Genomic DNA, 56545 nt, shown 5'->3' on the forward strand with positions numbered 1-56545 from the left:
GAGAAGCTCTTTGGAAATATGGATTATCATCGTGATGAGATAATATTTCTATTTTTGCAATTGAGCCTTCTTTTACTGTAACTCTTACTTTGATTGGCCCGTTGAAACCTTGTGCAACTCCTGTGAATTGACCGTCTTTTAGTTTTGCGTCATTTATTTTACTGCTGTTATTCGTTTTTGAATTATTTTCTGGGTTGTTTTGTGTTTTTTTGTTATTTTCTTTTTCTTGGTTTTTATTTCCAGAAGATTTTCCTTTAGAATTTTTTGATTTTTCCTTTGATATATTTGGCGCTACTCCTGCTTTTGACAATGCGTTGTTGACTGCATTTATAATTCCTCTGCTTGAGTATGTCGCTTGTGATACTGTATCCACTGCTTTCCCAGGTTTTCCAAGAATTTTCGAAATTACACGAGAAGCTCTTTGGAAATATGGATTATCATCGTGATGAGATAATATTTCTATTTTCGCAATGGATCCTTCTTTTACTGTAACTCTTACTTTGATTGGACCGTTGAAACCTTGTGCAGCTCCTATATACTGACCATCTTTTATTTGTTTGCTTCCTACGGAAATTTTTCCGACAAGATTTCTGATGCTTTTCTTGCCTGATTTTGCGTTTGGATTTACTTTTGAAATCTTCGCTTTTTCCTTGGAACCTGCTTGTGCCAACGCTTTGGATACTGCTTGTTTGATTGCGTTTGAAGATATCGTCGCTCCTGCAACAGAATCCACATTCACACTTCCTGTGCTTAAAATTCTGTCGATCACAGAAGATGCTCTGTTAAAATACGACGGCGTTTCGTTATTTGAAATCACATCAATATCAGTCAATTTGCCATTTTTTACAGTAACTCTTACCGATAATCTTCCGCCATAACCATTGGAACTTGCTTCGTACACTCCATCTTTTAGTCCTTTTGTGGCTACATTTTGTGTGTTATGTTTTTGTGTTTTTTGTGCTAGTTTTGGTGCTTCTTTTTTTGAACCAGCTTTATGTAGTCCATCTTCTACAGCATTTTTGATCGCTTCAGACGAAATCGTCGCTCCTGAAATCGAGTCCACATCTGTGTTTCCTTTTTCCAAAATCTGCGCAATAATTACAGATGCTTTTTCGTAATATTCAGGTGTTTCATTGTTTGTTACGACATTAATCGCCGACAACTCTCCATTTTTTATTTTAATTTTGACCTTGAAATCTCCACCGTATCCCTGGCTATTTCCTTCGTATTCTCCATCTTTTAATCCCTCTACATTACTACCAGATGCTATTTGTGTTTTGTTGTTTGTAGCGTAATTTATCTTGTGTTTTTTATTATAAGAAATAATAGAAAACGCCATCGCAACTGTTACTAATGTAGCAAGAGTAAAAGATAAATATTTTTTTAATTTATCTCTATCCATATTTTCCCTTTCTATAAGAAATTTTTGCGCATGATATCATCATAAAACTTTTTCAAACCTCATGGATGGTTTTGATTATCAATATCGCTTTTTTATTATAAAAAAATTTCTAAAAAAACACAACACTTTTTCTAAATAAATTTAATGTTGAATTATTTGATTTATTATTTTAACAAACAAAAACCACCAATAAAATTGGATAAATTCCAAAATTATTGGTGGCAATAATTGTCGTATTTTATTTTACAAACTAAACATATTATCGTAGTTGTTCATTTGAACCATTGCTAATCTGTAGATTGTTTCATTAACTGGTGCTTCAAGTCCAAGTTTTTTCGCTTGTCTTACGATTGCTCCATTCAAGAATTCTGCTTCAGTTTTTCTGTGTTTTTGTGTGTCTTGTGCTGCAGATGGCAATATATCTCCGTATTCTTCGAATGCATCTGTGACGTATTTTCTGAAAAGCTTGTCGCCGTCGAAATTGTAGCCCAATTTGTCAGTAACGGCTATGAATTCGTCTGAGATAGCTTTTAAAATTGCTACAGAATTTTCGTCAGTTCTAGTGTATTTTGTGGACAAATGCATTACTGCGCAAGGTAGGTTGTAGATTGCGTTGATGTATAATTTTCTCCACATAATTCTGTCTACATCTGGATTTAATTCTGTTTTGATGTCGTTCATGCTGAATGCTTTTTCGATTTCGTGGAACAATTTATCGTCGTGGTTTTCATTGATAGCGCCAAATATTACGTTGATTTTGTCGCTATCGTATCCTGCACTGATAACTCCTGGTTCTTCGATAGATGCAGAGATGAACATAATTCCTTGTGCGATGTTTTCTTCTTTGATGTACTTTTTCAAAATGTCGACATTGCCGATACCATTTTGAAGTGTCATTACGACTGTTTTGTCGCCTACGATGTTCATATTTTCAGTCAAAATCTTTTCTGTGTCGTATCCTTTTACAAGAATTACAACTACATCTTGGATTTCCAAATTTTCTGATGATGTACTAGCAGATGTTACTTTTACTGTGCTTTCGCCACCAGTTCTGTCGATAATTCTGATTCCATCTTTTCTAATTTTTTCCATGTGAGCTTCATATGGATCTACTAAATTGACTTCGTTACCAGGAGATTCGATTGCTTTTGCAAGCATACAACCCATTGCTCCTGCCCCTAAAATTGTAATTTTCAATTTATCTCTCCCTTTCAAATTAATTCTCTTGGATATATTTTAACACAGCTTGGTTAAGTTTTGGGATCATTTGTTTTTTTCTTGAAAGAAGTCCCTTTGCCAAGAATGAATTGTTGTCGATTTTAGTATCGAAGGCACCTGCTAATTGTTCTTGGAACATTCCAGAAACCAAAACTTCGCTTTCTTCTCTGAAGATATCTGTAAGAATTAGTACAAATGTAGCTTCTTTCTTGTCGTTTCTAATTTTGTTCATTTCTTCAAGTAAACTGTCTTTGATTTTGCCAAGATTATCCAAATCCATGGAGAAGATTTGTGCTACTCTACAAGTGTATGATTCGATGTTGAATGTCTTCACATCAGTGTTTAACAAATCTGCTGGTGATTTTCCTTCTAAAGATGTTCCTGCTTTGAACATTTCCATCGCAAATTCTTCTGGGTCGATGTTTGCGATTTTTGCCATTCTATCTAATATCATTCTGTCTGTTTCTGTTGCAGTTGGAGATCTGAACAACAATGTGTCGGAAATTATCGCTGAACACAACAATCCCGCTGTTTGTCTTGTAGGGACAATTCCTTTTTCCAAGAACATTTTGGAAAGAATTGTACAAGTTGAACCAACTGGTTCGTTTCTGAAATAAACTGGGTTTTGTGTAGCGACATTTGCAACTCTGTGGTGGTCAATGATTTCTGTGATGTCGCAGCATTCCATATCATCAACTGATTGGTTTCTTTCGTTGTGATCCACCAATATTAGCTTTTTCTTTTCTTCGTTAATAACGTGATATCTGGAAATATTTCCCACAACTTTGTTTTGATTATCCACTACTGGATATGATCTGTATCTTGTTTTGGACATTGTGTTTTTGACATCTTCAACAGTGTCTGTCAATGTGAAATTAACCACTTCATCTCTTGTCATTACGTAATTTACCGGCACAGATTGTGGAAGAAGACGTGCTGCCATGTATGTTTGAAACTCTGTAGAGATTACAATGATGTCTTTTTGTTTTGCCTTTTGTAACAACTCATCATTTAATTTGTTGCCACCAGTAAGTATAATCATGGACACATTCTTGTCTATGGCATCTACTTGTGAGTCTTCTCTGTTGCCCAAAATCACAATATCATTTTCTTCCAAATACTTTGCCATTTGTTTTGGATCCATCGCTCCAACAACCATTTTGCCTGACAAAGCTCTGTCTTCTGCTGGAATATTCAAAATATTTGCACTCAAAACGTCGATGATGTTTTCAACTGGAGTATTTGAATGAGATAGGATTTGGTCATCCCACACATCCATGTAGCATTTTGTAATGTCTGACAAGGACACAACTCCAAGAAGTCTTTCTTCAATGTCGATTACAGGCAAACTAGCTACCTTTTTTTCTTGCATCAAATTCATCGCCTTGTAAAGACTTGCATGTTGCGATACGCACATTGCAGCATCAAAGCTAATGTCTTTGATTTGTGGCTTCATAGAATCCATGAAAGTTGGAGCTTCTACTCCGAAATAATCCAACACGAATTGAGTTTCCCTGCTAACATCGCCAATTCTAATAGCCTCGATGTTTTCCACGCCAGTTCTTTTTTTCAACTCTTGATAAGCTAACGCCGCACAGATAGAATCCGTATCAGGGTTTTTGTGACCAGTAATATATATTTTGTCCATAATTTCTCCTTCATAAAAATCAACCAAACATTATTTTTCTGCCGATTGATTGTTTAATTTTATTTTCCTAACCTTTATGATTATATACCAATCTTTTGATAATTTAAACACTTATTGTAAAAAATTTTGTATTTGAGATATAATAACTTAAAGGAGAGAGATAAATGGACAAACTTTTAATCGTAGTAGACTTTCAAAATGATTTCGTAGACGGAGCATTGGGCTTTGACGATGCATCCAAATTAGAAGACAAAATCTGTGACAGAATCAAAAAAGCAAGGGAAGATAACGAACAAATAATCTTCACATTCGATACTCACGAAGAAAATTATTTGAACACACAAGAAGGCAAATTTCTTCCAGTAGAGCACTGCATCAAAGGAAGTAACGGACACAAATTGTATGGAAAAGTAGCTGAATTAGTAGAAAAAGAAGACATACTCATCGAAAAACCAACATTTGGTAGCATTGAACTTTGCGATTACTTAAGAGAACACGAATTTTCTGAAATAGAATTGTGTGGACTTGTATCCAACATCTGCGTACTTTCCAACGCAATACTCGCCAAAACATTCAACCCAGAAGCAACTGTAATAGTCGACAAGAACTTGACTGATAGCTTCGATGAAAAACTAAACAAAGAAACATTCGACATACTCAAAGGAGTACAAGTCGTAGTAAAGTAAAATAGCAGCCATGAGCTGCTATTTTTGTTTTCTATTTTATATTGTCAATATCATACAATAACCTTTATTGGTATTTTTATCATACAAATATAATTTTTTTGTTCCATCTTCTTCAATATACTTATAAAGTATATGCTTTGAATTTTTTAATTTCTCAATATCTACTTTTAATTCTTGTATTTGATTGTTTTTTTCTTGTTTAGATACCACCATAGTCTCAAAATTATTATCAAAAATCTGATCGAGTTCGTCATTCTTTTGCCTAAAATCTTTGAGATTATCCTGACTCTTCAATGAAAAAGAATATATGTCAAATCTATCATTTCCGAAACCTCTATCGCTTTTAAATTTTATTGTATAATCTTCAATTGATGAACTCATTTCAGATAAATCACTAATAGTCTTATTCGATTTTGCAACATATATTATACATAACACTACCGCAATAAAAGCAAGTATTAACGTTAAAATTATTTTTCTTGTTTTCATAGTAGATTTTAATGATATACTTAACTACTAATTGTCTATTTTATATTGTCATCTGAATAACCGATTGATATGTTTTCATTGAGGACGTATTCTTTGGCTGCTTTATAGTCTTGGTTTTTGTTGAATTCCAACAACTTATCTTCGTGTTGTTTTGTTACGTCTTTGCCATCTTGAGTCAATACCAAATGTTCTTCGTCCTTGGCAAACTTTTCTAATGTAGCTTTAATTAAAGTATCGTCTTCTTTTTCCGGATTTTCTTGTACGTATCTTTCAATTATTCTATGAGTGTCTGCGTCGTCAGCCTTTGTCATGTTAGTTAGAAAATACGCATTGCACACAAGTGATATTGCAAAAAGTATTGACACAATTGTAAATTTTTTATCATTTTTCATGATACTCCTCCTTTTGTGAAAACCTTTTTATTAAACTTAAACACCTATCCCAAAATATTTTTACAATTTATTGTATTCTTTTGTTAAGCTATCTCTCAACATTTCAATATTTTCCAAATATTCATACGTTGAATCGTACACTTGGTTGATTTCTTTTCTGATTCTCCAATCTGTGAACGGATTGTCGAACACAATGTCTAGCATAAAATCTTTCATTGAATACAAATCACCGAAGTCTTCCAATTCCACGTGAATGTCTGACAATTCTTTTTTTAATCTAAGTGAAAGATTTTCGATTAAGTGAAGTTTGCTTTGTGCTTTTTCCATTTTGCTTCTCTTGAAAAAACCAATCATGCCATCGCCGAATATAAAATCTGCCATAGCCCAGTTTTTCGCTGATTTCAAATCGTTAAGTACATCTTCAAGTTTTATTATTAAATCGTCACACACATCAATTGCTTCTTTTATTTCTTGTTTTTGCATAGTCTACTCTCCTTCTTATACAATATTTACCACAAATATCGTCAATTTATTCACTATTTGACATTTTGTAACAATTTAAAAAATCCACCAGATTTTACAACCTAGTGGACTATTTTATACCATTAATTTTTTATCTCCATTGTACACTTCATCTATTATCGCAGATCCTATGCACACTTCGCCGTCGTAGAACACTGCTGCTTGTCCTGGTGTTACAGCTTTCGTGTCGTCATATGTGACTTCCACATGCGTGTCGTCGATGAATTTGACGTGCGCTTTGATGTCTTTTTGTCTGTATCTGAATTTTGCTGTGCAATCGAACTCATTTCTATCCAAATGATTTAGCGATGTTTCAAATTGGCTTGCGTATAATTTGTTTGAATACAATAGTGGGTTGTCTTCTCCTTGGCATACTATTAATTCATTTTTCTCCAAATTCTTTCCACACACAAACCACGCTGCTCCGTCTCCGCCAATTCCAAGCCCTCTTCGTTGACCGATTGTGTGATACATAAGTCCGTTGTGTTTGCCCATTATATTTCCATCGACATCTACTATGTTTCCTTGTTTTGCTGGTAAATAATGTGACAAAAATTCATTGAAGTTTCTCTCTCCGATGAAACAAATTCCCGTAGAATCTTTCTTGTCAGCCGTAGCCAAGTTATATTTCTTCGCTATCTCACGCACTTCTTTTTTTTGAAGTTCTCCAACTGGAAACATTACGTTTTTGATTTGGTCTTGTGTAAGTTGGCTTAGAAAGTACGTCTGATCTTTGTTATTATCAAGCCCACGAAGTAGCTTCACTCCGTCATCACCTCGTTCAATTCTCGCATAGTGACCCGTCGCCACATAATCTGCGCCCAGTTTCATCGCAAAATCCAAGAACGCTTTGAATTTGATTTCCTTGTTGCACATTATGTCGGGATTGGGAGTCCTGCCTTTTTTGTATTCGTCCAAGAAATAAGTGAACACTCTGTCGTAGTATTCTTTCTCAAAATTAATCGAATAATAATCTATGCCGATTTCATTCGCAACAGTCACCGCGTCCTTGTAATCTTCTTCTGCCATGCAGACGCCATCATCATCAGTTTCGTCCCAATTTTTCATGAAAATTCCCACGACATCATATCCTTGTTGTTTCAACAAAAGTGCTGCCACTGACGAATCCACGCCCCCACTTATTCCTACTACTACTTTTATTTTCGAATTATCCATTGTATTTTCCTTTTTCGTACAAATCATTTAACACATTTACCGCTTTCAATATTTCTTCTTCTGTATTTTTAAATCCAAAGCTAAACCTCACCGAATGTTCTGCCCTTTGTCCGTCGTACATATTTTCAATCACATGTGAATTCGTGATGCTACCTGCAGAACAAGCAGACCCCGCCGACACGCAAATTCCGTGCATATCCAAATAAGTCAACAAAAAATCATTCTTCTCAAATGGAATGTACAAGTTCAAAATATGAGATGCAGAATTATCCACATTGCCATTAATTTCATAATCAAAATGGATATTTTCAATGAAAATCTTCTTCAAATTTGCAATGTACTCACGTTCTTCTGCAGATTTTAAAAGAGATTTCTCCAAAGTATAAGCCCCCATCACAAAAGAAGTGCCACCTCTTCTGTAATTTTCTTGCTCACCTGCATAAATCAGATTATCCAAATCCTTCCTTATATACAACACGCCGAATCCGTTGAGTCCTCCTAGTTTGTGTCCTGAAAACGACAACGAATCGCAGTGCAAATCCTCAACATCGACATCCAAATGACCCACGGATTGAGTCGCATCGATATGATACCAAATCTCCGTATCCTTCAAATATTCTCCAAGTTTTTTCACAGGTTGAATAACTCCCGTTTCATTGTTTACATGTTGAAGAATAATTAGCTTTGTATTAGGTGCGATATTTCGAATAATTTCATCGCAATCAACCACACCGTTTTGTTGTGCATCTATCAAAATTACATTAGATTTGTTGTGATCTAGTGGATTCAAAATAGATGGATGCTCTATTCGTGATGTGATAATATCGTAATTCTCATAAGAAAAATTATTGATAATATAATTGTTGGATTCACTCGCACCGCTTGTGAACACAATCCTATCATCAGAAGTATTCAAAAACTTCGCAATCTCGTGACGGGAATTCTCCAAAGTCTTCTTCGCAAGTCTTCCCATTTTGTGAATACTATCAGCATTCGCATCAAAATCCGTCATATTATTCATAATATATTCAATAAGTTCCACCCTTTTCAAAGATGTCGCCGCATAATCCAAATAAATCATAATCTAACCTCACTTACTGCTATTATACTATAGTTTTTCAACAAAAAAATCAACACCAACAATTTCACAATAAAAAACCTCAATGCGTATTTACGCATCAAGGTTTATCGATAATTTCAAATCTATTCTTTTAAATCTTCGTAATTCAAATGTCTAAGTTCTCTCTTCTTTTTAAAATCTTTCAAGAAAACAAACATTAAAACCATACACACAAGCATTACAATTCCAAAAATCGAAGAAAAACTTTGAACCACAGCCTCATTCGAAGAAATAACCATGCTGAAAGTGTTGTTAATCGTGTGAAGAAGAATGGATGCGTAGATGCTTTCTGTGTAATAATACACCGCACAAATCACAATCCCTCCGATTAATGCATACGCTCCTTGGAACAAATTAAAATGGAACACTCCGAACACAATCCCATTCAGAATAATCGCCCATTTATAAGGAAGAAGTCATTCGTTTTCTGTGAATAAAGTCCCACGCAACATCAACTCCTCTGAAATCGGAGCGAAAATCGTAATAGCAAGAACCGACAACATCATATTGCCCTTCATCAATTCTTCTGACGCCTTGTTGTACACATCAAGGCTTGCAACAATTTGTGGGAAAAACTTACTCAAATACATCATCAAAGCAACAGTAATATTGATAAGACCCATAAGACCAATTCCCACCACGAAAAGCTTCACGATTTCAGAAAAAGAAATCTTTCTTTTCTTTAAGTAATCCCTATTGTATTTCGTTTGAAAAATCTTCGTTCTAAATTTAATGATTAAAAGGAAAATAATAATCCTCAGGATTTGTCCACATAGAAGAAAAGCCGCCCCGTTTTTCGTATAAAAATCTTGGAAATTACCATCAAATCCTACAAATTTGGCAACAACTCCTCCAATCACTCCAACAACAAGCTCTGGAATTACGAACAAAAGTAAAAGGATAACTCCTTGTAAAATCGCAATCAAAAGATTAGAAAATTTTAGTTTTTTTGTATTCTCCATAAAAACCTCCAGTTAATTATATATACCCAAATTTTCTTACAATAAAAAAATCAAGCACAAGGCTTGATTGATTTAAGCTTTTGATATGGCTTGATTTGCCATTTTGATTTCTGGATTTGGTAGTTCTACTTCGAATTGTCCTATCAAAAATGATGATATTACAGTTGTCAAAAGTGAGAACATAATTCTGTCAACTGGAATGTATAAAAGTGACAGTGCCAACACTGTTATATCAGAGAACAAATACGCTAATGATATTTTGAGTCCCGATTTTGTGGATATCGTCATTGCTAAGGCGTCGTCTCCACCTGCTGCTCCACCTTCACTTACTACAAGTCCGCATCCTAATCCGATGCAGATTCCTCCGACAATACTTGCTAACAATGGCATATCGTACATACTTGGTAACACTGGCCCTATAATATTGAAAAATTTCGCAAATACGGCAAATGATATTGTGGCTACGAAAGCTTTCTTCACAAAATCAAATCCCATTATTGAAAATCCAAGAACGTAGCAGCTCACATCCAATACTACTGATGTTATTGATTGATCCAATCCGAAGATTTTGTTCAAGAACAACATCATTCCGAGCACTCCGCCCTCAGTTACGCCTGATTGTTTATGTACGTTCACTACTGCGAACGCCATTATTGCACATCCTAGGATTATTTTAAGTAATCCTTTTTTTGTTAATCCGAAAAATTTTAGCATTCTACTAAGCATTTTATCTTCCCCCGTTTAGAAATTAGGAAGTTAAAATTGACCACGAAAAAAAGACTGCGGTTCAAGTTTAACTTGCCTTTGCAATCTCTGGTTTTGATGCTTTTTTGTTTGCTGATTTTTTCTTGTAAAAACTCTGAACCTTATTGTTCTTTTTAGCCTATAAGAGTATCACATCAGATCCTTTCCAGGCTCTTTATCGAGCAATAGTCATCAGATAAAAACTACCAAATATTTATTTGGTACCCATAGATAAATAATTACAGAGATATTGTATACCACTTTTTAATAATTGTCAATATCTTTAGTAAAAAATGAGCTAATTTTCTTGAAAAATTTTCTAATTTTTGTGATGTTTGCAATTTCTCTTTAATATTTAAATCTTAAAGCGAGAATGATTTTTTTAAAATCGAGTAGGAGATAGATGATTCATTCATCTACCGTCCTCTAACACCACCACGTACGGTTTCGTATACGGCTGTTCTACAGTTTAATATGAACATTACTTAGTTCATTTTTTGTATTTTCTTTTGAGTTAATCTTTTCATGACTGTGTCCAGCTAATTTATTTTCACTTTCCGAGTTATCTTTGATTAGTCTGGTTAATTTTCTACCTTCTTTGTCATGATTAGTTTCTTTCATAAATTTATACCTCCTGTAGTTCAGTTTTCCTAAGTCTACCTAGTACTATGACTTCTGCTGACTTCTCACTATTCGTTATTACTACTTTTGCGCTAGTGAGACCTCCTCGAGTAAGGGCATATTCTTTCCTCTCATATATCTTCCACATTTACATTTACGTATTTCGTGTAGTTATTGGACTTTGCTTTGTTGTGCAAGTTTATTCTACGTAACTGCCTTATGTGATTTCTATTCGTCAGACCAAGAGTTTGCCTAGTGCTTCCTTCAGATTCCACCTCACAATGGACACGCTTGCCTTCGGATATCTGTTTCCCACTACTGGGCACACTTAGGACTTACACCTGTTAGAATATACTCATGCCGAGCGCACATAAAAAACCCCAAAAGTTACAAAACTTTTGAGGCTTGATTGTCTTAGTTTAATAAGTTTCTTTGAAGATTTCGAAGAATCCTTGTGGATGGTCACATGCTGGACATTTCTTAGGTGCTGTTTTACCTTCGTGAATGTAGCCACAGTTGTTACATTTCCATAAGTATACTTCTTCTCTTTCGAATACTTTTTCTTTTTCGATGTTTTCTAATAATTTTCTGTATCTTTTTTCGTGAGCTTCTTCAACTTCTCCGATTTCAGTGAATACACGTGCGATTTCCTTGAATCCTTCTTCTTCAGCGATTTTGGAGAATTCTGGATACATTTCAGAATTTTCGAAGTGTTCTCCTTCTGCTGCTGATTTAAGGTTACTCTTAGTGTCTCCTAAATGAACTGGGAATCCTGCTTCGATTTCTATTTCAGCATCTTGTAAATCTTCACTCAAAAATTTCATGAATCTTTTTGCGTGAGCCATTTCGTTTCTTGCTGTTTCTTCAAATATCATAGAAATTTGAACGTATCCTTCTTCTTTTGCTGTTTTAGCAAAATATGTATAACGCATATTTGCTTGACTTTCCCCTGCAAATGCTGCCATTAAATTAGTAGCTGTTTTTGTACCTTTTAAGCTTGCCATAAATTTTCCCCCTTGTAAATTTGAATGAATTTAACAATTCATTTCTATTAATACTATACCACAAACGTGGAATTTTATCACATTACATTTCAGATTTGTTCAAGTTTAAATCGTTAATAATCCCCTTTGTTCCAACTTTTATAATCGTTGGAGAGCCTTGTTCGATAATTTCTTCCTTTTTTATAGTAGGTTGTCCGTTGACATCTTCAAAGTACAGTTTCTTGATCGTGGGCGTTCCTTTTTTTATTATGATTTCTTCTCCTTGAGATAAATTATTGTCGTAAATCTTTTCGATTTCTGGATTTTCCTCGACAATCGCCACGTCTTCTCCGTATTTTTTCACACAAATCACCTCTGTAAATATTATACATTATTTTCATTTATTCACTAAATTTATAAATAGTGTGTCATTTATTTGATTTTACAATAAATGAACAGCTAAAACTATGATAAAATAAAGATATAGTATTAATGGATGAATCAAGAACAAAAGTATAATTTTAAGAAAAGGGATGACTTTAATGAAAAAATTTAAGATTTTGGCATTATTATTAATGGCAAGTTTGGTTTTCGCAGGATGTTCTAAGGAAGATAAAAAGGAAACAACTTCTACAGAACAAAAAACTGAACAAAAGACTGAAGAAAAGAAAGAAGAAAAAACAGAACAAAAAACTGAAGAAAAGAAGGAAGAAGCTCAAGAACCAACAGCTGATAATCCTATGATTGTTGACGAAGCTAACAAACAAATCAAAGTTTACGCTGAAGTTAATGATAAATTCAAAAAAGAAAGCACAATGCACGCTATCGTAGCAAAATCTGGTAAGAACAACGGACAATCTATGTTTGTATCTTATGCAAACCAAAATGATTTGTACGATGCATTGGAAAAAATCGGTGCAAAACCAGGTAACAACGTTACTATGGATAACATGGGAAAAGAAGCCGTTAAAGGTGACAAGATTGACCTTACTTTCAAATTCCAAGGTTCTGACAATGAATTAGGAATCAACGATGTTATCAAAGATTCTTCAGGAAAAGAATTAGACATCAGATTTGGTGGTAACCAAAAACCAGCAAAAGATATGAACACAGGCTGCATGACTTGCTTACAAAGTTGTCCTTTGGGAATAACTTCAAACGCAAATCAATTAATCGGCGCAGATGAAAAAGGCGGAGTAAAATACACTTTGGCTGATTCTGTTCCAGCTGACAAAACACCTGTTGTTATCACTTACAAATTAGCTAACTAACCATTTCATTTAAAATTCTCTATTTAAAAAGGTAGGCTTCATGCTTACCTTTTTAATTTTTTGTAATGCAATTAAAAAACGCCCACAATAGTGAGCGTTATTTTATAAGAAAACAATGTTTGTCGTTTCTATCCAATTTACTGCTATGTTGTAGATGAATAGTCTTACAAATCTCAATCCAATGTACAACGACATGAATGTGATTATTATGTAAGGTAGTTTCTTAAATTCAAAGTTTGTGATGGTAAGTCCTATGAAAAACAACAATATTAAAAATGCTTCTACTATTACGATGTAGACTCCAAATGGATAAAATGCCATGGAGATTGCCGCTTGTAGCATTACTAAAAGCAATACGCTGTAGTTTTCATCTTTTCTCCAGTCATCTTTTACGAAAAACTTATTAGCTATTCGATAAATTATTTTGAATTTTATAATTGAGAAGAAATATATGAACACAGTTCTAATTGCAAAATAAATGTAGCCTATGAGATAATTTCTGCTAATGAATGAACTTATGTCAAAGCTTGAATAATAGTCCAGAATTGCAGTGATGACAAATGCCAATAACCCCATTTTAAGTAAACCGTGTTTTGTGTTTTTGAAACGATTTTTGGGAAGATCCAATGTTTCTCCCATAAACTCAAAAATCTCGTATGTGATGTCCAAAAGCTCAGAATGTTTGCTTTTCATTTCATCAATTTTATTTAATTTGTTCATAAGCAAACCCTCCCTTTTCGCTTATCATATTTATATTATACATCATTTCAAAGATTAGTTTCAATCATTCCATCGATTATTTGTAATAACTACCTGCAAACTCGTATTTCTTGCTCTTGTATACAGTTGTATCTCGTGTAAATTTTATGTCGACATCTTTAGTTGACAGATATTCTCCTTTTACTGTGTAATTCATTGTACTGGGATTTTTCAAAACCAGCACTCCATTTACTGTAATTTGCGGAAGTTTATTCGTGTTTTCGTTTTCTACAAAATACACGTTATTTTTATCGATGAATACACCGTCTATTGTAACGTCGTTAAATATTGTAATTTCTTCTGAATCTACAAGCACGTTTTTTTCTGTTGTTGAAAATTCTACTAATTTAGTCAGGAATTCTTCATCTATCTCAATTTTGTTATCATCAGAGTTTTCCGTATCTTTTTGTTGGGATTTTTCTTGTACAAATTTCTTGAATTTCTCATCGACAATATTTTTATCTATGTAGTATGTCTTGTTATCATGTGAAAATATAAAGCAATGTTTTATCCCAATACTTTTCTTACCTTCGGTGATTTCCTGCAACAATTCATCTATTTTTTCTTCTGATATAATTCTTTTTTCAAAAGGATTCGTCCTTTTATACACCATTCTAATAGTCACCCTTGAACCATTAACTTCCGGATAATTTTCGGTATTTTCGGCAACTCTATCTCTTGGATACTCACTTGTAAACGAAAAAACTTTAGTATCTCCTTCTTTTTCTGTAAAAAAGTTGACCTCTGTTGGTCGACTGAATTCAGGCATATCTGCAGTCTGAATATCAAATTTTCCATTACCAGAATTTTCCTTCAACTTTTCGTTAAAAAGATTTCTTTTATCGATGATTCTGGTTTTTGAATAAGCAATCGCCTTGGCTTGAATGTAGTCGTATTTGTAGGAGTTGACAGTTCTGATATTTTTCACTTGAACTATCAAAAACGCAATGACAATCATCAACACGAATATCATGTATAGCGCATAAATGCTAATGTAGGCTTTGGATTTTCGTTTCATTTTACCTTATCTCCGATGTAGACTACCAGTTTCTTTCCATTTTCTTTTAAATAAATGTAGTTGTCGTCATGACTAAATGTGAAATCATCACCGTTGTCCTTGATTTTATTCTGAGTTATCCTACCGTTGGGCCCGTGTTCTTTTAAATCATCAAAACTACTAGGATCTGTAAAAGCGTATCGTATGATTTTGCCGTTTTCTTTTGTAAAATACACATAGTTTTGCTTATCATCAATGTATTTTACTAGGACAAATCCCATTGATTGGTCAAAATGAGTCCAATTTGGCTTTTCTGTAATTACAGACCTCGACCTTTCGATTTCATTTTTTATGTAATATGCGCAGTGGTCGACATCGTCCACGTTATTTTTCAGAGTAAAACTCGACTGCATAATTTTAAAATTAGTCTTAAATGATAGGAAAATCACACCCAACACTACGGAGAATATGAACAAACTCACCATAACTTCAAGCAACGTAAATCCCCTACTTTTCTTTGTAAAATGACACATCTTTCGTGATATCTCCATTAGTTACACTGACATTTATCTTAACCAAATCCCCCACATCATCCTTTGTTACAACGACTTTTGAATGCTCATCAACAATTGAATCATCCACATCATCGTGAGCTTTCATATATTCCACAGAATTGTCCAAATCACGTAGCACAACATTTTCAGTGTAGGATTTATCTTGCATGCTAATCACATTTTTAAGCTGTGGATAGTACACTACGACACAAAGACTCACCAAAAACAATGCAAACAAAACCTCAAGCAGTGTAAATCCCTTATTTTTTCGTCTCATCCACATCCACTCTCCCTGTCGCTATGTAACAATTTATCCTGTATGTTTTGTTTTTCGTTTCGTAATAAATAGTCGGAAAATGTGTTGCTGCAGATGACTTGGATATATTTGCGCCGATATTTTCAAGGTCGAACGTACTTGCCCTGTCTTTATTTAATCGAAATGTCCCGTTTTTCAATTCTCTTTTTGCTATAAATTCACCTTTGTTAGAATCGTAAAAATAATAGTAATTTGTGTCGAATCGAAATTGAATACTTCTTCCCGAATTCATCGCAACACTTCTGGCACTTTTCAAATCGCTAACAAGCGTATTAATCTCTTTTCTACTTGCAACATCAGTTTTGAAGTCGTATTTTAAAACGCAAGTCATAATCACAACAGAAATAATGAATAGGCTCACCATCACCTCTATTAAACTGAATGCCTTAGCTTTCATTTTGAATCTAGAAAACATTTCCCATCACCACATACAACAAAAAAGAAGACCAAATCACAGGAATAAATGCAATCTCCTCATTATCTTCTTTTCTTAGAATATAAATCAAAGCCCTGATTCCACTAATAATCCCAAGATAAAACACAAAACTCACCAAATCAGTGAAACTTTTGCTCATACCAAGTCCTAGAATAATCAAACAATCCACATTACCCATAAACTTTTCCTTAGTGAAAAAATTAAGCATCAAAATAACCAATAATAGCAGAAAACTCGTCAGAAAAAAACTCGAAAACACAGAAACAATAATGCTACAAATGATGAAAAACAAAACATTAATCCAGTACACCTCATTAGTTTTGAAATCATCAACCATCATGTCGCTACAGCCAAGTAATAAAGCAAAGTCGTAGATTGATGTTGTATTCGTAATGCGGAAAATCGCATACAAAAATACCGAAATCAACACAAACACTCCAACGTTTTTAATGGACAATCTCTTCAAATATAAATCCATCAAACATTTAGCTATCAACATCAAAACTATTATGGTTTCCATATTTTCCTCCATAATAATATTATATTATATTTTTAGCTAAAATAAACATTTTATTGTAAAGTATTGGTTAATTTCGATCGGTAAAGCTAGTCAATTATTTTACGTAAATAATCGCTGTCTAATACACGAATTTCCATTCCTTCTATGTAAATCGCCTTGTCTTCATCAAATTTTTTCAATTAATAAATTTGAGTAGTTCAAAGCGGTGTTTGCTTTGAACTTTTTTCATCGAAAATATTGCAAATTTGTTCAATTTATTGTATCATACAGTATACTCAAATTTTAAGGAGGACTAATGGATATAAATAAAAGATTTGAACACGATAAATTAAAGAAGTTTCAGATATTTAACGCGGCTCAACTAAAATACATTGCGTTTACATCGATGCTGATAGATCATGTTAACAACTCGATTGTAACGCATTTTTTAAATGGAAAAGGAGCATTGTTGTATATCTCGAACTTTCTATCGATATTAGGAAGAATTGCATTTCCTATTTTTATATTTTTCATTGTTGAAGGTTTTTTCAAGACACACAACAGGGCGAAATACCTCAGAAACTTGGTGATATTCGGGATAATTTCCGAAGTTCCGTTCGATATTTTCACATCAAAGGTATTATTCGATCCGTATTGGAACAATATGATGTTCACGTTGGCTTTGTGTCTTGTAACTGTGTGGATAATTGATTATATTAAAGATAAGTTTAAAAACAGGATACTTTGGTACGTTTTCTCTGTAATAATCGTCGCTGTTTTCGGATTTTTGGCAATGTATTTGAGCTTGGACTACGATTATCATGCGATAATTCTCGCTTACTTGTTCTACATTTTCTACGACAAGCCAGTGATTTCCGCTGGGCTTGGATATTTGTCGATTATCAAAGAAGTGTATTCCTTCTTGGGATTCGCCTTTACTGTGACTTACAACGGAGAACGTGGAAAACAAAACAAATTGGTAAATTATCTATTCTATCCAGTTCATATACTGATACTTGGACTTATTAGAATGTATTTTAATTTTTAATTGGGAACTTGCTATTTGCAAGTTCTTTTTTATTGCAAATCTCTTTTACAAATGCAATAAAAGGTGTATAATTAGTACCTTGGAGGCCAAAATGTTCGTAGCAAATACTTATGAAGAACTTATAAATATGGAAAATATAATATTTGTCGATGTTAGAAGCGAGTACGAGTTTCAGAAAGAAACTATACCAGGATCTATTAATATTCCGATACTAAACAACGACGAAAGAGTGGAAATCTCAACGATTTACGATGCAGGAAATCACGAAACAGCGAAAAAATTGGCGATAAGATATGCATCTGTAAAACTTGAAGACATTTACGTAAAGTTGTCTGATTTGAGTAAAAATCACAATGTGTGCTTATTCTGCTACAGAGGATCTATGAGAAGTACGGTGCTTTTTAATATAATGAAATCCATGGGGCTTGATATTTACAGGCTAAAAGGAGGATACAAAGCTTATCGTAAACATGTTATTGAAAACTTAGATAAGCTTATCAATTCACACGAATACGTAAATATCAAAGGCTACACTGGTGTTGGCAAGACAGAAATTCTGAATATTTTAGAAAATTCTCACAAAAATGTCCTCAACTTGGAACAACTTGCAAATCACAGAGGCTCCATCCTCGGAAATGCCGGATTGGAAAATCAACCATCGCAAAAAATGTTCGAAAGTTTGTTGTTCGATAAGCTAAAAAGTTTCGATGATGAACCTGTTTTTGTGGAATGTGAAAGTAGCAAAATAGGAAGTGTGAATATTCCTAAATCATTAAGGCAAAAATACAACAATTCAACTCACCAAGTGATGATTAACTGTGAACTTGAAGAAAGGATAGCGAGAATTAAATCAGATTATTTGAAAAATCCCGATGCCATTGATGATATCAGAAAGGCTATTACTTACCTATCCAAATACATCGGTCAGTCCAATTCTAAAATTCTACTTGAAAAATTAGACGATGAAGACTACGATTATGTGATAGAAAGTTTGATTACGAAATACTACGACATCAATTACGCAGTCAAATCAAAAGATTTTGAGCTAGAAATAAATAATGAAAATAGCGAAAAATGTGCTAAAGAAATAATGAAATTTTATGCAAAATAATTCTGTATAAATATGTGTTTTGAGTACAACAAAAGCAGATGCCATATAAGACATCTGCTTATTTTTATTTTTTGTAAGTTATATCGTTTCTCTTTGCAACTCTTTGTATGTTTTTTTGGTGAGTTTGTAATCTTTTAAGCCTTTGATCATAGACTTTGTCGATTCTATCGTGGATTAGATCGAGCTTTTCAGCGCTTTCAACTCTTTCATCCAACAAAGTTTTGAGCTTTTCTTTGAGGTTGGTTTCTCTTTCAATTCTGTCTTCTAATATTTTGGCGCTGTTTTCTATGAAAGATTTCTTGATTTCCACTTGTTCTATCCTGTCACGAAGTGCACTTTTAAGTCCCGACAAATCAGCTTCAAGTGTTTGTGATCCTTCCAACGCTTTGAGCTCAATATCTTTTTTAACTTCGTACAAGTAAGCTTCCATTTTTTCTTGGTATTCAATTATATACCTAAATCCATAAGCTTGTTTTACTGAAATTACAACATCTACTGAAAAAATAGCTATAAGAATGTAAATCACGAAGTTGTAGTTGCTGTTTTTGATTTTTTCAGTAAGTTCAAGTATGTATTTATTGGAATAATTCATCATGAATATGGACATAACTCCGAAAAACAGTGATGATCTGAGGCATATCAGCCCTTTTATGTTCATAAATCTTTCTGTGTAATCCCAATATCTTACTTTGAATATTTTTTCAATTAAATATCCTGTTATAAACTCCAATGCCGTTGCGATTATAAGTCCCGAGAAAAATATTACGATGTAAGAATCGTTAAATCTCTCTATTGCGTGATCAACAAAAAGTGTGATGAACACTGCTCCAAACCCATATATTGGAAGTAATGGGCCGTATAAGAATCCCCTGTTTGTGAGTTTCTTTTGGTTAAAGCTCACCCAGATCACTTCCCAAATATACCCAAAAACTGCATAAAAGAAGAACATATATATGAAATTAATTAACTCCATTTTATCTCCTTAAAGACAAAGATAGGCTTTCACCTATCTTTGTGTTTTTGATTTATTTTTGTATATTGCTGTATAAATTAAGTGTATAATTATTGCAAACGCAAATGGCATATATATCCTTGTGAATGAAAATTCTTTCAGATATTTTACAATCGCCATTATGGATACTGCCGCACTTGCAATCAAATACAATCTCAATTCTTTCAAAGATGATATGTCCTCATCTCTTCTGTCGAAAATCATTTTAGTCACGACTAATAACGATGCTACGAAAACTACTAGCATAATTCTTGTTAAGTTCTTTCCTGATATTGCTATTTCCACTAGAAATCCCGAGAACAACAAGAATACGACATATGTTATTAGTGTGAATAGTCTGTTGTTTTTCACGTTATAATGCTTGAGCTGCTGTGATTAGAGCTAGTTTGTATACGTCTTCTTCATTACATCCACGAGATAAGTCGTTAACAGGTTTTGCCATTCCTTGAAGGATTGGTCCTATTGCTTCGAATTTGCCTAATCTTTGAGCGATTTTGTATCCGATGTTACCAGCTTGTAAATCTGGGAATACGAACACATTTGCGTGTCCCGCTACGTTTGAACCTGGAGCTTTTTGTTTTCCTACAGATTCCACGATACTTGCGTCAAATTGTAATTCTCCGTCGATTGGTAATTCTGGTGCCATTTCTTGGGCAAGTTTAGTAGCGTTGGCAACTTTTTCTGCAAATGGGTGTTTTGCAGATCCTTTTGTGGAGAATGAAAGGAATGCAACTTTTGGATCGATGTCGTAAAGTTTTGCAGTTTCAGCACTTACAACTCCAACTTCTGCCAATTGTTCTTCTGATAATTCTATGTTGATGGCAATGTCAGAGAATACGTATCTTTCGCCATTTGGTCCTATCATTACCATAGCTCCTGATACAAGCTTAGTGCCTTCTTTTGTCTTGATGATTTGAAGTGCTGGTTTTACAGTGTCTCCAGTTGAGTGAACTGCTCCTGATACAAGACCGTCTACTTCGTCGCAATAAAGCATCATTGTTCCGTAGTAATTAACATCTTTTAACATTGTTCTAGCTTGTTCTTCAGTGTTTTTGCCTTTACGTCTTTCAACAAATTTTTCTACCTTTTCATCGAAATCATCTGCTGTAAGTGGGTTGATGATTTTAACACCTTCGATGTTCAAGTTTTCTTGGTTTGCTAATTCTTTGATTTTAGATTCATCACCTAAAATAACAGGAGTTATGATTTTTTCTTCATTTAATCTAGCTACTGCTTTCAAAATTCTTAGTTCTTCTCCTTCAGGAAATACGATTCTCAAGTTTTTTCCTGAAATTTTTGATTTTAATGATTCAAATATATCCATTTTCTTCTCCTTTATTACATGTTTTATTTTAAAGCTTTCTTCAAAGCTTCATTTTCCTCGTCGCTTAGTTTCTCGCTACATTTAGCGTTTGTTATGATTTTTATATAATTTGTAGATTGCTCTCTTCCGAAAATCGAAGTTATGATGAGCCCGTTGTCGTTTGCATCCAACAAACATAGTGAATACGACAGTTTGTTTGTCAAATATTCAAACGCATCGTAATTCACAAGCCCTACTTTTTGTAGTGATATAGCTTGCAAATTCTCTACGGATTCTAATGTTTTTTCCAATTCTTCTAGCTTGTTTTTATTCGCAATGATATCCAGTGAATTTTGATTCAAAATATCTTCGATATCTCCATCTTGTGCCCTAAAAAGCGCATCGTATCTTCTTTTGACACGGTTTACTTTTTTGTTGACGATGTTGATTTTACGGAAATTGATTATGGAAACTAATGCCACAAACACCAAAAGAACTATCAATATTGTGTTCAACGCATTAAATTGCCCCATCTTTGTCTCCTCTGTTGATTTCCTTCAAAGCTTCGATAGCTTTGTCAACTTCTTCTTCTGTGTTGAAATGTCCAAATGAAAATCTTACCGCACCAATATCTTGTGTGTGAATTGTCTTGTGAGCAAGTGGCGCACAGTGAATTCCTGCTCTTGTCGCAATATCGTATTTGTCATCTAAGATGTATGCTAATTGGCTGGAGCCTATTCCTTCGACATTTACAGGCACGACAGGACCTTGGTTTTCATCCAAACTTCCGTAAAGTATTATACCCTTTTCGTCCTTCAAACTATCAATAAATCTGTTTTTGAGTTTGTTTTCGTGGTTTCTGATGTTTTCAAGTCCTTCTTGCTTGATAAAATCAACCCCTGCAGACAACGCGTAAATCGCAGGTCCGTTGATAGTTCCCGATTCTAATCTGTCGGGATATTCGTCAGGTTGCTCTAAATCTTGTGAATGAGATCCAGTTCCACCTTGTTTCAAACTCTTGACATCAATTCCTTCTTTTATATATAAGCCGCCTGTTCCCATCGGACCAAACAAAGATTTGTGTCCCGGAAAACACAACACATCAATCGGCATATTTTTCATATCAAAATCCAAATAACCCATAGCTTGTGCAGCGTCAACGATATACAAAATTCCGTGGGAATGCATGATTTCTCCGATTTTACAGAAATCGACTATAGTTCCTGTCAAATTGCTCATGGCAGTCGTCACACAAACTCTGGTCTTGTCGGTGATGGCTTCTTCAACCTTTTTAACATCCAAAATCCCACGTTCATCTGCGTACACAACAGTCAAATCGATAAATCCATCTTCTTGCATTTTGTGAAGAGGTCTAAGAACTGAATTGTGTTCCAAAGAAGTCGTGATAACGTGGTCTCCTTTTTTAACAAGACCTTTGATAGCGATGTTCAAGCTGTCAGTACAATTCAACGTGAAAATCAAATTAAGTGGATTTGTGCCGCCGATAAATTCAGCGATGTTCATTCTAGAATTGAAAATCGCCCTATCCATTTTCAAAGACAACTTATGCCCACTTCTACCAGGATTTGCGGCAAACTCTCTCGTAGCTTCGTTGAGTTTTTCGTAAACTATCTCTGGTTTTGGAAAACTCGTTGCAGCATTATCGAAATAAGCCATTATACTTCTCCTATTTTCTTGAATGATATTTCTTCGATTTCTCTCAATAAAACTTCTGATTTGTCTTCTAATGCTGTGATTTCTTCTGAAACAGCTGATGCATCACCAAGTTGTTTCATGTTGATTTTGGCATTAAGCATAACTGATTTCATACTAGATTGTAATAAATATGCACTTGCTAAAAGGTCTGTTATTGCATATTTATCGATATATTTTGCGATTTGTTTTATAAGCTCCATAGCTTCCATCATAATTCTCGCAGAAGACATTGGAGATTCAGTAGCAATAACATAACCATCTGCTATCATTTTCTTTCTGTAAGCTTTTTCTTCGTCAGTTTCCTTAGGAAGCTTGTATGCTTGAAGAACTGAGTCGAAGCTTTTAGTGTCTTCAACCATTTTTTCCTTCAATTCTTCGATGATTTCTGAAAGTCTGTCTACATGTCCTCTTATTTCTTGTTGAGTTTTCTCATCTAAGGCTTTGAAGACTTTTTTGTCTTCAGTTAGATAAAAACTCATGTTTCCAATACCTACTCCCAAAAGCGCTGTCAATGCACTAATAGAACCCCCACCAGGAAGTTCCTTTGAATTTACATTTTTAATAAATTCTTCTAAAGTTTGATCCATAAACATCATAGCTCTAATATCTCCATAATCCTTTCTAAATCTTCATTTGATAGATATTCTATCTCTATACTTCCGCCTTTTCTTTTCGGCTTAATCCTAACCTTTGTAGAGAATTTCTCCAAGAATCTGTTTTGTATATCCATTAAAAATGGGTCCGTTTCCTTGGACACTTTTTCAATTTCTCTGACATTTGTCTTCTTGGATAATAGCTTATCCAACAACGCTTTTCTCTTTTTCATATCGTCAATTGCAAGTAAACTTCTAGCTTGTGATGATGTGATGTCTCCTTTTTTCAAGTGTTCCAGTGACAAATCATCCAAGTTCAACAGCCTCAAAGTATTCGCTATATATGATCTTGATTTGGATAATTTATCTGCCAATTCTTTTTGTGTCAAAGAATAGTTATCCATCAAGTTTTTGTATGCTATCGCTTCTTCAACAGCGTTCAAATCCTCACGTTGAATGTTTTCAATCAAGGAAACTTCTGCGACCTCACTATCTTCCATTTCCTTAATAATGACTGGAATTTCAGATAATCCAGCCTCTAAGCTTGCCAAAAACCTTCTTTCTCCGGCGATTATTTCGTACTTGTCGTCCTTTTTTCTGACGATAATCGGCGAAATAACACCGTATTCCTTGATAGAATTAGCCAACTCTCGTATTTTGTCTTTTTCGAAATGTGTTCTTGGTTGATCTTCTCTTCTAATTATTTTAGATAATTCGACACTAGTAATCGAATCAGAACTTGTCGTTTCAATAATATTTTGTGGTATTAAAGCGTCTAAGCCTCTTCCTAATCCTTTTTTTCTAACCATTATAAAAATTCCTCCGCTAGTCTCATATAAGCAATAGATCCTTTGGAATTTTTGTCGTAAGATAACGCACTCATTCCATAGCTTGGAGCTTCTGCTAACCTTATATTACGCGGTATCATAGTCGTAAACACCTTATCTTTGAAGTATTTCTTGACCTCTTCTACCACTTCCAAACTAAGATTATTTCTACCATCAAACATACTCATAACAATACCTTCTATTTCAAGATTTTCGTTCAGCGAACTTCTAACCAAATTAATAGTGTTCATAAGTTGACTCACCCCTTCAAGCGCATAAAACTCGCATTGAATAGGTATAAGAACAGAATTCGCCGCTACAAGGGCATTAATAGACAAAGTCCCCAATGAAGGAGGGCAATCTATAAAACAAAAATCATATCCACTTACATTAGAAAGTATATTAGATAACACTTTTTCTTTATCATCAGTGTTTATAAGTTCCACCTCAACCCCTGACAAATCAGATGTTGCTGGGATTATATCCACGTTTTTTTCTTCAGTTATGATAATAAAATCCTCATCAAAATCGTCATGAACCATCAAATCGTAAATGCTTTTTTGAAGCTCAAACTTATTAATTCCAAAGCCTGAAGTCGTGTTACCTTGTGGATCCAAATCCACTACAAGCACTTTTTTCCCTTTCAAACCAAGAGCTGCCGACAAATTAACGACGGTAGTAGTCTTACCTACCCCACCTTTTTGATTAAATACACATATTGTTTTCAAATTTACAGCTCCTTTCATCTTTTATTATAGCACAAAAAGTGTTTTAAGATGTTTCAAAAGATTTAAAATGTTTCACGTGAAACATTTTCTAAAATCATAAGTCTCAGCTCTGCCAAAGCACGATTTGAAACTCTGTTTCTTATTTTGTTTCGTTCTCCGTGAAGCTGTAATTTTAGGGTTTTTATCGTGTTTTTGTATCCAAGTCCAACATATACAAGCCCAGCATTTTCTCCTGACGCATAACCTGTCGTAGATATCGCACAGTCAACTCCAAACTTTTCAAACATCCTCTCAACCATCTCAAACGCAACATTTTCACTAACAACACCGTATGTGTCTATAGTTTCAGCCTTAACACCAAGCAAATCTATCTTTGCTTCATTAGAATACACCACCAATGACTTTCTCAAATAATCGCTAACTCCAGACACATTCACAAGCTTAGATGCAATCATACCACCTGTAATGGATTCTGATGTCATAATCGACAAATCGTATTCTTTCAACATCTTGTAGACTGATTCTTCGATTGTTTCATCATTTTCTCCGAATACGTACACGCCAAGTCTATCTAGAAGTTCTTGTTTCTTTTTAGCAATCATCTTAAGAGCAGTTTGTCTGTCACATGCTTTTGCAGTTATTCTAAGTATCCTTTTATCCTTTTTGAAATACGGAGCAACGGTTGGATTGTTTGATGATTCGATGATATCTTTCACTCTTTCATTCATGTCCCATTCGCCCAGTATCGAAACATTCAATGTTTCAGAAATAATACAGTCTGTTGCGAATTGCTCCAGAACTTTTTGCACTTGTTCTTCAAAAATAGGCTTCATCTCAGCCGGTGGCCCTGGTAGAAACAGTATTCTTTTGCCGTTATTTTCAATCATCGCACAGTCAGCAGTTCCATTGAAGTTTTCAAAAACAATCGCATCTTCTGGAAACATACATTGTTGTAGATTGGCTCTTATCGCTTTTTCATCATTATTGAAATAACGTTTCATTTTTTCATAGCTTTTTTGGTTAAGCACCATTTCCTTGCCAAGACAATCACAGCAGCATTTTTTCGTAATGTCATCTTCAGTCGGTCCTAAACCACCAGTAGTTATAATCAGATCATTTTCTTTCAAACCTTCTTGTATTTCTTTGTACAATCTGTTGTAATTATCGCCAACCACAACTCTCTTGTACAAATCAAACCCAAGCTCTCTAATTTTAATAGAAATGTAGTTGGAATTCGTGTCCAAAGTGTCACCTAGCAGTAATTCCGTCCCAACGGCTATTATTTGAACTTTCATTTGTCCTCCATAGTTTATTACCTATATTTTATTTTCGCCTGTTAAAACGCCTCTCAGAGCGTCGTTTTTTTTCTTCGATTTACAATTAAATTATATCACTAATGAAATTTTCATAAAAATGTTTCACGTGAAACATTTTGATTCAAAAATAGAAAAACATCTTTTTCCCTCCCTTAGCAATCAAAATCCCATGAACAATATTATTTCTACTCTTTTTTCTTAAATCTAGCGAAACAAAAAAGTAGAATACATTTTCGCTAAGAATATCATACGTAATAAATTGTTGTGATTTTACATCGAAGAACCACGTCAAAAATCCAACTGTTTGAGAGTTTTAGCTCGAGTTTTGGATTTTAGTGGTTCGAGATTTACAAATCACCAATTTATGGAGTCTAGATATTCGTGCAAAAATGTTCTTCTACTTTTAGCAATTACTATAATATTGTCCCTCTTAATTGTCAATTCAGTTTTCTGCTTATCATTGTGAAGTATTTTCCTCCATCTCTAGTAGCAATCAAAATTCCATAAATACTACTACTTGTTCCTTTTTCTTCGTAAATCTAGCGAAACAAAAAAGTAGACTACATTTTTGCTAAGAATATCATACGTAATAAATTGCTGTGATTTTACATCGAAGAACCACGTCAAAAATCCAACTGTTTGAGAGCTTTAGCTCGAGTTTTGGATTTTAGTGGTTCGAGATTTAAAAATCACCAATTTATGGAGTCTAGATATTCGTGCAAAATTGTTCTTCTACTTTTAGCAATTACAGTAAACTTGTCCCTGTCTATATATTAAATTCGGTTTTCTGCTTATCATTGTTAAGTATTTTTAACTTAAATTTTCTTTGTTATAGTGGGTTTTTCTTTGGTTTGCCGCCACCTCGTGGGTATTTCTTCGGAGTTTCTTTGATTTTCTTGATGACAACCAAGCTTCTATCCTCGTCATCTATTTTGTAGTCAATAGTTTGTTCTATTTTACCACCGAGGATTTTGATTGCGTTCTCTCCTACGTCTGTTTCGTCGGATTTGCCCTTCATGGCTATCATGTATCCTCCAACTTTTACAAATGGTAAACAGAACTCAGCCAACGTATCAAGCTTTGACACTGCTCGTGATATACAGTAGTCGTATTGTTCTCTGTATTCAGCAGTTCTTGTGCATTCTTCTGCTCTTTCGTGGACTGCTTTGATGTTTGTAAGTTGTAGTTCATCTATAACATCCTTCAAGAAATCAACTCTTTTTCTCAAACTGTCGAGCAATGTGAACTTCAAATCATTTCTCGCTATTTTTATTGGAATAGCCGGAAATCCTGCACCAGTTCCCACATCAATTATAGTTTTGTTTTCTTCAAAATCGAACAAATTCAACACATACAAGGAATCCACAAAATGTTTCACGTGAAACATTTCTTCTTCAGTGATTGCAGTCAAATTCATTACTTTGTTCTTTTCCAACACCAAATCCATGTATTTTAACAGCAAATCTATTTGATTATCATCCAATTGTATTTCGTAATCGTTCAATGTTTCTTTTAGTGACATTATTTCTTCCTCGTTTCCATATAAATCAATAAAACGTTGATGTCAGAAGGACTTACACCGCTAATTCGACTCGCTTGACCCAACGATTCTGGTTTGATGTCATTAAGTTTTTGTACAGCTTCATTGGAAAGTCCCATAACTTCCTTGTAATCTTCAATCATATCTAGTTTTCTGTTTTCAAGCTTTTTAAATTGCTTGATTTGGCTCATTTGTTTTGCAATGTAGCCTTCGTATTTGATGTGAGTTTCCACTTGTAGTCTCAAATATCTAGGCAGTTCTGGTCTATCAACGTCAAATTCTTCTGTTTTATCGTAAGTTAATTCTGGTCTTTTGATTAAATCCAACAAAGTTATGCCTGTTTTAAGTTCAGATGACCCAAGTTCTCTAAGTTTTTCGTTGGTTTCTTCTGTTGGAGTCACCATTATTGACTTCAATCTTTCGATTTCCTCGTCAATCGTCTCCTTCTTGTGAAGCATTTTCTCGTATCTTTCATCTGTCGCAAGCCCTATCTCGTGTGCTCTTTCAGTAAGTCTCAAATCAGCGTTGTCTTGTCTCAAAGTCAAACGGTACTCGCATCTGCTAGTCATCATTCTGTAAGGTTCGTTAGTTCCTTTGGTTACCAAATCATCTATCAATACGCCAATGTAAGCATCAGATCTGTCCAATACAAATGGCTCTTTGCCAAGCAAATTCATAGCAGCATTGATTCCAGCGATAATTCCTTGACCGGCAGCTTCCTCATATCCACTGGATCCGTTGATTTGTCCTGCAAAGAACAAATTATTGATTTCCAAATGTTCCAAAGTTCTCTTTAATATAGTAGGATCGATGCAATCATATTCAATTCCGTACGCACTTCTCATAAATCTCACGTTTTCGAAACCAATGATTGTCTTGTACATTTCTTTTTGCACCTCTTCTGGAAGAGTCGATGACACACCTTGAATGTACATTTCCTTCGTACTCAAACCTTCAGGTTCCACAAATACTTGATGCTCATCACGGTCGGGAAATCTCACGATTTTGTCTTCAATCGAAGGACAATAACGTGGCCCCACACCCTTCACAATACCTGCATACATCGGAGATCTCTCCAAATTATCCTCAATAATTTGTTTTGTTTTAAGTGTAGTGTAGGTCAAATAGCAGTTTTCTTGCTTCTTTGAAATATCTTTTCCGTCATTCAAAAAAGAAAAAGGAATAACATCGTCATCACCAGGTTGCACAGTCATCACTTCGTAGTTCAAACTGTCCTTGTGAACTCTCGCAGGAGTACCAGTCTTAAACCTTCTAAGCTCAATCCCCAAATTTTTCAAAGAATCTGACAATTTCTTAGATGATTTCATACCGTGAGGACCAGATTCATAAGTGTATTCTCCCATCATCACAAGTCCTTTGAGGTATGTCCCAGTCGCAAGAATCACAGCTCTTGTTGGGAAAATCGCTCCCTGTGCAGTAGTTACGGATTTTATTTTGTTGTCTTCAACACCAATATCCACGACTTCAGCCTCAATCAAATCCAAGTTTTCTGTGTTTTCCAACACGCTTTTCATCTCATCGTGATATTTTCTCTTGTCTGCTTGAACCCTCAATGAGTGAACTGCAGGGCCCTTGGAAGTGTTCAACATTCGAGATTGAATGTAAGTCTTGTCGATAACAAGACCCATTTCCCCTCCCAATGCGTCAACTTCCTTCACCAAGTGACCCTTACCAGTGCCACCGATGTTTGGGTTACAAGGCAAATCAGCCACCGAATCCAAACTAATACTCATAATCGCAGTCTTTAATCCCAACCTAGCTGTGGCAAGAGCAGCCTCGCAACCAGCGTGACCTGCGCCTACAACCACGACATCGTAGGGATTTTCATAATATAATCTATCCATTTTATTTTCCTATACAAAAATCGCTAAAAATCTTATTCAATACATCGTCATCCACAGTTTCTCCAGTGATTTCGCCTAGAATTTCCCAAGCATTTCTCAAATCAACCTCGAAACAATCGATAGGAACGCCAGCTTCCATATCGTGTAGAGAACTCTCCAAAGATTTAATAGCTTTGTTAATAATATCTCTATGTCTAATGTTAGTAATAATATTGTCGTTATTAGCTTCAATATATCCATCATTAAACATCTCTATAATCTTGTTTTCTAAATCCTCGATACCCTCGTTGTTTTTGATTGAAGTGTGAATAACCTCGATTCCTTCCAAGTTTTCATCGAAATCAAATCCACCATCCAAATCAATCTTGTTTAACAAAACAATCGACTTTTTATCTCGAATAAGATCCAAAATCTTCCTATCTTCATCGTCAAACTCTCTCGAAGAATCAAAAATCGCAATAATCAAATCCGAATCAGAAATAAAAGACACAGATTTTTCAACACCGATTTTCTCCACGATATCCTCAGTATCCCTAATACCAGCAGTATCATTAATCTTCAGACTTATCCCGTCCAAATCGATGTATTCTTCGATGACATCACGAGTAGTTCCTGGAATATCCGTAACAATAGCCCTGTTTTCCTTCAACAAAGCATTCAACAAAGAAGATTTGCCTACATTTGGCTTGCCAATTATCGTAGTATTGATACCATCTCTGATAATTCTACCTCTGTTTGCACTCTCAGAAAGCTTTTTAAGCTTATCCAAAACTTCCTTGCCCTCGTTCAAAACAGGAGTATTGTCCAATTCGTCCTGCATATCTTCAGTAAAATTAATAGAATACTCCACATGAGATAGCATATCCAACAATTGGTCTCTCAACTGTTTGATATTTCTGTTAACACTACCCTCCAACTGTTTCATACTCACAGAGTACGCCTTGTCAGTCTTCGCCTTAATCATATCGATAATCGCCTCAGCTTGAGACAAATCAATCCTACCGTTCAAGAAAGCCCTCTTAGTGAACTCACCTGCCTCAGCAAGCCTTGCACCGTTGTTTAACAGAACTTCCAACACCTTTCTCACAGCGACAACCCCACCGTGAGTATAAATCTCCACGACATCCTCACGAGTGTAAGTGTGAGGAGCCTTCATATAACAAACCAAGACCTCATCGACGATCTCATTATCGTCAACAATGTGGCCATAAGTCATTTTTCTATTTATTAAATCAGCATTATCATTTGCCCTTTTGAACATAGAATCAAGCACATTCACACAACCCTCTCCAGTCATTCGAACAATGCCAATTCCCGCTTCACCAGTAGCAGAGCTAATAGCTGCAATACAATCGTCCATATTTAGTCTATCCTTTCATTCTTTATAGCAATATTATATTATATCATACAAAAAGATTACAAATAAAATAAGAGCCTACAACTTCACTATATTGAAGTTATAAGCCCGTTATTTACCTCATATCTATAACTTTATCGTATTTTTTTAAAGTTTCGTTACCATATTGATGAATTACTTCTATTACTGTATTTTTTGAAGAGAATATAATATCATCTATTATTTCTCTATTTTTCTTATCCAAATTAGACTTTATTTCATCTGCTAAAATTAATTTTCTGTCGTGGTACATTGCTCTTGCAATTTCTACCCTTTGTCTTTCTCCTCCTGACAAACTATCATTGGATAAAACTTTGGATTTAAGATGATTTATCTGTAGCTTATCAATTATTCCATTTAATTTTTCTAAATTTCTATCATTATCTCCTAAAGTAATGTTATCTTCTAAATTAAGATTAAAAACATAACTTTCTTGTGATATAAAGCTTGTAAAACTCCTGATCTCAGCGGTTGATAATTCCTTTTTATTAAACATAATCCTTCCTTTAGATGCTGTTAAATTATTAAATATTAAATTCAATAACGTACTTTTACCACAACCACTTTCTCCTATAATTGCGACCTTGTCACCCTTTTCTATCTTAAAATTAAAATCATTAATAATATCTTTATCATCATACGAAAAACTCAAATTATCAAAAGCAATTGGAAAAACTTCATCATTAAGATTTATTTTTACATTATCAATATCTTGATAAATGTAGTCGTACTTTTTTAAGAGATACTTTGATGATGAACGTGTATTATTAAAATATGCAAGTTCTTGGAACTGATATCCTATATTATAACTAACTAAGTAAACACTGATGAATACGCTTGACGATATTTTACCATTAAAACTCAAATATCCTCCAAGAATAAGAGGAATCATAGAACATACTATATCAACCAAATTAATCACAATGTTGTTTTTTGTTCGTATAATTTCATATCCCTTATAAGTATAAACATCTTGCTTTAAATATTTGTGATACAAATTAATGAAAAAGTCGGATACATTGTAAATTTTGATGATGCTTCTTCCATTTTTGATGTCTTGTAATTTATTCATAAAAGCATCATCAGCTTTTGATAATTCTTCAGATTTATTATCTAATCTATTACTCCCATAATTACTCATAAGCGCTGGAATGCTGTAGAATACTATAAAAAGCATTCCCAAAAGGAAATTTCTTGTTAGTGCATAAATGATGGAAACACCTGTAAAACCAATCGACGATATAATAATTACCGTTGGTTCAATGTAGTTGTTTTCAATTTGACTTGAATCCTTTTCTATACTGCTGACAATATCATTATCGATATGATTTTCACTTTTTAAAAAATGATTGAACACTTTTAACTTAAAAGATTCTCTAAAATCAGCTATTACATACGAATAGTAAAGTCTCTTTCCACTATCACCTATAAGCATTATAATTCCACACAAAATCCCAAACACAAGTGCTTTCATCAAAAATACTGTGTCTTTATTCTCAAATGATTTTATAATCAATGATACTATTACAGGATTCACCAAAGCCTCTGTCCATGTGAGAACTATCGCAACAAAATATAAAATAAGATTTTTCTTCTTAACATTGTTTTTTATCATATTACCCTCTGAAATTTATATAACATTCTTAAAACTTGTACTTGACTAATAATATTTGATTATATTTAGCCTATTTTCTTCAAATAATTTTCGTTAACGATTTCAGAGATTATTTTTTTCTCTAAAATCTATTTATAAATTGTCATGATAATCACCACTTTCCTTTTCTTAGGATAAATCATAAAAAATTTGTTGTCAACTTTATTTCTTGCACTCCCCAAAAAAAAGACCACATACCTAAGATATGTAGTCTTGTAATTTATTTTCTTTTAATAATAACTCTTCTATTAGGCTCATTGCCTTGAGAGAATGTATTCACTTTTTCATCGTTTTGAAGATAAGTGTGAATGATTCTTCTTTCGTATGGATTCATAGGTTCAAGCTTGATATCTCTTCCTGTTTGAACAGCCTTATCAGCTAATCTTCTAGCTAATTTTTGAAGAGATATTTCTCTTTTTGATCTGTATTGGTTGCAATCCAAAATAACTCTTATATAAGTGTCTGCATTTCTATTAGTAACCAAGTTTACGATATATTGAAGAGAATCTAATGTTTCTCCCCTTTTTCCTATGATAATTCCGATATCAGATTCTTGTGAACATAAAATATTGAACTTAATCATATTACCTTCAGTTCTAGATTCGATATCGCAATCAATTCCCATATCTTCTATCATTTGTTTCAAGAAATTCTTGCTAGTGATGAAAAGTTCGTCGTTTCTATCAATAGTAACATCAGGTTCATTATCTTGTTCTTCTTCAGTTTCTTCAGATTTTACAACTTCTTCAGCTTCTACTGGTTTTGCTGGTTCTACTGATTCTTCTACGATTTCTTCATTATCAGCTTCTGTAGGTTCTGTTTTCTCAACTTCTTCTACAATTTTCTTATCTTCTATAACTTTAGTATCTTCTTTTTGTTCTGTTTCAACTGAGTTAGAGTCAGAGTTTAGGATATTCTTCACAAAATCGCCTGTTCCCTTTTCTTTAACATCGTCTTTTAGTGACACCCTAACGACAGCGTCTTTTGCTCCGAACAAGCCTAAAAAACCTTGTTTAGCTTCATTTATAACTTCGATGTTAACTTCGTTTCTATTAGCTTGAAGCTTATCCAAAGCTTTATTGACACATTCTTCAACAGTCTTCGCACTAACTACTGTGCTTCTCATCTAACTTCCTCCGCAACATCTTTTTTGTCTTTATTTTTAATTATTAACCTTATTATAACTTCTAAAACGTTAGAAAATCCCCAATAAAGAATCAAACCTGAAGCGTATTTGCTTGAAATGAAGAACATAAATATCGGCATGAAATAAATCATTGATTTGTTCATCATTTCCATTTGATCAGGTTCATTTGACTTCTTATCCTTGTTATTAGTAGGCATACTGATCTTTGCTACTAAAAATTGAGTGAAAGCATTTATTAAAGGCAATCCAAACAATACTGGATCTGGTTTAGTCAAATCAGGTATCCAGAAGAAATTACGAGCGATCTCATTAATCTTAGACACATTATCAAACATGTACTTTCCTGGTTCTCTCATTACTCTAAATAATGCCAAAACCAAAACCATTTGTAAGATAATTGGCAAACAACCACTTAAAGGATTGAAATTATACTTCTTGTATAATTCTTGCATCTTTAATTGTTGAGTTTGTGGGTCGTTCTTGTATTTTCTTTGAATTTCCTTCATTTCCGGTTGCATCAAAGCATTTTGTTCTTGAGTTTTTTGCGTATGAATAGTTACCGGAAGAGTTATAAGCTTATAAATAAGTGTTAATAAAAGAATTGATATCGCAAAATACGATATACTTTTAGGTTCAGCCATCACATGTGAGATGTTTTCATATATGAACCTAAGAATAGTTCCAAATACATTTGCAATTATTTGCAATTCTACAACTCCTTTTTATTTTAGTGGGTCATATCCGCCTTTTGAAAATGGATTACATCTTAAAATTCGCCAAATAGTAAGCCCTAACGCCTTAAAAAAAGGCTTTTTTCTGAAAGCCTCCAACGCATATTGTGAACATGTTGGATAGTATTTGCACTTTCCATGCCCCAAATACGGCGATATAGCTTTTTGGTAGAATTTGATTAAAAATATCATCACTTTCGACATTTTTTATTCGATGCCTTTCTACAAACGTGCAATAATGCAGATTCTAGCTGTTTGTAAGTTAAGTCTTCAGTGTTTTTCTTCGGGATAATAACCATATCCAAGCCCTTGTCAAACTCAGAGAAATTAAGCCTTACAATCTCTCTCAGTTTCCTCTTGATTCTGTTTCTTTCAACGGCATTGCCGTACTTTTTAGTAACAGAGAATCCGATTCGAGTTCCTTTTTTTGAATTGTACACTACCAAAGAGAAGTTTCTATTATAATAAGTCTTTCCCCTCTTGTAGACAACATTGTATTCCCTGTTATCTCTTAACCTTACACTTTTATCCATAATAAATTAAAGGCCACAATGAATGTGACCTAAGCTGATAATACTTTTCTACCTTTTCTTCTTCTAGCCTTTAAAACAGCTCTTCCACCTCTAGTAGCCATTCTATTTCTAAATCCGTGGTCTTTTTTTCTTTTTCTGTTATTTGGTTGATAAGTTCTTTTCATCAATCGCACCTCCTAGTATAAAATATAAGGACTTTTGCCTATAAAAACACTACTCCAATTATACTTACCAATATGTCAATTGTCAAGCTTTTTTGTTGACAAATGCGAACAAAAAGACAAAAGTATTTGAACAAACTCATATCAAAAATATTTGATGTATCAGTACGAAAATGATATAATATACATATCAAAAATATTTGATGTGAGGTAACAAAATGAACAATAAACAAATAGCAGATACATTCAAAGCTTTAAGTGATGAAAAAAGAATAGATATTTTACAATTGCTACAAAATGGAGAGCAATGTGCATGTGTACTTTTAGAAAAATTGAACTTAACGCAATCAGGATTATCTTATCATATGAAAATACTGACAAAATCACAAATAATCCAATCCAGACAAGTTGGGAAGTGGACATACTATAAAATATCAGAAAAACAATGTCACAATCTAGCTAATCTATTAATAGACATCACGAAGTTATAAGATTTTAAAGAAAGGACAATAAATGAGTAAAAAATATACAGACGAACAAATCAGAGAACAAGTTACAAACTTTTACGACAACATCGCAACAGGTAAGACAAGCACAGAAGTTAGCTCAATCGACCTATACAACTCCTTAGGTTACGATCCTAAATTACTAGAAAAAATCCCTGAAGAAGTGTCATCAGGACTATCTTGTGGAAATCCACTTGATAACCTAGTATTAAAAGACACCGACACACTACTAGATTTGGGGTGTGGAATGGGATTAGATGTATTCATGGCAAGAATAACATATCCCAATTCCAACACAATTTATGGAATGGATAGGCTAGAGTCTATGATACAAAAAGCTAGTAAAGTAAGAGATAAAAAAGGATTCAAAAACATTGAATTTGTTCAAGGAGAACTCATCGACATGCCATTTGAGGACAACTCAATAGACAAAATCATCAGTAACTGTGTAATCAACCTTGAACCTAACAAACAAAAAGTATACGAAGAAATCCATCGAATCCTTAAACCAAATGGAATGTTCATAATCAGTGACATTACACTCAAAAAACAATTAAACGATGATATATTATCATTAGATAATATATATGGCTCATGAGTTGGTGGAGCTCTTCTGGAAGAAGATGTAAAAGAAATCATTAAAAAAGCAGGATTCACAAACTTCTTCGCAAAAAGTGAGGAAGTAACAGACCCATACGCGAAAAAATGGGGTTATGGACTTAAAATAAAAGAATTCATACAAGAAACAATGTTCATAGGAAATAAATAAAGATTAAATCAAAAACAGACACATAATAACAAAACTTAAAATATATTTTTGTAACGAGCACCAACATAAAAAATGTTGGTGTTTTTTTACACATCCCAAAACTCCAAAAATTTGTGGATAACTTTTATCCACATTTCAATTTAAATTTAAAATATTAAACGCAATTTGGGGATAAGTTTTTTCAAAATCAAAACCATTTACTAAAAAATCCAATAAATTTGTAATAAAAGGTATGATTTGCTATAATTATAGTATAAAAAAGTATGAAAAGTACGCATTTATTAACAAATTGTGGATAAGTTGTGGATAATATGTGAATTCTTGTTGTACAACTTCATGAATTTGCTGTATATTCTAATTTAATATCCACAATTATTTTTCTATAAATTAATGTGGATAAGTTGTCCGAATGTGAATAAATTATAAATTTTTTTTGTTTATTTAGAAAAATAGCTGTTTATTTAATGTGGATAACTTAGCATTTTGTGGATAAGAATGTTGATAAGTAAAAAAACGAGGTGAAAAATGACCGACAAAGACGAACTCTGGTTAAAAATTTCTAACACATTTAAACAGGAAATGTCAGATCTGAACTTCAACACGTGGATTGCTCCATTAAAACCTCTTTATTTAACAAATACTGAATTTATTTTGCTTTCTCCAAATAGATTTACCAAAAAAACAATCTATAACAAATACTACGACGACATCCAAAAATACTTGGATTTCATCAGTAATGTCAAGAGAAAAGTAGTCATCATCGACCGTTACGAAATGGATAACTACAAAGAAGAAAATATAATTCAAAACCAAAACATAGATGGGCAACGATCCATCCTTGTAAATGAAGATGTATCACAAGAAAATTACACCGTTGAAGACAAACAAACACCTGTAATACAACAACCAGAACCAAAAGATGATTACCTTTACGGAAAGAATTTGATCAGCAAATACAAGTTTGATACATTTGTAAAAGGGAAAAACAACGAACTAGCACTAGCAGCAGCTCTTGCAGTCGCACAAAATCCTGCTACAGCTTACAATCCATTGTTTATTCATGGAAAGGCGGGGTTGGGTAAGACTCACTTGATGCATGCTATTGCTCATGAAATACTTAAAAATAACCCAAAAGCAAGAGTTATTTACACTACAAGTGAATCATTTACCAACGAGCTTATATCTTCAATAGGAGATAAGTCTACGAAAAAGAATTCACAATTTAGAGAAAAATACAGAAACATCGATGTGCTTCTAATCGACGATATCCAATTCATAGCTGGAAAACAAGGTACACAAGAGGAGTTTTTCCACACATTCAACGAATTGTACAACCACAATAAGCAAATCATACTTTCTAGTGATAGACCTCCAAAAGAGATTAAAACACTAGAAGAGAGATTGGTGTCACGTTTTGAGTGGGGATTGATGGCAGACATTCAACCACCTGATTACGAAACGCGTGTGGCTATTGTTAATGAATATTTGGATAGAAATAACACATCGCTTCCGCCTGAAATTATCGATTATATAGCTATGAATGTCAAAAGCAATATTCGTGAGTTGGAGGGGGCTGTAATGAATGTCGTAGGTCAAAAAACTCTTATAGGAGATGGCAACATTACATTGGATTTGGCGAAAAATGTTCTAAAGCAACTCATAGCAGAAACTCAACTGAGACCTGTAACTATAGATTTAATCATTGATAGTGTGTGTGATAGGTACAATGTAACTCAAGATGATTTGCTTTCTAAGAAACGTTCCAAACAAATCGCATATCCTAGACAAATAGCGATGTATGTGTCTAGAAAATTATTGGATATTTCATTGGTTAGTATTGCTTCGAGTTTTGGCAAAGACCACTCTACTGTAATGCACGGAATCAAGAAGATTGAGAATGATATCAAGAAAAATTCTGAATTTGATGAAGAAATTGAGAATTTAATCAATTACATTCAAAATTCTTAATTTATTAAACTTTAGGATTGTGGATAAGTTTATTTTAAAGATTTCTATCCACATTTTAGTATTTATAACTATGTGGATAAGTTGTTGATAACTTTAACGTGTTAAAATAAATTTGTGAAATGTTGATAATGTTGATAGTAGCACAGTTTGTGCCAATCATATACACATCGTTATCAATAGATTAAACATCAGAATTTACAGACAAAAGGCAGTTATCCACAATACAAACAGTCCTACTACTACTATTACTAACTATTATTATTATTTGTATAAACGAAAGGTAAAATATGAAATTAAAAATATCTCAAAAAGAATTACTCAAACATATCAATATTGCCCAAAAAGCAGTGTCTTCTAGGACAACTATTCAAATATTAGAGGGAATTTTGTTCATTGCTGAAGAAAACTGTCTAAGACTTGTTGCGACTGATTTGGAACTTATTGTGGATACGAGAGCAAATTGCGAAATCTACGAAAAGGGACAAATCGTAATTAATTCATCAATGATAGGTAATATCATTAGAAAACTTCCAGACGATGATATCTATATAGAAGTAGACGACAATAACATCAACATCAAATGTTTGTCTACAGAATTTAACATTCAAGGTCAAGATTCAAACGAATTTCCATCTCTTCCTTATATAGATAAGGATGTGAAGTTGACTTTGGAACAATCTGAACTTAAAGATTCCATCAGAAAAACATCTTTTGCAACTAGTATGGATCAAACAAGACCTGATTTAACGGGTGTTTTGTTCAATATTATGAATGACAGAATTGAGTTTGTTGCATTGGATGGTTACAGGGTTTCTTTGAATTGTATGAGTAATGTCAGTGATTTTGAAATGAAGGCTATAGTTCCAGCGAGAGCTTTGAATGAGGTCTACAAGATTTTGGAAGAGGGAGAAATCACTGTGAACATCATTACTGGCAATATTATTTTCAAATTGGAAAATACTGATGTGTATTCGAGACTGATTGACGGTCAATACATCGACTACAATCAAGTTATGAAACAAGATTTCTCAACTGTTGTTACTATAGAAAAGAGGGCTTTGCAAATGGCTTTGGAAAGAGCTTCTCTTATGGCAAAAGAGGACAAGGCGAACTTGGTTAAGCTTGATTTTTCGGGAAATGAGCTTCATATTTCATCTAATACTGATATTGGTAAGGTGGATGAGTATGTTAGATGCGAAATCGGTGGAGAAGATTTGAAGATTGCTTTTAATGCGAAGTATTTGTTAGATGGTTTGAAGGTTATTGATGATGACGATATTACTTTGAATATGAGTGGAAGTCTGAGACCTATGGTGTTTAAGCCTTTGAATGATTCTAATTATACTTATCTTGTTCTTCCGGTTAAACTTGCAGGAGGTAATAATGATTAGTGTTAAGATTGAATCTGAGTTTATAAAATTGGAACAGTTTTTGAAGTTTGCATCCATCGCACAAACTGGTGGAATGGCTAAGGAGCTTATTAAAGAATCCATGGTTAAGGTGAATGGAGAGATTGAAACTAGACGTGGCAAAAAGCTTTATCCAGGAGATGAAGTTGAATTTGAAGGAGAGAAGTACGTAGTCGAATAATGATCGTTCAAAAATTAAAATTATATAATTACAGGAATTTCTGTGAAATAGAATTGGATTTTTGTGATGGTCTGAATCTAATTGTAGGCAGAAATGCCTCGGGTAAGACTAATATTTTGGAAGCTATTAATGTAGCTTTGAAGGGAAAAAGTTTCAAAACCAATACCAACTCTCATTTGATTAAGTTCGGTGAAAATGAGGCTCGTATTGTTATGGATGTGTACGATGATGGTTTTGAGGATAAGATTGATATAACTATTAAAAATAACGAAAAGATACTCAATGTGAATGAAGCTTTTGTGAATACTATCAAAGAATACAACGAGTATTTTGAGTGTATTGTGTTTAAGCCTGACGATTTGAAGATTATAAAAGAATCGAAGTCGTTGAGAAGAAAATTCTTGGATGAGTCCATTAGTGGTGTGGACAATTATTACAGGACTGTTTTGAAACAGTACAATCAAGTGTTGGATGAGAGAAACAAGCTTATCAAAAACCACAGGTATAATTCGTATTTTAATGAACAGTTGAAGGCTTTGAATATTCAATTATCTGACACGGGCTCATACATTATGCACAAGAGAAAAAGTTATGTGAAAAGACTACAGCTTATCGCAAAAAATGTGTGCTTAAATTTGAGCGATGATAATGATAAGCTGGACATGAACAATAATTTTTCGATAGAATATGTAGAGGATATGACAGACCAAAAGAACACTTATTACAAGAGTTTGAGGGATAGTTTGGACAAGGACTTGGAGAACAAGCAAACTAATTTAGGTATCCATCGAGATGATTTGGATATTACAATTAACGATAAGTCGGCTAAGTATTTTGCATCCCAAGCTCAGGTGAGAACGGCTATTTTATCGATGAAGCTTGCACAATTGGATTTGAGTAGATTTTATAATGATAGATTGCCAATTATTTTGTTAGACGATGTGTTTAGTGAACTTGACGATTACAGGATTAACTACATCATCAGATACATCAAGGATTTTCAGGCTTTTCTGACTACTTCAGAAAGAGCGCCAGAAGGTTTGTATACGATTAAAATAGGTGAATGATATGTATTTGGATATTGGCAACAACCGATTAATTGATGAAAATGAGATTATAGTTATAGTGAATGTTTCTGATAAGTTTTTCGATGATTTCAGTAAGAATGATTTGGAATATACTAAGAATGTAGAATTTATTAATGAAGATGATAACATAGCTATTAGGTCTATAGTCATAACTAATAGAGGAGTTTACAAGTCAAATATCAGTGGTACTTATTTGATGAATAACTTTATGAAAGGAATATAATGAAGAAAAACAGAGAATATACTGCAGATCAGATTACAGTATTAGAAGGATTGGAACCGGTTCGTGTAAGACCAGGGATGTATATTGGTTCTACAGATGAAAAAGGTCTACACCATTTGGTCTACGAAGTTGTCGACAACTCGATAGACGAGGCGTTGGCTGGCGTTTGTGATTTGATTAAGGTTACTATTAAAAAAGACAACTCCATCATAGTTGAAGATGACGGTTCTGGTATTCCCGTGGAAACACACCCAAAAACAGGAAAATCAACGCTAGAAACTGTACTTACGGTGCTTCACGCTGGTGGTAAATTTTCAAACGACGCTTACCAATACTCAGGTGGTCTTCACGGTGTTGGTGTAAGTTGTGTTAATGCTTTAAGTACATATCTTATTGCCAGAGTCAAAAGAAATGGCAAAATGTACGAACAAAGATTTGAAAAAGGAAAAACTGTTACAGAACTTACTGTTATAAAAGAAAATGTAAGAGGAACTGGAACGACGATTGAATTTTTGCCAGACGATACGATTTTTGAAACGTTGAATTTCGACAAAAATGTCCTTACTAAAAGATTCAGAGAAATGGCGTTTTTGAACAAGGGCGTGAAGATAGAATTTGCTGATGAAAGAGAAGGCTACAAGGAATTATTCCACTACGAAGGTGGGATTAAATCTTTTGTGGAATACATCAACAAATCCAAAAAGCCTTTGGATCACGAAGTCATGTACATTGAAGGGGAAAAAGAAACTACAAAAGTTGAAATAGCTATGCAATACACTGAAAGCTACAACGAAACTATAGTTTCTTTTACTAATAATATCAAAACAGTAGACGGCGGAACACATGTTGTAGGATTTAAATCTGCACTAACTCGTGCTCTTAACGATTATGCAAGAAACAAAAATATATTAAAAGAAAAAGACGATAATTTGTCGGGTGATGATGTCAGAGAAGGTATCACTGCTGTTGTTTCAGTAAAACTTAACAACCCACAATTTGAAGGACAAACAAAAGGAAAATTGGGTAATTCCGAAGCTAGAACTGTTGTGGACAGCGTTGTGTACGAACATTTGAGTTTTTATTTTGAAGAAAATCCAAAAATCGTCAAGACAATTATACAAAAAGCATTGGCATCACAAAAAGCAAGACTTGCCGCAAGACGTGCGAGGGATTTAGTTCGTAAGAAATCAGTCCTTGATAACACAACTCTTCCAGGAAAACTTGCCGATTGCCAAAGCTCAGACATTGAACACAACGAAATCTTCCTTGTCGAAGGGGATTCTGCCGGTGGTTCTGCAAAAGGTGGCAGGGACAACAAATTCCAAGCTATTTTGCCATTGAGAGGTAAAATCTTGAATGTCGAAAAAGCTCACCTTGAAAGAGTTCTAAATTCAGAAGAAATCAAAGCGATGATTACTGCGTTTGGAACGGGAATCGGAAAAAACTTCGACATAAGTAAACTTCGTTACGGCAAAATCGTAATAATGACCGATGCCGATGTCGACGGAGCGCACATTAGAACACTTCTTTTAACATTCTTATACAGATTTATGAAACCATTAGTGGAAAAAGGTCACGTGTACATCGCACAACCACCACTTTACGGAATTATCAAAGGTGTTAAGGTAATGGAATATTGCTACACAGATAAAGAATTGGAAGAAGCTTTGGAAAAATACGGCGAAAGAAGTAACATCAAGGTTCAAAGATACAAAGGTCTTGGTGAAATGAACGCAGAACAATTGTGGGAAACTACTATGAATCCTGAACACAGAGTTTTAATCAAAGTTCAAATCGACGGAGAAGATGAAAACGAACTTGACAATACATTCGATGTTTTGATGGGAGATAACGTAGAACCAAGAAGAGAATTTATAGAACAAAATGCTGTTTATGCACAAAACATTGACGCTTAGGAGAATAATATGACAGAAAGAAAAATCAATATAAAACCAGCTGATTTGAAAAAAGAAATGGAAAGTGCATATTTGGATTATTCTATGAGTGTAATTGTATCACGTGCACTTCCAGATGTAAGAGACGGATTAAAACCTGTTCACAGACGTATAATTTACGGAATGCAACAACAAGGGTTGTTCCCAGATAGAAAATACTCCAAGTCCGCAAGACTTGTAGGGGAAGTAATGGGTAAATATCACCCTCATGGTGACAGCGCAATCTACGATGCAGTTGTAAGACTTGCACAAGATTTCAACATGAGATATCCGCTTGTAGATGGTCAAGGTAACTTCGGTTCGATAGACGGTGATGGAGCTGCCGCACCTCGTTACACAGAGTTGCGTATGGCAAAGCTATCACTTGAAATGTTACGTGACATCAACAAAGACACAGTTGATTTCCAAGACAACTACGATGGTGAAGAACAAGAACCAGTTGTACTTCCATCTAGATTTCCTAACTTAATCGTAAATGGATCCAGTGGAATCGCTGTTGGTATGGCGACAAATATGGCTCCACACAACTTAGGTGAAACTATAGATTCATTAATCGCATCAATCGACAATCCAAATATTACAATAGAAGAATTGATGAAACACATCAAGGCTCCTGATTTTCCAACTGGTGGAAATATCATGGGACTTGAAGAAGTCAAAAAAGCATACACAACTGGACGTGGAAAAGTTAGACTTAGAGCAGAAGCTAGAATTGAAGAATCAAAAGGACGATACAAAATCATCGTCACAGAAATTCCATACCAAGTTAACAAATCCAACCTAATCAAAAAAATCGCAGACCTTGTAAAACAAAAAAAATTAGAAGGCATCAGCGATTTGAGAGACGAATCAGACAGAAAAGGTATGAGAATTGTCATCGAAACAAAAAGAGATGCCAATCCGAATATCGTGCTTAACAACTTATACAAATACACTCAAATGCAAACTACATTCGGAATAATCAACCTTGCACTTGTAAATGGCGTTCCAAAAGTTTTGAATTTGAAACAATTAATAGACCACTATCTTGTTCACCAAGAAATCGTGGTTAGAAGAAGAACGCAATTTGATTTGAACAAGGCGAAGGCGAGAATTCACATTGTAGAAGGATTGTTGAAAGCCATCGACAACATCGATGAAATCATCCACATTATCAGAACAAGTTATGATGATGCGCTTGAAAAATTGATGCAAAGATTTGATTTTTCAGAAATCCAAGCCCAAGCGATTTTGGACATGAGACTTAAAAGACTACAAGGTTTGGAAAAAGAAAAGCTACAATCTGAATTTGACGAATTGACTGCTTTGATTGAAAAATTGACAGAAATTTTGAATAACAGACATTTGCTTTTGAACATAATCAAAGAAGAATTGACAGAAATCAAAACAAAATACTCCGACGATAGAAGAACTAAAATCCTAAGAGATGAAGGTGATTTTGAAGAAGAAGAACTTTTGGAAGAAGAAGACATGTTCATCACTATCACTAACAAAGGCTACATCAAACGAATTTCCACAGATGCATACAAAGTTCAACACAGAGGTGGACGTGGTGTGAATGCAATGGGAATGAAAGACGGAGATTTCATAAAGGATATGTTCGCAACTACAACTCACCAAGATTTGTTGTTCTTCACTAATAAAGGAAAAGTTTACTCATTAAAAGCGTACGAAGTGCCAGAAGCAAGCCGTACAGCAAGAGGTTCCAACATCATTAACTTAATCCAAATCGATGCCGATGAAAATGTAACACAAGTATTGGCATTGGATAAGGACAAGGAAGACGACCAATTTATAATATTCATTACTAAAAATGGTAAGGTCAAGAAGACTTCACTAAGTCTCTACGAAAATATCAGAAAAACTGGTATAATCGCAATCAAATTCGATGAAGGTGACGAATTAATCGATGTAAAACTTGTCGAAAAGAATGAAAATGTGATTATCGTCACTAAAAAAGGTATGAGCTTGCAATTTAATGTGGATCAACTAAGAGATTTATCCAGAAATGCAATCGGAGTTAAGGCTATCACACTTAACAAAGACGACGAAGTTATTTCATTTGATTTGGTAAAAGACAATGAATTCTTGGCAGTAATCAGTGAAAATGGTTACGGTAAGAAGACTGAATTATCCAACTACACTACTCAAAACAGAGGTGGAAAGGGAATCAGAACTTACAAAATCGCCAAGAAAACAGGAGATGTAGCGTGTGCTAAGGCATTGAAAAACGAAGATGAGATACTTTTGATTAGCAAAAAAGCTGAGGTTATCAGAATAAAAGCAGAAGGAATATCTACACTTTCAAGAAATACATCTGGTGTATTGTTGAAAAACACTGACAAAGGCGAAGATGCCATAGTAGCAGTAGCCAAGTATTTTGAAGAATAAGGAGAAAAATTTATGCAATTAAACTACGATATAGTCACAAAAGACGAGATAATTGTAAGAATTCAAGGCGATTTGGATATCAATACTTGCGACGAATTCAGAGATGATTTACTAGAAGAATACAAGAAAAACCCAAAAGACATCAGAATTGAAGCGACAGATCTTTCATTTATAGATTCAACAGGACTTGGAGCTTTGATTAAAGTGTACAATGAAATAAGAGACAATAACCACAAAATCTACATTGACAACATCAAAAAACACGTCAATAAAGTGTTCACGATAACAGAAATGGACAAGATTTTCGTGATAAAGGAGATATAATGGAAGAATTCAGATTAAGTTTTCAAAATGAAAAGGAAAATGTATCTCTTATAAGACTTTCATCTTCATTCGTAGCGATGAAGTGTGGATTTTCGTTGGATGATATTGAAGACATCAAATTGTGTGCGACTGAATGCTTAAATTTGCAAAGAAACAGATCCGAAATCATAGACTGTACTATGATTATTGAAGATGATAACATGCAATTAATCTTCAAATTAGATGGATTTAATCCACGTGAAAACAACGAAAAGGACGAAATATCAGAAATGATTATCCAATCATTAATGGATGAATACGAAATCAATGGAAGTGAGATAAAAGTAATCAAGAATAGGAAATAATATTATGGCGAATAAATCAATTAGTAAAGAAGAACAGGAGAATATTAAAGAATTATTCTTGAAATTCCAAGAAACACGAGATAAGAAAATAAGGGATACTCTCGTTGAAAAAAACCTGTATATCGCTGAAATATTGGCAAAAAAATACACAGGAAGGGGAATCGAATACGATGATTTGTACCAAGTCGCATGTATCGGACTAATCCTTGCGATTGACCGTTACGATCCATCAAAAGGCTACGAATTCTCCTCCTATGCAACTCCTACAATAGTCGGAGAAATAAAAAAATATTTCAGGGACAAAGGCTGGGTCATCAGAGTTCCACGCCGTATTCAAGAACTAAACAAAAAGGTTGCAACAGCCAAGACACACCTTGCACAAACAATGCAAAAATCACCAACAGTTGAAGACATCGCAGATTATTTGTCGATATCAAACGAAGAAGTGTTGGAAGTGTTGGAAGGGGCAAAAGTGTACGCTCCACAATCATTGGATCAATCGATCGACCAATCAAGTGATGACAGGGATACTAATCTTAGCGATTTGATTGGAGAAGAAGACAAGGACATGTTGCAGTTTGAAAATAGAGATTTGATTAACAGATGCATGGAGGATTTGAACGAAGTTGAAAAGAAAATTCTTCTTGGAAGATATTTTGATAAGAAAACACAAATCGTGATTGCTGAGGAATTGGATATTTCGCAAATGACTGTCAGCAGAATGGAGAAGAAAATTCTCGAAAAATTCAAGGCGTCACTCAAGGAGCAACTGGAATTTTAGATGGAAATTTTGAGATTTGAAAATGTTAAATTCATCAAAGAGTACGATGATTTTGCTATAGATAAAAACGAAGTAGTTTTCGTTGTGGGTAAGAGTGGAAGTGGCAAATCCACTCTTCTCAAACTTATCAACAACACATTACAAATGAAATCGGGTAGAATTTTCTACAAAGATAAAAATATTTTGAATATCAAACCAGTTGAATTGAGAAGAAACATCATAATGACTTCCCAGGAAAATTTCTTGTTTGATATGACTATAAGAGAGAATTTCCATGAGTTTTACAAGCTACGCGATTTAGAAGAATTAACTGACGAAGAGATTGCTACATTTCTCAGAATTACAAACTTCGATGTCGATTTGAACCTCAATGTTGAGAAACTTTCCGGAGGAGAAAAGCAAAGGGTGTTCTTGGCTATTGCACTTAGCTTAGATCCTGAGGTTTTGTTATTGGATGAGCCGACAAGTGCGTTGGATAATAAGACTGCATTTGATATGATGAAAAATATCTTGGATTATTGCAAACACAACGACATCACACTTGTAGTTGTGAGTCACGCTAGACAATTGGTCGACGAATTTGCAGATAAAATAATCGATTTGGGAGAATAAAATGGGAATAATTAAAATACCATGGACTAGGTTCGTTCTGATTTATTTGCTTTTGTTAGTTGTGTTATTCGTAATGAAGAAGTGTCGTATCAACAAAACAAAAATGCTAGTTGTAGCAAGTGTTCGTATGACTGTGCAACTTATAATCGCAGGTTTCATTCTAACTTATGTGATAAATTCGAACAACAATTTATTTGTAATAATTTACATATTGATAATGGCGACATTCAGCAGTTTAAAAGTTTTCAAAGGAAATCATTTATCTGACAAATTCAAAGCGATTATAGGATTTAGCATATTATTTTCAGGATTACTTGTGGAGTGCTTCTACGTAGGATTTGTAATCAGAAAACCTATCTTCGATGCACAATATGCGATTCCAATTTCTGGGATGCTTTTCGGAAACACGATGACGGCTGTGAATTTGGGAGTAAATTACTTAAACGAAAATCTGAAACTAAACAAAAATAAAATCACAACGTTAATTAATTTGGGAGTAAGTGCAGACACAGCACTCATTCCTATTGTCAATCGATCCGTAGAAATGGCGATACTACCGAATTTGAACAGCATGATTGCTATGGGAATTATAAGTCTTCCTGGAATGATGACAGGACAAATCCTATCCGGAGTTAGCCCAAACACTGCAATAATTTATCAGATATCTGTGATGATAGCCATCTGCGCGAGCGTTAACATTGCAAGTTTCTTGTCGCTTTATTTGGGATACAAAAGTTTGATTAATAATAGAGAGCAAATAAATTTTGAATTATAATTGGAGGAAAAAATGAGAATTGAAAAGGATTCTATCGGTGAAATCGAAGTAAGTGACGATGTTTTGTGGGGAGCACAAACTCAAAGAAGTTTCAACAATTTTAAAATTGGAACAGAAAAAATGCCACTTGAAGTCATCAAAGCGCTCACAAGATTAAAAAAAGCGTGTGCGATTTCTAATAACAAATTGGGAAAACTTACAGACGAAAAGAAGGATTTGATTGTGGGTGCATGTGATGAAATCTTGGATCACAAACATGACAGCGAATTTCCACTAGCTGTGTGGCAAACTGGATCTGGAACGCAATCCAACATGAATGTGAACGAAGTCATCGCACACATCGCAAACCAAAAGATTGGGGAGAACATCATTCATCCGAACGATGATGTGAACAAATCCCAAAGTTCTAACGATACATTCCCATCTGCAATCCACATTGCACTTAAACACATGATTGATTCAGAACTAATCGAAGAATTAGAAAACACTGAAAAAGTCTTGGAAACATTGATGGAAGAAAACAAAGATATCATCAAAATCGGACGTACACATTTGCAAGATGCAGTGCCTCTAAGATTGTCACAAGAAATATCGGGATGGCTTTTCATGATTAGAAAAGGCAAACAACACATCATTGAAGCAAGCAAAGCGTTAAACGAACTTGCAATTGGAGCTACAGCCGTTGGAACTGGACTCAACGCAGTTAAAGGATTCGACCAAATGGTAGTAGATGAAATAAATGCCCAAATAAATGGAGAATTCATCACTGCAGAAAACAAATTCCACGCACTTACATCAAAAGATGCAATAAGCTATACTCATGGAGCAATCACAGCCCTTGCTAATAATTTGATGAAAATTGCAAATGATGTGAGATTTTTGGCGAGTGGTCCAAGATGTGGAATCGGCGAATTATCAATTCCTGCAAATGAACCGGGCTCATCAATCATGCCTGGCAAAGTAAATCCAACACAAGCAGAAGCGTTGACTATGGTTTGTGTACAAATAATGGGCAACAACACGACAATTCAAGTCGCAGCAAGCCAAGGAAATTACGAACTAAACGTGTACATGCCTGTGATTATTTATAACGCGTTGCAATCAGTACGACTAATTAAAGATGCTACAAAATCTTTTACAGATAATTGTCTAAGAGGACTCAAAGCAAACAGAGAAGTCATAGATTATTATTTGAACAATTCGTTAATGCTAGTCACTGCACTTAACACAAAAATTGGCTACGACAAAGCTAGTACAATCGCAAAATACGCACACAAAAACAACACAACACTTAAACAAGCTTCCCTTGATTTGGAAATTCTTACAGAAGAAGAATTTGACGAATACGTCGACCCTACAAAAATGTGCTAGTTAAAAAAATATTTTATATTGAAAAATAATAATATAAAATATATAATAAGTGTGAGGGTAATGGGGGGAGAATATGAAAAAGAAATTAACGATTTATGTGGTAGCAGTGATGACGTTTCTGATGCATATTGGATATGATATAAGCTACGGTCAAAATGAAAGTAACATAATGAAAATGTTGGCTAGTACACAAACTTTGCCAAAAGCAGGCATAGACAACGAGCATATTTTAATAAGCATCGCTTGTTTAATAATCATTACTGGTGCATTTTTTGTGTTTTTTAAAAAAAGAGAAAAGAAGTAAGAAATTACATTGCTAACGTAGGTTAATACACGCAGTTAAGCATATCGTACATATGCTTAGCTGCTTTTTTGTTGCTTAGGTAGGTGAATAATTGCTTTGCTAAGGTAGGTAAGTTTTACGCAGATTAAGCATATTGCACGAATATCTAGACTACGAAAATAAATAAATCCTAAGCTCATAAGCCTAAAATCGCAAACTCGCTGACGCTCAAACAGTGCGATTTTTGACGGCTTATTTCACTTGGATTTATACTTATTTTCTCCGTATGATATTCTTAGCAATAAGGCTTAACTGCTTTTTTTTGATGCTTATTAAAATACTTTATAAGGAAGAAAAAAGATGAGTAGAAAACCAAAATTACAGGTAATAATCTACCTTGTTTTTTTTTAGAGTCAAGTTGGTCGGATTTTTCTGAGGAAAATCTGAATGTAATTTTGGTAATCTACTTTTTGTAATTTATCAACATACTTGGTTTTGAAATGGGGGATTTTGTGTAGAAGAAGTTTGTTGTTTGAATATTTATTGCTTAGATAGGTAAAACCACGCAGATTAAGCATATTGCACGAATATCTAGACTACGAAAATTTGTTATTTCTAAATCTCGAAACCCTAAAATTTGAAGCTCACTACGTTCGGCGGTCAAATTTTAGCCGGGTTTCTTCGATTTGAAACAACTTGAATTTTCTCCGTATGATATTCTTAGCAATAAGGCTTAACTGCTTTTTGTAATTTATCTACAAATGTTGTTTCAGTTCGAAATAAAAAAAATCATCAAGCACGATTGCATTGCTAACATAGATAAATTCACGCAGTTAAGCATATTGCACGAATATCTAGACTACGAAAACTTGTGATTCCTAAATCTCGAAACCCTAAAATTTGAAGCTCACTTCGTTCGGCGGTCAAATTTTAGCCGGGTTTCTTCGATTTGTAATCAACAAAATTTTCTTCGTATGATATTCTTAGCAATAAGGCTTAACTGCTTTTTATTTATCTACAGATGTTGTATCAGTTTATAAAACAAAAAATCATCAAGCACGAATATCTAGACTCCGTATGATATTCCCAGCTTTGGATGATTTTTTTATTTTTACAAATAGTCTATTAAATTTTCTTCTGATATGTCTATTGGGTCGTCGTGGTAGTATACTTTGATTATCATGTCTTCTGTGATTTCCCAGATGTTTCCTTGGACTGCGAAGATGTTCCACTTGTCTATGTCGAAGATTCTTTTGTAGCTTTGGTAGATTTTATTGTATTCTTCGGGATACAAATATCTATAATCTTCGGAGCCTATTAGAAACGGGTTGGGCATTCTATGATCTTTCAAGTATTTGTAGTAATTTTTCAGATCGTCTTCATCTTTTGGTACGTAGTGGTTGTTGAGTACGTAGTCCCATTTTGCTCCATCTAGATAAACGACTTTTTCTGCGGGTACTTTGAGGCAATAAGCTACGGAGTTTTCGTCTGGTTTCATGCAGTTTTTGTTACTGACTGAGCACCATATTGGTAGTTTTACATCGTAAGGTTTTGGGACGATTTGTTCTGCTTGTTTGACAAAATAGGTGTATTTTTCTCTGAAAAACTCATAGATGTCTCCCAAATGTTCACTTGCGTATTCCAATTTGTTTATGAATCTTTTTTCTTTTTTCAATACGTCTAGTGATCTTTTGTCTTGCATTGTGTAAAGCATTACGTATCCATTTGTTTCATTTGGGTTTTTCATTTGTTTCATTATTTGTTCCTTTCTGTTTCGTGCATTATGATGAATGCGATGAGTATTATGACAGGAAGTATGAGTATTGATTTTGTTGAGTAGACAATTGATGTTAGTGTTCCGATTATACAACCTAGTATGAATATCAAGATTGCAGAATATGTCGTAAATGATGCTTTGAGTAGGTTATTATCTTTTGTGTACAGGTAGTCGATGAGTCTGTCGGTTGCTTTTTTCAAATTTCCTGTGCACATTGTCGTCATTAAATCTACTCCGTTGAATCTTCTAAACGCTTCGATTTGCATTGCGCATACGAATGATATGAGAAGACATGCTAATTTGTTCAAATTTTCCGGTACAAATCCAACTAATGCTAGGATTATTCCTTCAAAAACTATGATTACTTGTCTCCAATGTACGATTTTCATGTATTTGTGTTTTTTTTCAAATATTCTAACCAGAGTTGTTCCCAATATGAATGCGATAATCGGCATGATGTAGCGGACTATTTTGTCCAAATTCCCATAGCAAATATTTATCGAGAGTAACACGAGGTTTCCTGTTTGTGCGAAGGCGAACACTCCTCCACGGGTTACGTAGCTGTAGCTGTCTAAGAATCCTCCGATTAGTGTTAGTATGAACATTATTTGTAAACTTTCAGATTTTTGTGTCATTAAATCACCTGCTTATTTGATTACATTATACCATTTTTTCATTTATAGAAAAAATCAATAAATGATTTGAACATTATATGATAAAATAAATTTGTAACAAATTAATTCGAGGAGGAGTTATGAAAAAACTATACAAATTATTGCTATTAGTTGCCGTTGTGAGCATGGCTTTTACAGCGTGTGCTAAAAAAGACGACAAACAAACTGATAACACTAAACAAGAACAAAAGACTGAACAAAAATCAGAAGAAAAGAAAGAAGAAAAGAAGGAAGAAGCTTCAAACAAAGAAGTTGACAGAAAAATCTTCGTCGATCCACAATACGTTAAGGATGTAATCGACGGAAAAAGCGATGTAAAAGATTACGTTGTTGTCGAAGCAACTTGGGGAGAAGCTAAGGACAGCCCAGATTATTTGAAGGGTAACGGCCACATCAAAGGTGCCATCCACGTTAACACGGATTCAATCGAAGTTGGTCCAGTATGGAATTTGAGATCTCCTGAAGAAATCGAAAAAGCATTACTTGCACAAGGAATCACTAAGGACAAGACAGTTATAGTTTACGGTCCAGACACAGGCGCAACAAGAGTTGCCTTCACTTATATGTATGCAGGTGTTGAACACGTTAAGATTTTGAACGGTGGAATCAAAGCTTGGAAAGACAAAGGATTTGAAACAGAAACTACTGAAAACAAAGCAGTTGCAGCAACTGATTTTGGAACAAAAGTACCAGCTCATCCAGAATATTTGATTTCTTTGGATCAAGCAAAAGACAAACTTGCTAACGACAAGAATTTCCAATTAATTTCAATCAGAAGTGAAAAAGAATGGAAGGGAATTGAATCAGGATATTCTTACATTCCAAAAGCTGGTGAACCAAAAGGCGCATTGTGGGGTAAATCAGGAAAAGACAACTCTGATATGTCTTACTACACAAACCCAGATGGAACTTACAAATCATTCGATGAAGTTAAGAAAATGTGGGAAGAACAAGGAATATCTACAGACAAAGAAATGTCATTCTACTGTGGAACAGGTTGGAGAGCAACATTACCTTGGTTTATAGCATTTGAAAACGGATTAAATCCAACAATCTTCGATGGTGGCTGGAACGAATGGCAAATGCACAAGGAACTTCCAGTACAAGTTGGAGATCCAAAAGACAAGGACGTAGAATTCACAACAGTTGACAAATTGCCAAACGACAAAGCAACAAAATAATGAAAATATTTAGAAGAATTTTATCTGTAATCCAAATCGTAGCACTGTTTGCGATATTTATCGTGCATTATTTCACCAAACACAAAATGGGAATGCAACGACACGTAATGTACAAGAACATGATGTTCGAACAACAAGTAGACATGAATATTGTAATTCCAGTTATAATAGCCGTGCTTATACTGATGTTTGTGTATTTGACTTACAGAATCATTAAAAATAAAGTATCCAAGCTAGAATACGTGCTGTTCGTGAATCTTTCAGTATTTGCAATATTAATGGCAACATTCGCCAAAAATGTTTTCGAATTAGATTACAACGTAGCCATCATTCTTTCAGCAGTGGTTGCGTTACTACAATTTATAAAAACAACAAGCTCATCTTATTAGGTGAGCTTGTTTTTGTGGGCAATTATTTCCAAGTATTTAAACATTTTTGATACTTGATATAATCAGCAAACGGCTTTCTTGCAAGGTAGTTGTGATTGTCTATCATATTTTTTTCTTTTTCTAATTTTTTATCATAAGCAAAACAAAACATCTTGTTGTAGTTATTTTTTCTAGGATTCAAATAAACATTTGAGTACAAGAAATATCGGTACTCGTATTGTGTATTGGGATCGTCTTTGAAATATATCGTAAAACTTGTAGTGTTCTTACTTGGTTCACTATTTTGTTCGATTGATTTGATGTTGGATCTGTCTGTTCCTTGTAAAGTGAGGACTTGGTCTAGTTTTTTGTTTGCGAAATAGCTTTGAATTGGATGATCAACAACCCACCACACAACATTGTAAATTACGAAAATACAGATCACAATTTTGATAAATTTGTATAGTTTATTTTTCATATTTACCTCCTAATACCATCCATCAGTGTATTTCATGTATTTTGCCTTTTTAAAATAAGTGTTACCAATTGGACTTCCAGTAGCGTATTCGTAAATAGAAACACTGATTTTGTTGGTATCTTCAAACAAATGTGGCAAATTATATAAGCTAAAATTAGTTAAATAATAACTGTAATTGTATTCAACCAATGGATCATCCTTAAAAATCACATCAAAATCATAATCCCCAGTTTTATAATTATAGCTTGATGAAATCTTCAAAATATTATCTTTATTAGTTCCTTGCTGTTCCATAAAAGAATACAGCCTGTGTTTTCCACAAAAATATTGAACTGGATGATTAACAGTCCATCCAACAATTAAGTAGACGATTACAATTGTAAGTAGGATTTTAAATAACCTTTTCATAAATTTCACAACCTTTCTTGTGTTAATTACATTATACCCAAATTTTTCAAATCAGAATAGTAATAACTCTCCTACAAATGTATGTATAAATGAAAGGGGGAGTGAAAATGAAAAAATTAAAAATCACTTCAGTAAATGATGTAAACGGAACACAAAAGAAAAGTTCCAAAACTTTCAGTAACTTATCATCAACAGTTACTAACGAAAACTTGAAAAGTGCAGCGTATGCAATCAATTCATTAGTAGATTCTGATGAAAAACATGCGTATGTAGTAGAAGAAACAGAACTTTAGGAGGTATTTAAATGCAAGAATATTTACAAATCAAAATAGGCAATGATTCAAATGAAACAATGACCATCAATTTAACTAACTATGACCGTGCGAAAACTGAACAAGAAATCAGCAAAGTAATGGACAAAATCTTAGAAGCAAAAACATTCACTGGCAAAAAAGATATCTACAACAAAAAAGTCTCAGCAGATGTAATAACTGTAGATAAAAAACCAATGAACATACAATAAGGATAACAAATGGACGAATTCTTAAGTTTTGTCGGTAACGTCGGCTTTCCCATTTCAGTGACAGCATTTCTTCTAATAAGAGTTGAATCCAGATTAGAAGACATCAAAATCTCCATTGAAAAGCTGAACGCCATCCTCACTAACTTAAACAGATAACCTTAATTTCATATATCATTTCCTAAAATTTTTCTAACGAAACGGTAAGTCTCACACGAGATTTACCGTTTTTTGTGTGCAATTGTGTAGAAATTAAAAAATTTAAAAAAATACTTGTGAATCATTATCAATTGGTGTATTATATTAATTGTTGCAAATCATTTGCATTTAAGGAGGAATTAATGATAAAAAATTTTAGAAAATTATTGGTGCTTTTGGCGCTAGTTTTGGTTTTTGTGACTGCGTGTAGCAAACAAGATTCAAAAACTCAAGACACAAAACAAGAAGATACAAACAAAACCAGTGGAAAGAAGACAATTTATGCGACATTTTTTCCTGTAGCAGATTTGACGAAGATGATTGTACAAGACAAGATGGATGTCAAGACTATTATCAAGACGAACGAAGAGCCGCATTCATTCGAGCTTACGACAGATAATATGAAGGATATTTTAAAGGGAGATTTGGTTGTCTACAATGGCGCTGGAATGGAGTCTTTTGTTGATGATTTGAAAAAATCTATG

General features: G+C 34.0%; 68 protein-coding genes (1 of these 68 cut by a window edge). 26 read left to right on the plus strand and 42 right to left on the minus strand.

Annotation, left to right across the window (positions count from 1 at the left end):
* The 3 genes from ACLUJM_RS02845 to ACLUJM_RS02855 form a co-directional block, all read right to left on the minus strand.
* A partial coding sequence (locus ACLUJM_RS02845) for an FMN-binding protein (RefSeq protein WP_412412084.1) occupies window positions 1-1402 on the minus strand: 1402 nt, incomplete at its 3' end.
* A gap of 243 nt (window positions 1403-1645) precedes the next feature.
* Complete coding sequence (locus tag ACLUJM_RS02850) at window positions 1646-2599, minus strand: ketopantoate reductase family protein (RefSeq protein WP_412412085.1); 954 nt, start codon at window positions 2597-2599, stop codon at window positions 1646-1648.
* A 19-nt stretch (window positions 2600-2618) separates the two neighbouring features.
* Window positions 2619-4268, minus strand: a complete 1650-nt coding sequence (locus ACLUJM_RS02855) for a putative manganese-dependent inorganic diphosphatase (protein ID WP_316529714.1) — start codon at window positions 4266-4268, stop codon at window positions 2619-2621.
* Between the two features lie 164 nt (window positions 4269-4432).
* Here ACLUJM_RS02855 and ACLUJM_RS02860 point away from each other — a divergent pair, with 164 nt between their 5' ends.
* The gene (locus tag ACLUJM_RS02860) at window positions 4433-4954 is read left to right on the plus strand and encodes a cysteine hydrolase family protein (RefSeq protein ID WP_412412086.1); all 522 of its coding nucleotides are present in this window, start codon (window positions 4433-4435) and stop codon (window positions 4952-4954) included.
* Between the two features lie 36 nt (window positions 4955-4990).
* On the opposite strand, the gene ACLUJM_RS02865 is transcribed toward ACLUJM_RS02860, so the two are convergent.
* From ACLUJM_RS02865 to ACLUJM_RS02915, 11 genes are all read right to left on the minus strand, one after another.
* The gene (locus ACLUJM_RS02865; RefSeq protein WP_412412087.1) at window positions 4991-5443 is read right to left on the minus strand and encodes a hypothetical protein; all 453 of its coding nucleotides are present in this window, start codon (window positions 5441-5443) and stop codon (window positions 4991-4993) included.
* A gap of 35 nt (window positions 5444-5478) precedes the next feature.
* Complete coding sequence (locus ACLUJM_RS02870; RefSeq protein ID WP_412412088.1) at window positions 5479-5835, minus strand: hypothetical protein; 357 nt, start codon at window positions 5833-5835, stop codon at window positions 5479-5481.
* 60 nt (window positions 5836-5895) lie between these two features.
* A complete protein-coding gene (locus tag ACLUJM_RS02875; RefSeq protein WP_094223995.1) occupies window positions 5896-6318 on the minus strand; it encodes a hypothetical protein in 423 nt (140 codons plus the stop codon).
* A 114-nt stretch (window positions 6319-6432) separates the two neighbouring features.
* Entirely contained in the window at window positions 6433-7533 is a 1101-nt protein-coding gene (mnmA, locus tag ACLUJM_RS02880) for a tRNA 2-thiouridine(34) synthase MnmA (protein ID WP_412412089.1), read from the minus strand.
* Window positions 7526-8614 (minus strand): cysteine desulfurase family protein, encoded by a 1089-nt coding sequence (locus ACLUJM_RS02885; RefSeq protein WP_412412090.1) that lies wholly within the window; start codon window positions 8612-8614, stop codon window positions 7526-7528. The genes mnmA and ACLUJM_RS02885 overlap by 8 nt, the downstream gene beginning before the upstream one ends.
* 122 nt (window positions 8615-8736) lie before the next feature.
* Complete coding sequence (locus ACLUJM_RS02890) at window positions 8737-9048, minus strand: CPBP family intramembrane glutamic endopeptidase (RefSeq protein ID WP_412412157.1); 312 nt, start codon at window positions 9046-9048, stop codon at window positions 8737-8739.
* Between the two features lie 21 nt (window positions 9049-9069).
* A complete protein-coding gene (locus ACLUJM_RS02895) occupies window positions 9070-9615 on the minus strand; it encodes a hypothetical protein (protein WP_412412091.1) in 546 nt (181 codons plus the stop codon).
* Window positions 9616-9687: 72 nt separating this feature from the next.
* On the minus strand, window positions 9688-10341 hold the full coding sequence (locus tag ACLUJM_RS02900; protein WP_094226106.1) for a YitT family protein: 654 nt from the start codon (window positions 10339-10341) through the stop codon (window positions 9688-9690).
* 480 nt (window positions 10342-10821) lie between these two features.
* A complete protein-coding gene (locus tag ACLUJM_RS02905; protein WP_158521241.1) occupies window positions 10822-10980 on the minus strand; it encodes a hypothetical protein in 159 nt (52 codons plus the stop codon).
* Between the two features lie 419 nt (window positions 10981-11399).
* The gene (rbr, locus tag ACLUJM_RS02910; RefSeq protein WP_294685299.1) at window positions 11400-11984 is read right to left on the minus strand and encodes a rubrerythrin; all 585 of its coding nucleotides are present in this window, start codon (window positions 11982-11984) and stop codon (window positions 11400-11402) included.
* Between the two features lie 82 nt (window positions 11985-12066).
* The gene (locus ACLUJM_RS02915; protein ID WP_294685300.1) at window positions 12067-12327 is read right to left on the minus strand and encodes a G5 domain-containing protein; all 261 of its coding nucleotides are present in this window, start codon (window positions 12325-12327) and stop codon (window positions 12067-12069) included.
* Between the two features lie 178 nt (window positions 12328-12505).
* Between ACLUJM_RS02915 and ACLUJM_RS02920 the strand changes: the two genes are divergently transcribed.
* Window positions 12506-13234: a YdjY domain-containing protein gene (locus tag ACLUJM_RS02920; RefSeq protein WP_412412092.1), complete on the plus strand. Its 729-nt coding sequence runs from the start codon at window positions 12506-12508 to the stop codon at window positions 13232-13234.
* A gap of 102 nt (window positions 13235-13336) precedes the next feature.
* On the opposite strand, the gene ACLUJM_RS02925 is transcribed toward ACLUJM_RS02920, so the two are convergent.
* From ACLUJM_RS02925 to ACLUJM_RS02950, 6 genes are all read right to left on the minus strand, one after another.
* The gene (locus tag ACLUJM_RS02925; protein ID WP_412412093.1) at window positions 13337-13954 is read right to left on the minus strand and encodes a hypothetical protein; all 618 of its coding nucleotides are present in this window, start codon (window positions 13952-13954) and stop codon (window positions 13337-13339) included.
* Window positions 13955-14030: 76 nt separating this feature from the next.
* On the minus strand, window positions 14031-15011 hold the full coding sequence (locus ACLUJM_RS02930) for a hypothetical protein (RefSeq protein ID WP_412412094.1): 981 nt from the start codon (window positions 15009-15011) through the stop codon (window positions 14031-14033).
* On the minus strand, window positions 15008-15523 hold the full coding sequence (locus ACLUJM_RS02935) for a type II secretion system protein J (RefSeq protein ID WP_412412095.1): 516 nt from the start codon (window positions 15521-15523) through the stop codon (window positions 15008-15010). The genes ACLUJM_RS02930 and ACLUJM_RS02935 overlap by 4 nt, the downstream gene beginning before the upstream one ends.
* Entirely contained in the window at window positions 15498-15821 is a 324-nt protein-coding gene (locus ACLUJM_RS02940; RefSeq protein ID WP_412412097.1) for a type II secretion system protein J, read from the minus strand. Before ACLUJM_RS02940 ends, ACLUJM_RS02935 begins: the two co-directional genes overlap by 26 nt.
* A complete protein-coding gene (locus tag ACLUJM_RS02945; protein ID WP_412412098.1) occupies window positions 15805-16275 on the minus strand; it encodes a Tfp pilus assembly protein FimT/FimU in 471 nt (156 codons plus the stop codon). The genes ACLUJM_RS02940 and ACLUJM_RS02945 overlap by 17 nt, the downstream gene beginning before the upstream one ends.
* A complete protein-coding gene (locus ACLUJM_RS02950) occupies window positions 16265-16816 on the minus strand; it encodes a hypothetical protein (protein ID WP_412412099.1) in 552 nt (183 codons plus the stop codon). Before ACLUJM_RS02950 ends, ACLUJM_RS02945 begins: the two co-directional genes overlap by 11 nt.
* Before the next feature lie 295 nt (window positions 16817-17111).
* Here ACLUJM_RS02950 and ACLUJM_RS02955 point away from each other — a divergent pair, with 295 nt between their 5' ends.
* Together ACLUJM_RS02955 and mnmH are read left to right on the plus strand one after the other, a co-directional pair.
* Complete coding sequence (locus ACLUJM_RS02955) at window positions 17112-17843, plus strand: TraX family protein (protein ID WP_412412100.1); 732 nt, start codon at window positions 17112-17114, stop codon at window positions 17841-17843.
* Between the two features lie 91 nt (window positions 17844-17934).
* A complete protein-coding gene (gene mnmH / locus ACLUJM_RS02960; RefSeq protein ID WP_412412101.1) occupies window positions 17935-18954 on the plus strand; it encodes a tRNA 2-selenouridine(34) synthase MnmH in 1020 nt (339 codons plus the stop codon).
* 64 nt (window positions 18955-19018) lie between these two features.
* Here mnmH and ACLUJM_RS02965 read toward each other — a convergent pair whose 3' ends face one another.
* The 18 genes from ACLUJM_RS02965 to rpmH all read right to left on the minus strand — a co-directional run bounded on the left by ACLUJM_RS02965 (window position 19019) and on the right by rpmH (window position 35479).
* Window positions 19019-19927 (minus strand): putative ABC transporter permease, encoded by a 909-nt coding sequence (locus tag ACLUJM_RS02965; protein WP_412412102.1) that lies wholly within the window; start codon window positions 19925-19927, stop codon window positions 19019-19021.
* Window positions 19928-19960: 33 nt separating this feature from the next.
* Window positions 19961-20251 (minus strand): hypothetical protein, encoded by a 291-nt coding sequence (locus ACLUJM_RS02970; RefSeq protein WP_412412103.1) that lies wholly within the window; start codon window positions 20249-20251, stop codon window positions 19961-19963.
* A 67-nt stretch (window positions 20252-20318) separates the two neighbouring features.
* Window positions 20319-21290 (minus strand): phosphate acetyltransferase, encoded by a 972-nt coding sequence (gene pta, locus ACLUJM_RS02975; RefSeq protein ID WP_412412104.1) that lies wholly within the window; start codon window positions 21288-21290, stop codon window positions 20319-20321.
* 23 nt (window positions 21291-21313) lie between these two features.
* Window positions 21314-21802 (minus strand): DUF4446 family protein, encoded by a 489-nt coding sequence (locus tag ACLUJM_RS02980; RefSeq protein ID WP_412412105.1) that lies wholly within the window; start codon window positions 21800-21802, stop codon window positions 21314-21316.
* Window positions 21789-22946, minus strand: coding sequence for an aminotransferase class V-fold PLP-dependent enzyme (locus tag ACLUJM_RS02985; RefSeq protein ID WP_412412106.1), 1158 nt, complete (start codon window positions 22944-22946; stop codon window positions 21789-21791). Before ACLUJM_RS02985 ends, ACLUJM_RS02980 begins: the two co-directional genes overlap by 14 nt.
* Window positions 22946-23581, minus strand: coding sequence for a cyclodeaminase/cyclohydrolase family protein (locus ACLUJM_RS02990; RefSeq protein WP_294684761.1), 636 nt, complete (start codon window positions 23579-23581; stop codon window positions 22946-22948). The genes ACLUJM_RS02985 and ACLUJM_RS02990 overlap by 1 nt, the downstream gene beginning before the upstream one ends.
* Window positions 23578-24387, minus strand: a complete 810-nt coding sequence (locus ACLUJM_RS02995; RefSeq protein ID WP_412412108.1) for a ParB/RepB/Spo0J family partition protein — start codon at window positions 24385-24387, stop codon at window positions 23578-23580. The genes ACLUJM_RS02990 and ACLUJM_RS02995 overlap by 4 nt, the downstream gene beginning before the upstream one ends.
* The gene (locus ACLUJM_RS03000) at window positions 24387-25133 is read right to left on the minus strand and encodes a ParA family protein (protein ID WP_412412110.1); all 747 of its coding nucleotides are present in this window, start codon (window positions 25131-25133) and stop codon (window positions 24387-24389) included. Before ACLUJM_RS03000 ends, ACLUJM_RS02995 begins: the two co-directional genes overlap by 1 nt.
* A gap of 62 nt (window positions 25134-25195) precedes the next feature.
* Window positions 25196-26428, minus strand: coding sequence for a competence/damage-inducible protein A (locus ACLUJM_RS03005; RefSeq protein ID WP_412412112.1), 1233 nt, complete (start codon window positions 26426-26428; stop codon window positions 25196-25198).
* A gap of 850 nt (window positions 26429-27278) precedes the next feature.
* Window positions 27279-27971, minus strand: coding sequence for a 16S rRNA (guanine(527)-N(7))-methyltransferase RsmG (gene rsmG / locus ACLUJM_RS03010; protein WP_412412113.1), 693 nt, complete (start codon window positions 27969-27971; stop codon window positions 27279-27281).
* On the minus strand, window positions 27971-29854 hold the full coding sequence (mnmG, locus tag ACLUJM_RS03015; RefSeq protein WP_412412114.1) for a tRNA uridine-5-carboxymethylaminomethyl(34) synthesis enzyme MnmG: 1884 nt from the start codon (window positions 29852-29854) through the stop codon (window positions 27971-27973). The genes rsmG and mnmG overlap by 1 nt, the downstream gene beginning before the upstream one ends.
* A 1-nt stretch (window position 29855) precedes the next feature.
* Complete coding sequence (mnmE, locus tag ACLUJM_RS03020; RefSeq protein WP_294685487.1) at window positions 29856-31214, minus strand: tRNA uridine-5-carboxymethylaminomethyl(34) synthesis GTPase MnmE; 1359 nt, start codon at window positions 31212-31214, stop codon at window positions 29856-29858.
* A gap of 112 nt (window positions 31215-31326) precedes the next feature.
* Window positions 31327-32865: an ABC transporter ATP-binding protein gene (locus ACLUJM_RS03025; RefSeq protein WP_294685486.1), complete on the minus strand. Its 1539-nt coding sequence runs from the start codon at window positions 32863-32865 to the stop codon at window positions 31327-31329.
* A 259-nt stretch (window positions 32866-33124) separates the two neighbouring features.
* The gene (jag, locus tag ACLUJM_RS03030) at window positions 33125-34030 is read right to left on the minus strand and encodes an RNA-binding cell elongation regulator Jag/EloR (RefSeq protein WP_294685485.1); all 906 of its coding nucleotides are present in this window, start codon (window positions 34028-34030) and stop codon (window positions 33125-33127) included.
* Window positions 34027-34758: a YidC/Oxa1 family membrane protein insertase gene (locus ACLUJM_RS03035; RefSeq protein ID WP_094207867.1), complete on the minus strand. Its 732-nt coding sequence runs from the start codon at window positions 34756-34758 to the stop codon at window positions 34027-34029. Before ACLUJM_RS03035 ends, jag begins: the two co-directional genes overlap by 4 nt.
* 15 nt (window positions 34759-34773) lie before the next feature.
* Window positions 34774-34986: a membrane protein insertion efficiency factor YidD gene (gene yidD, locus ACLUJM_RS03040; RefSeq protein ID WP_094206476.1), complete on the minus strand. Its 213-nt coding sequence runs from the start codon at window positions 34984-34986 to the stop codon at window positions 34774-34776.
* Entirely contained in the window at window positions 34974-35315 is a 342-nt protein-coding gene (rnpA, locus tag ACLUJM_RS03045; protein WP_002835949.1) for a ribonuclease P protein component, read from the minus strand. Before rnpA ends, yidD begins: the two co-directional genes overlap by 13 nt.
* A 29-nt stretch (window positions 35316-35344) precedes the next feature.
* Window positions 35345-35479, minus strand: a complete 135-nt coding sequence (gene rpmH / locus ACLUJM_RS03050; RefSeq protein ID WP_002835948.1) for a 50S ribosomal protein L34 — start codon at window positions 35477-35479, stop codon at window positions 35345-35347.
* A 215-nt stretch (window positions 35480-35694) separates the two neighbouring features.
* Here rpmH and ACLUJM_RS03055 point away from each other — a divergent pair, with 215 nt between their 5' ends.
* From ACLUJM_RS03055 to ACLUJM_RS03130, 16 genes are all read left to right on the plus strand, one after another.
* A complete protein-coding gene (locus ACLUJM_RS03055; protein ID WP_412412116.1) occupies window positions 35695-35967 on the plus strand; it encodes an ArsR/SmtB family transcription factor in 273 nt (90 codons plus the stop codon).
* 22 nt (window positions 35968-35989) lie between these two features.
* Window positions 35990-36580 (plus strand): methyltransferase domain-containing protein, encoded by a 591-nt coding sequence (locus ACLUJM_RS03060; RefSeq protein WP_412412117.1) that lies wholly within the window; start codon window positions 35990-35992, stop codon window positions 36578-36580.
* 696 nt (window positions 36581-37276) lie between these two features.
* Entirely contained in the window at window positions 37277-38719 is a 1443-nt protein-coding gene (dnaA, locus tag ACLUJM_RS03065; RefSeq protein WP_308577453.1) for a chromosomal replication initiator protein DnaA, read from the plus strand.
* A gap of 287 nt (window positions 38720-39006) precedes the next feature.
* The gene (dnaN, locus tag ACLUJM_RS03070; RefSeq protein ID WP_294685481.1) at window positions 39007-40110 is read left to right on the plus strand and encodes a DNA polymerase III subunit beta; all 1104 of its coding nucleotides are present in this window, start codon (window positions 39007-39009) and stop codon (window positions 40108-40110) included.
* Window positions 40103-40309, plus strand: coding sequence for a S4 domain-containing protein YaaA (gene yaaA / locus ACLUJM_RS03075; protein ID WP_308577455.1), 207 nt, complete (start codon window positions 40103-40105; stop codon window positions 40307-40309). Before dnaN ends, yaaA begins: the two co-directional genes overlap by 8 nt.
* Window positions 40309-41376, plus strand: a complete 1068-nt coding sequence (gene recF / locus ACLUJM_RS03080) for a DNA replication/repair protein RecF (protein ID WP_412412118.1) — start codon at window positions 40309-40311, stop codon at window positions 41374-41376. The genes yaaA and recF overlap by 1 nt, the downstream gene beginning before the upstream one ends.
* 1 nt (window position 41377) lies before the next feature.
* The gene (locus ACLUJM_RS03085; RefSeq protein ID WP_294685477.1) at window positions 41378-41620 is read left to right on the plus strand and encodes a DUF370 domain-containing protein; all 243 of its coding nucleotides are present in this window, start codon (window positions 41378-41380) and stop codon (window positions 41618-41620) included.
* Window positions 41620-43536, plus strand: a complete 1917-nt coding sequence (gyrB, locus tag ACLUJM_RS03090) for a DNA topoisomerase (ATP-hydrolyzing) subunit B (protein ID WP_294685475.1) — start codon at window positions 41620-41622, stop codon at window positions 43534-43536. The genes ACLUJM_RS03085 and gyrB overlap by 1 nt, the downstream gene beginning before the upstream one ends.
* Window positions 43537-43545: 9 nt before the next feature.
* Entirely contained in the window at window positions 43546-45966 is a 2421-nt protein-coding gene (gene gyrA / locus ACLUJM_RS03095) for a DNA gyrase subunit A (RefSeq protein ID WP_412412120.1), read from the plus strand.
* A gap of 12 nt (window positions 45967-45978) precedes the next feature.
* Window positions 45979-46290 carry an STAS domain-containing protein gene (locus ACLUJM_RS03100; protein ID WP_294685473.1) on the plus strand — a complete coding sequence of 104 codons (312 nt, stop codon included), beginning with the start codon at window positions 45979-45981 and terminating at the stop codon, window positions 46288-46290.
* Complete coding sequence (locus ACLUJM_RS03105) at window positions 46290-46634, plus strand: anti-sigma factor (protein ID WP_294685472.1); 345 nt, start codon at window positions 46290-46292, stop codon at window positions 46632-46634. Before ACLUJM_RS03100 ends, ACLUJM_RS03105 begins: the two co-directional genes overlap by 1 nt.
* Before the next feature lie 4 nt (window positions 46635-46638).
* Complete coding sequence (locus ACLUJM_RS03110; RefSeq protein ID WP_294685471.1) at window positions 46639-47415, plus strand: SigB/SigF/SigG family RNA polymerase sigma factor; 777 nt, start codon at window positions 46639-46641, stop codon at window positions 47413-47415.
* Window positions 47416-48027 (plus strand): ABC transporter ATP-binding protein, encoded by a 612-nt coding sequence (locus ACLUJM_RS03115; RefSeq protein WP_278735266.1) that lies wholly within the window; start codon window positions 47416-47418, stop codon window positions 48025-48027.
* Window position 48028: 1 nt separating this feature from the next.
* Complete coding sequence (locus ACLUJM_RS03120; RefSeq protein WP_278735267.1) at window positions 48029-48802, plus strand: ABC transporter permease; 774 nt, start codon at window positions 48029-48031, stop codon at window positions 48800-48802.
* A 12-nt stretch (window positions 48803-48814) separates the two neighbouring features.
* Window positions 48815-50173, plus strand: coding sequence for a class II fumarate hydratase (gene fumC, locus ACLUJM_RS03125; protein WP_294685470.1), 1359 nt, complete (start codon window positions 48815-48817; stop codon window positions 50171-50173).
* Between the two features lie 73 nt (window positions 50174-50246).
* Window positions 50247-50477, plus strand: coding sequence for an LPXTG cell wall anchor domain-containing protein (locus ACLUJM_RS03130; RefSeq protein WP_242433497.1), 231 nt, complete (start codon window positions 50247-50249; stop codon window positions 50475-50477).
* A gap of 1090 nt (window positions 50478-51567) precedes the next feature.
* Here ACLUJM_RS03130 and ACLUJM_RS03135 read toward each other — a convergent pair.
* Together ACLUJM_RS03135 and ACLUJM_RS03140 are read right to left on the minus strand one after the other, a co-directional pair.
* Window positions 51568-52212 (minus strand): DUF3841 domain-containing protein, encoded by a 645-nt coding sequence (locus ACLUJM_RS03135; RefSeq protein ID WP_412412121.1) that lies wholly within the window; start codon window positions 52210-52212, stop codon window positions 51568-51570.
* Window positions 52212-52868 carry a YoaK family protein gene (locus ACLUJM_RS03140; RefSeq protein WP_412412122.1) on the minus strand — a complete coding sequence of 219 codons (657 nt, stop codon included), beginning with the start codon at window positions 52866-52868 and terminating at the stop codon, window positions 52212-52214. The genes ACLUJM_RS03135 and ACLUJM_RS03140 overlap by 1 nt, the downstream gene beginning before the upstream one ends.
* A 119-nt stretch (window positions 52869-52987) precedes the next feature.
* Between ACLUJM_RS03140 and ACLUJM_RS03145 the strand changes: the two genes are divergently transcribed.
* Together ACLUJM_RS03145 and ACLUJM_RS03150 are read left to right on the plus strand one after the other, a co-directional pair.
* Window positions 52988-54088 carry a sulfurtransferase gene (locus tag ACLUJM_RS03145; protein WP_304068426.1) on the plus strand — a complete coding sequence of 367 codons (1101 nt, stop codon included), beginning with the start codon at window positions 52988-52990 and terminating at the stop codon, window positions 54086-54088.
* Window positions 54088-54477: a hypothetical protein gene (locus tag ACLUJM_RS03150; RefSeq protein ID WP_304068429.1), complete on the plus strand. Its 390-nt coding sequence runs from the start codon at window positions 54088-54090 to the stop codon at window positions 54475-54477. The genes ACLUJM_RS03145 and ACLUJM_RS03150 overlap by 1 nt, the downstream gene beginning before the upstream one ends.
* A 22-nt stretch (window positions 54478-54499) precedes the next feature.
* Here the strand turns inward: ACLUJM_RS03150 and ACLUJM_RS03155 are convergent, their stop codons facing one another.
* The gene (locus tag ACLUJM_RS03155) at window positions 54500-54934 is read right to left on the minus strand and encodes a DUF3139 domain-containing protein (protein WP_316094991.1); all 435 of its coding nucleotides are present in this window, start codon (window positions 54932-54934) and stop codon (window positions 54500-54502) included.
* A 9-nt stretch (window positions 54935-54943) separates the two neighbouring features.
* Entirely contained in the window at window positions 54944-55342 is a 399-nt protein-coding gene (locus tag ACLUJM_RS03160) for a DUF3139 domain-containing protein (protein WP_294685464.1), read from the minus strand.
* A 107-nt stretch (window positions 55343-55449) separates the two neighbouring features.
* Between ACLUJM_RS03160 and ACLUJM_RS03165 the strand changes: the two genes are divergently transcribed.
* From ACLUJM_RS03165 to ACLUJM_RS03180, 4 genes are all read left to right on the plus strand, one after another.
* Window positions 55450-55635 (plus strand): hypothetical protein, encoded by a 186-nt coding sequence (locus ACLUJM_RS03165; RefSeq protein ID WP_094206588.1) that lies wholly within the window; start codon window positions 55450-55452, stop codon window positions 55633-55635.
* Window positions 55636-55646: 11 nt separating this feature from the next.
* Window positions 55647-55865, plus strand: coding sequence for a DUF2922 family protein (locus ACLUJM_RS03170; protein WP_094224033.1), 219 nt, complete (start codon window positions 55647-55649; stop codon window positions 55863-55865).
* Window positions 55866-55874: 9 nt separating this feature from the next.
* Window positions 55875-56021, plus strand: a complete 147-nt coding sequence (locus tag ACLUJM_RS03175; protein ID WP_002835918.1) for a YvrJ family protein — start codon at window positions 55875-55877, stop codon at window positions 56019-56021.
* A gap of 182 nt (window positions 56022-56203) precedes the next feature.
* A protein-coding gene (locus tag ACLUJM_RS03180; RefSeq protein WP_294685461.1) for a metal ABC transporter substrate-binding protein crosses the window boundary here: on the plus strand, window positions 56204-56545 show its 5' portion. It continues 603 nt past the right edge of the window; the window shows 342 of its 945 coding nt (coding positions 1-342); the start codon lies at window positions 56204-56206; its stop codon lies beyond the right edge, outside the window.

This window comes from Finegoldia sp. (assembly GCF_046991905.1).
In the GTDB taxonomy this organism is placed as follows: domain Bacteria; phylum Bacillota; class Clostridia; order Tissierellales; family Peptoniphilaceae; genus Finegoldia.

Excerpts from the sequence above, each read along its gene's own strand:
- ACLUJM_RS02855 (WP_316529714.1), bottom strand. The coding sequence starts at position 4,268 with ATGGACAAAATATATATTACTGGTCACAAAAACCCTGATACGGATTCT.
- ACLUJM_RS02860 (WP_412412086.1), top strand. The coding sequence starts at position 4,433 with ATGGACAAACTTTTAATCGTAGTAGACTTTCAAAATGATTTCGTAGAC.
- ACLUJM_RS02865 (WP_412412087.1), bottom strand. The coding sequence starts at position 5,443 with ATGAAAACAAGAAAAATAATTTTAACGTTAATACTTGCTTTTATTGCG.
- ACLUJM_RS02870 (WP_412412088.1), bottom strand. The coding sequence starts at position 5,835 with ATGAAAAATGATAAAAAATTTACAATTGTGTCAATACTTTTTGCAATA.
- ACLUJM_RS02875 (WP_094223995.1), bottom strand. The coding sequence starts at position 6,318 with ATGCAAAAACAAGAAATAAAAGAAGCAATTGATGTGTGTGACGATTTA.
- mnmA (WP_412412089.1), bottom strand. The coding sequence starts at position 7,533 with ATGGATAATTCGAAAATAAAAGTAGTAGTAGGAATAAGTGGGGGCGTG.
- ACLUJM_RS02885 (WP_412412090.1), bottom strand. The coding sequence starts at position 8,614 with ATGATTTATTTGGATTATGCGGCGACATCTTTGAAAAGGGTGGAACTT.
- ACLUJM_RS02895 (WP_412412091.1), bottom strand. The coding sequence starts at position 9,615 with ATGGAGAATACAAAAAAACTAAAATTTTCTAATCTTTTGATTGCGATT.
- ACLUJM_RS02900 (WP_094226106.1), bottom strand. The coding sequence starts at position 10,341 with ATGCTTAGTAGAATGCTAAAATTTTTCGGATTAACAAAAAAAGGATTA.
- ACLUJM_RS02905 (WP_158521241.1), bottom strand. The coding sequence starts at position 10,980 with ATGAAAGAAACTAATCATGACAAAGAAGGTAGAAAATTAACCAGACTA.
- rbr (WP_294685299.1), bottom strand. The coding sequence starts at position 11,984 with ATGGCAAGCTTAAAAGGTACAAAAACAGCTACTAATTTAATGGCAGCA.
- ACLUJM_RS02920 (WP_412412092.1), top strand. The coding sequence starts at position 12,506 with ATGAAAAAATTTAAGATTTTGGCATTATTATTAATGGCAAGTTTGGTT.
- ACLUJM_RS02925 (WP_412412093.1), bottom strand. The coding sequence starts at position 13,954 with ATGAACAAATTAAATAAAATTGATGAAATGAAAAGCAAACATTCTGAG.
- ACLUJM_RS02930 (WP_412412094.1), bottom strand. The coding sequence starts at position 15,011 with ATGAAACGAAAATCCAAAGCCTACATTAGCATTTATGCGCTATACATG.
- ACLUJM_RS02935 (WP_412412095.1), bottom strand. The coding sequence starts at position 15,523 with ATGTGTCATTTTACAAAGAAAAGTAGGGGATTTACGTTGCTTGAAGTT.
- ACLUJM_RS02940 (WP_412412097.1), bottom strand. The coding sequence starts at position 15,821 with ATGAGACGAAAAAATAAGGGATTTACACTGCTTGAGGTTTTGTTTGCA.
- ACLUJM_RS02945 (WP_412412098.1), bottom strand. The coding sequence starts at position 16,275 with ATGTTTTCTAGATTCAAAATGAAAGCTAAGGCATTCAGTTTAATAGAG.
- ACLUJM_RS02950 (WP_412412099.1), bottom strand. The coding sequence starts at position 16,816 with ATGGAAACCATAATAGTTTTGATGTTGATAGCTAAATGTTTGATGGAT.
- ACLUJM_RS02955 (WP_412412100.1), top strand. The coding sequence starts at position 17,112 with ATGGATATAAATAAAAGATTTGAACACGATAAATTAAAGAAGTTTCAG.
- mnmH (WP_412412101.1), top strand. The coding sequence starts at position 17,935 with ATGTTCGTAGCAAATACTTATGAAGAACTTATAAATATGGAAAATATA.
- ACLUJM_RS02965 (WP_412412102.1), bottom strand. The coding sequence starts at position 19,927 with ATGGAGTTAATTAATTTCATATATATGTTCTTCTTTTATGCAGTTTTT.
- pta (WP_412412104.1), bottom strand. The coding sequence starts at position 21,290 with ATGGATATATTTGAATCATTAAAATCAAAAATTTCAGGAAAAAACTTG.
- ACLUJM_RS02980 (WP_412412105.1), bottom strand. The coding sequence starts at position 21,802 with ATGGGGCAATTTAATGCGTTGAACACAATATTGATAGTTCTTTTGGTG.
- ACLUJM_RS02985 (WP_412412106.1), bottom strand. The coding sequence starts at position 22,946 with ATGGCTTATTTCGATAATGCTGCAACGAGTTTTCCAAAACCAGAGATA.
- ACLUJM_RS02990 (WP_294684761.1), bottom strand. The coding sequence starts at position 23,581 with ATGATGTTTATGGATCAAACTTTAGAAGAATTTATTAAAAATGTAAAT.
- ACLUJM_RS02995 (WP_412412108.1), bottom strand. The coding sequence starts at position 24,387 with ATGGTTAGAAAAAAAGGATTAGGAAGAGGCTTAGACGCTTTAATACCA.
- ACLUJM_RS03005 (WP_412412112.1), bottom strand. The coding sequence starts at position 26,428 with ATGAAAGTTCAAATAATAGCCGTTGGGACGGAATTACTGCTAGGTGAC.
- rsmG (WP_412412113.1), bottom strand. The coding sequence starts at position 27,971 with ATGTCACTAAAAGAAACATTGAACGATTACGAAATACAATTGGATGAT.
- mnmG (WP_412412114.1), bottom strand. The coding sequence starts at position 29,854 with ATGGATAGATTATATTATGAAAATCCCTACGATGTCGTGGTTGTAGGC.
- mnmE (WP_294685487.1), bottom strand. The coding sequence starts at position 31,214 with ATGGACGATTGTATTGCAGCTATTAGCTCTGCTACTGGTGAAGCGGGA.
- ACLUJM_RS03025 (WP_294685486.1), bottom strand. The coding sequence starts at position 32,865 with ATGATAAAAAACAATGTTAAGAAGAAAAATCTTATTTTATATTTTGTT.
- jag (WP_294685485.1), bottom strand. The coding sequence starts at position 34,030 with ATGAGAAGCACAGTAGTTAGTGCGAAGACTGTTGAAGAATGTGTCAAT.
- yidD (WP_094206476.1), bottom strand. The coding sequence starts at position 34,986 with ATGTCGAAAGTGATGATATTTTTAATCAAATTCTACCAAAAAGCTATA.
- rnpA (WP_002835949.1), bottom strand. The coding sequence starts at position 35,315 with ATGGATAAAAGTGTAAGGTTAAGAGATAACAGGGAATACAATGTTGTC.
- rpmH (WP_002835948.1), bottom strand. The coding sequence starts at position 35,479 with ATGAAAAGAACTTATCAACCAAATAACAGAAAAAGAAAAAAAGACCAC.
- ACLUJM_RS03055 (WP_412412116.1), top strand. The coding sequence starts at position 35,695 with ATGAACAATAAACAAATAGCAGATACATTCAAAGCTTTAAGTGATGAA.
- ACLUJM_RS03060 (WP_412412117.1), top strand. The coding sequence starts at position 35,990 with ATGAGTAAAAAATATACAGACGAACAAATCAGAGAACAAGTTACAAAC.
- dnaA (WP_308577453.1), top strand. The coding sequence starts at position 37,277 with ATGACCGACAAAGACGAACTCTGGTTAAAAATTTCTAACACATTTAAA.
- dnaN (WP_294685481.1), top strand. The coding sequence starts at position 39,007 with ATGAAATTAAAAATATCTCAAAAAGAATTACTCAAACATATCAATATT.
- yaaA (WP_308577455.1), top strand. The coding sequence starts at position 40,103 with ATGATTAGTGTTAAGATTGAATCTGAGTTTATAAAATTGGAACAGTTT.
- recF (WP_412412118.1), top strand. The coding sequence starts at position 40,309 with ATGATCGTTCAAAAATTAAAATTATATAATTACAGGAATTTCTGTGAA.
- ACLUJM_RS03085 (WP_294685477.1), top strand. The coding sequence starts at position 41,378 with ATGTATTTGGATATTGGCAACAACCGATTAATTGATGAAAATGAGATT.
- gyrB (WP_294685475.1), top strand. The coding sequence starts at position 41,620 with ATGAAGAAAAACAGAGAATATACTGCAGATCAGATTACAGTATTAGAA.
- gyrA (WP_412412120.1), top strand. The coding sequence starts at position 43,546 with ATGACAGAAAGAAAAATCAATATAAAACCAGCTGATTTGAAAAAAGAA.
- ACLUJM_RS03100 (WP_294685473.1), top strand. The coding sequence starts at position 45,979 with ATGCAATTAAACTACGATATAGTCACAAAAGACGAGATAATTGTAAGA.
- ACLUJM_RS03105 (WP_294685472.1), top strand. The coding sequence starts at position 46,290 with ATGGAAGAATTCAGATTAAGTTTTCAAAATGAAAAGGAAAATGTATCT.
- ACLUJM_RS03110 (WP_294685471.1), top strand. The coding sequence starts at position 46,639 with ATGGCGAATAAATCAATTAGTAAAGAAGAACAGGAGAATATTAAAGAA.
- ACLUJM_RS03115 (WP_278735266.1), top strand. The coding sequence starts at position 47,416 with ATGGAAATTTTGAGATTTGAAAATGTTAAATTCATCAAAGAGTACGAT.
- ACLUJM_RS03120 (WP_278735267.1), top strand. The coding sequence starts at position 48,029 with ATGGGAATAATTAAAATACCATGGACTAGGTTCGTTCTGATTTATTTG.
- fumC (WP_294685470.1), top strand. The coding sequence starts at position 48,815 with ATGAGAATTGAAAAGGATTCTATCGGTGAAATCGAAGTAAGTGACGAT.
- ACLUJM_RS03130 (WP_242433497.1), top strand. The coding sequence starts at position 50,247 with ATGAAAAAGAAATTAACGATTTATGTGGTAGCAGTGATGACGTTTCTG.
- ACLUJM_RS03135 (WP_412412121.1), bottom strand. The coding sequence starts at position 52,212 with ATGAAACAAATGAAAAACCCAAATGAAACAAATGGATACGTAATGCTT.
- ACLUJM_RS03140 (WP_412412122.1), bottom strand. The coding sequence starts at position 52,868 with ATGACACAAAAATCTGAAAGTTTACAAATAATGTTCATACTAACACTA.
- ACLUJM_RS03145 (WP_304068426.1), top strand. The coding sequence starts at position 52,988 with ATGAAAAAACTATACAAATTATTGCTATTAGTTGCCGTTGTGAGCATG.
- ACLUJM_RS03150 (WP_304068429.1), top strand. The coding sequence starts at position 54,088 with ATGAAAATATTTAGAAGAATTTTATCTGTAATCCAAATCGTAGCACTG.
- ACLUJM_RS03155 (WP_316094991.1), bottom strand. The coding sequence starts at position 54,934 with ATGAAAAATAAACTATACAAATTTATCAAAATTGTGATCTGTATTTTC.
- ACLUJM_RS03160 (WP_294685464.1), bottom strand. The coding sequence starts at position 55,342 with ATGAAAAGGTTATTTAAAATCCTACTTACAATTGTAATCGTCTACTTA.
- ACLUJM_RS03165 (WP_094206588.1), top strand. The coding sequence starts at position 55,450 with ATGAAAAAATTAAAAATCACTTCAGTAAATGATGTAAACGGAACACAA.
- ACLUJM_RS03170 (WP_094224033.1), top strand. The coding sequence starts at position 55,647 with ATGCAAGAATATTTACAAATCAAAATAGGCAATGATTCAAATGAAACA.
- ACLUJM_RS03175 (WP_002835918.1), top strand. The coding sequence starts at position 55,875 with ATGGACGAATTCTTAAGTTTTGTCGGTAACGTCGGCTTTCCCATTTCA.